56 protein-coding genes and 3 pseudogenes (2 of these 59 running past the window's edge) are annotated in these 57,671 nt (G+C 40.0%); 43 read left to right on the top strand and 16 right to left on the bottom strand.

The features are described 5' to 3' along the window. The 9 genes from murQ to AC1D7X_RS13665 form a co-directional block, all read left to right on the top strand. On the top strand, positions 1 to 321 hold the final stretch of the coding sequence (murQ, locus tag AC1D7X_RS13705; protein WP_495457332.1) for an N-acetylmuramic acid 6-phosphate etherase. The gene continues 594 nt to the left of window position 1, outside the view; 321 of the gene's 915 nt are visible here — the last part of the coding sequence; its start codon lies beyond the left edge, outside the window; it ends in the stop codon at positions 319 to 321. Between the two features lie 59 nt (positions 322 to 380). Further along, the gene (locus tag AC1D7X_RS13700) at positions 381 to 1,826 is read left to right on the top strand and encodes an ABC transporter substrate-binding protein (RefSeq protein ID WP_495457331.1); all 1,446 of its coding nucleotides are present in this window, start codon (positions 381 to 383) and stop codon (positions 1,824 to 1,826) included. Positions 1,827 to 1,914: 88 nt separating this feature from the next. Further along, positions 1,915 to 2,850 (top strand): carbohydrate ABC transporter permease, encoded by a 936-nt coding sequence (locus AC1D7X_RS13695; RefSeq protein ID WP_495457353.1) that lies wholly within the window; start codon positions 1,915 to 1,917, stop codon positions 2,848 to 2,850. An 18-nt stretch (positions 2,851 to 2,868) separates the two neighbouring features. Continuing rightward, positions 2,869 to 3,729: a carbohydrate ABC transporter permease gene (locus tag AC1D7X_RS13690; protein WP_495457330.1), complete on the top strand. Its 861-nt coding sequence runs from the start codon at positions 2,869 to 2,871 to the stop codon at positions 3,727 to 3,729. A gap of 58 nt (positions 3,730 to 3,787) precedes the next feature. Then, a complete protein-coding gene (locus AC1D7X_RS13685; RefSeq protein ID WP_495475442.1) occupies positions 3,788 to 4,756 on the top strand; it encodes a GNAT family N-acetyltransferase in 969 nt (322 codons plus the stop codon). Continuing rightward, the gene (locus tag AC1D7X_RS13680) at positions 4,756 to 5,460 is read left to right on the top strand and encodes a PIG-L deacetylase family protein (RefSeq protein WP_495457328.1); all 705 of its coding nucleotides are present in this window, start codon (positions 4,756 to 4,758) and stop codon (positions 5,458 to 5,460) included. Before AC1D7X_RS13685 ends, AC1D7X_RS13680 begins: the two co-directional genes overlap by 1 nt. Positions 5,461 to 5,568: 108 nt before the next feature. Continuing rightward, a complete protein-coding gene (locus AC1D7X_RS13675) occupies positions 5,569 to 6,708 on the top strand; it encodes an exo-beta-N-acetylmuramidase NamZ family protein (protein WP_495475441.1) in 1,140 nt (379 codons plus the stop codon). A 15-nt stretch (positions 6,709 to 6,723) separates the two neighbouring features. Beyond that, positions 6,724 to 8,283, top strand: a complete 1,560-nt coding sequence (locus AC1D7X_RS13670) for a glycoside hydrolase family 3 protein (RefSeq protein WP_495457326.1) — start codon at positions 6,724 to 6,726, stop codon at positions 8,281 to 8,283. A gap of 26 nt (positions 8,284 to 8,309) precedes the next feature. After that, the gene (locus AC1D7X_RS13665; protein WP_495475440.1) at positions 8,310 to 9,230 is read left to right on the top strand and encodes an N-acetylglucosamine kinase; all 921 of its coding nucleotides are present in this window, start codon (positions 8,310 to 8,312) and stop codon (positions 9,228 to 9,230) included. Between the two features lie 273 nt (positions 9,231 to 9,503). Here the strand turns inward: AC1D7X_RS13665 and AC1D7X_RS13660 are convergent, their stop codons facing one another. Together AC1D7X_RS13660 and AC1D7X_RS13655 are read right to left on the bottom strand one after the other, a co-directional pair. After that, entirely contained in the window at positions 9,504 to 10,205 is a 702-nt protein-coding gene (locus AC1D7X_RS13660; protein WP_495475439.1) for a zf-HC2 domain-containing protein, read from the bottom strand. 4 nt (positions 10,206 to 10,209) lie between these two features. Beyond that, the gene (locus tag AC1D7X_RS13655; protein ID WP_495475438.1) at positions 10,210 to 10,689 is read right to left on the bottom strand and encodes an RNA polymerase sigma factor; all 480 of its coding nucleotides are present in this window, start codon (positions 10,687 to 10,689) and stop codon (positions 10,210 to 10,212) included. 231 nt (positions 10,690 to 10,920) lie between these two features. On the opposite strand from AC1D7X_RS13655, the gene AC1D7X_RS13650 reads away from it, so the two are divergent. The 14 genes from AC1D7X_RS13650 to AC1D7X_RS13585 all read left to right on the top strand — a co-directional run bounded on the left by AC1D7X_RS13650 (position 10,921) and on the right by AC1D7X_RS13585 (position 25,690). Beyond that, positions 10,921 to 12,573, top strand: a complete 1,653-nt coding sequence (locus AC1D7X_RS13650; protein WP_495475437.1) for a copper amine oxidase N-terminal domain-containing protein — start codon at positions 10,921 to 10,923, stop codon at positions 12,571 to 12,573. A gap of 365 nt (positions 12,574 to 12,938) precedes the next feature. Continuing rightward, positions 12,939 to 13,376 (top strand): copper amine oxidase N-terminal domain-containing protein, encoded by a 438-nt coding sequence (locus AC1D7X_RS13645; protein ID WP_495475436.1) that lies wholly within the window; start codon positions 12,939 to 12,941, stop codon positions 13,374 to 13,376. A gap of 63 nt (positions 13,377 to 13,439) precedes the next feature. Continuing rightward, positions 13,440 to 13,652, top strand: a complete 213-nt coding sequence (locus AC1D7X_RS13640) for a hypothetical protein (protein ID WP_495475435.1) — start codon at positions 13,440 to 13,442, stop codon at positions 13,650 to 13,652. 21 nt (positions 13,653 to 13,673) lie between these two features. Next, the gene (locus AC1D7X_RS13635; protein WP_495475434.1) at positions 13,674 to 14,465 is read left to right on the top strand and encodes a copper amine oxidase N-terminal domain-containing protein; all 792 of its coding nucleotides are present in this window, start codon (positions 13,674 to 13,676) and stop codon (positions 14,463 to 14,465) included. A 321-nt stretch (positions 14,466 to 14,786) separates the two neighbouring features. After that, complete coding sequence (locus AC1D7X_RS13630) at positions 14,787 to 16,055, top strand: hypothetical protein (RefSeq protein ID WP_495475433.1); 1,269 nt, start codon at positions 14,787 to 14,789, stop codon at positions 16,053 to 16,055. 49 nt (positions 16,056 to 16,104) lie between these two features. Then, positions 16,105 to 16,374 carry a hypothetical protein gene (locus tag AC1D7X_RS13625; protein ID WP_495475432.1) on the top strand — a complete coding sequence of 90 codons (270 nt, stop codon included), beginning with the start codon at positions 16,105 to 16,107 and terminating at the stop codon, positions 16,372 to 16,374. A gap of 530 nt (positions 16,375 to 16,904) precedes the next feature. After that, the gene (locus tag AC1D7X_RS13620; protein ID WP_495475431.1) at positions 16,905 to 17,663 is read left to right on the top strand and encodes a hypothetical protein; all 759 of its coding nucleotides are present in this window, start codon (positions 16,905 to 16,907) and stop codon (positions 17,661 to 17,663) included. Positions 17,664 to 17,712: 49 nt separating this feature from the next. Further along, positions 17,713 to 18,954 (top strand): hypothetical protein, encoded by a 1,242-nt coding sequence (locus AC1D7X_RS13615; protein ID WP_495475430.1) that lies wholly within the window; start codon positions 17,713 to 17,715, stop codon positions 18,952 to 18,954. A gap of 477 nt (positions 18,955 to 19,431) precedes the next feature. Then, positions 19,432 to 20,310 (top strand): ABC transporter ATP-binding protein, encoded by an 879-nt coding sequence (locus tag AC1D7X_RS13610; protein WP_495475429.1) that lies wholly within the window; start codon positions 19,432 to 19,434, stop codon positions 20,308 to 20,310. A 62-nt stretch (positions 20,311 to 20,372) separates the two neighbouring features. After that, the gene (locus AC1D7X_RS13605) at positions 20,373 to 22,766 is read left to right on the top strand and encodes a M1 aminopeptidase family protein (RefSeq protein ID WP_495475428.1); all 2,394 of its coding nucleotides are present in this window, start codon (positions 20,373 to 20,375) and stop codon (positions 22,764 to 22,766) included. Further along, positions 22,763 to 23,455: a hypothetical protein gene (locus AC1D7X_RS13600; protein WP_495475427.1), complete on the top strand. Its 693-nt coding sequence runs from the start codon at positions 22,763 to 22,765 to the stop codon at positions 23,453 to 23,455. The genes AC1D7X_RS13605 and AC1D7X_RS13600 overlap by 4 nt, the downstream gene beginning before the upstream one ends. Before the next feature lie 101 nt (positions 23,456 to 23,556). Further along, the gene (locus tag AC1D7X_RS13595) at positions 23,557 to 24,075 is read left to right on the top strand and encodes an RNA polymerase sigma factor (protein WP_495475426.1); all 519 of its coding nucleotides are present in this window, start codon (positions 23,557 to 23,559) and stop codon (positions 24,073 to 24,075) included. Positions 24,076 to 24,412: 337 nt separating this feature from the next. Next, positions 24,413 to 25,027 carry a hypothetical protein gene (locus AC1D7X_RS13590; RefSeq protein ID WP_495475425.1) on the top strand — a complete coding sequence of 205 codons (615 nt, stop codon included), beginning with the start codon at positions 24,413 to 24,415 and terminating at the stop codon, positions 25,025 to 25,027. Positions 25,028 to 25,039: 12 nt separating this feature from the next. Beyond that, positions 25,040 to 25,690 carry an ATP-binding cassette domain-containing protein gene (locus tag AC1D7X_RS13585; RefSeq protein ID WP_495475424.1) on the top strand — a complete coding sequence of 217 codons (651 nt, stop codon included), beginning with the start codon at positions 25,040 to 25,042 and terminating at the stop codon, positions 25,688 to 25,690. A 484-nt stretch (positions 25,691 to 26,174) separates the two neighbouring features. On the opposite strand, the pseudogene AC1D7X_RS13580 reads toward AC1D7X_RS13585, so the two are convergent. From AC1D7X_RS13580 to AC1D7X_RS13570, 3 genes and pseudogenes are all read right to left on the bottom strand, one after another. Continuing rightward, positions 26,175 to 26,576: pseudogene (locus AC1D7X_RS13580) on the bottom strand (DUF5643 domain-containing protein); the annotation flags it as partial. Between the two features lie 18 nt (positions 26,577 to 26,594). Continuing rightward, positions 26,595 to 27,287, bottom strand: a complete 693-nt coding sequence (locus tag AC1D7X_RS13575) for a DUF4179 domain-containing protein (protein ID WP_495475423.1) — start codon at positions 27,285 to 27,287, stop codon at positions 26,595 to 26,597. After that, positions 27,284 to 27,496, bottom strand: a pseudogene (locus tag AC1D7X_RS13570) (sigma factor-like helix-turn-helix DNA-binding protein); the annotation flags it as partial. The gene AC1D7X_RS13575 and the pseudogene AC1D7X_RS13570, both read right to left, overlap by 4 nt. A gap of 180 nt (positions 27,497 to 27,676) precedes the next feature. On the opposite strand from AC1D7X_RS13570, the gene AC1D7X_RS13565 reads away from it, so the two are divergent. The 5 genes from AC1D7X_RS13565 to AC1D7X_RS13545 all read left to right on the top strand — a co-directional run bounded on the left by AC1D7X_RS13565 (position 27,677) and on the right by AC1D7X_RS13545 (position 33,460). After that, positions 27,677 to 28,357: a response regulator transcription factor gene (locus AC1D7X_RS13565; protein ID WP_495475422.1), complete on the top strand. Its 681-nt coding sequence runs from the start codon at positions 27,677 to 27,679 to the stop codon at positions 28,355 to 28,357. Next, complete coding sequence (locus AC1D7X_RS13560; protein ID WP_495475421.1) at positions 28,332 to 29,318, top strand: sensor histidine kinase; 987 nt, start codon at positions 28,332 to 28,334, stop codon at positions 29,316 to 29,318. The genes AC1D7X_RS13565 and AC1D7X_RS13560 overlap by 26 nt, the downstream gene beginning before the upstream one ends. A gap of 79 nt (positions 29,319 to 29,397) precedes the next feature. Then, positions 29,398 to 30,156: an ABC transporter ATP-binding protein gene (locus AC1D7X_RS13555; RefSeq protein WP_495475420.1), complete on the top strand. Its 759-nt coding sequence runs from the start codon at positions 29,398 to 29,400 to the stop codon at positions 30,154 to 30,156. Continuing rightward, entirely contained in the window at positions 30,153 to 32,222 is a 2,070-nt protein-coding gene (locus AC1D7X_RS13550; RefSeq protein ID WP_495475419.1) for an ABC transporter permease, read from the top strand. Before AC1D7X_RS13555 ends, AC1D7X_RS13550 begins: the two co-directional genes overlap by 4 nt. A 260-nt stretch (positions 32,223 to 32,482) precedes the next feature. Next, positions 32,483 to 33,460, top strand: a complete 978-nt coding sequence (locus AC1D7X_RS13545) for a ring-cleaving dioxygenase (protein ID WP_495457306.1) — start codon at positions 32,483 to 32,485, stop codon at positions 33,458 to 33,460. Positions 33,461 to 33,696: 236 nt separating this feature from the next. On the opposite strand, the pseudogene AC1D7X_RS13540 reads toward AC1D7X_RS13545, so the two are convergent. Further along, positions 33,697 to 34,092: pseudogene (locus AC1D7X_RS13540) on the bottom strand (DUF2871 domain-containing protein). 49 nt (positions 34,093 to 34,141) lie between these two features. After that, complete coding sequence (locus tag AC1D7X_RS13535; protein ID WP_495457305.1) at positions 34,142 to 34,636, bottom strand: hypothetical protein; 495 nt, start codon at positions 34,634 to 34,636, stop codon at positions 34,142 to 34,144. A 298-nt stretch (positions 34,637 to 34,934) separates the two neighbouring features. Between AC1D7X_RS13535 and hemH the strand changes: the two genes are divergently transcribed. The 14 genes from hemH to AC1D7X_RS13465 all read left to right on the top strand — a co-directional run bounded on the left by hemH (position 34,935) and on the right by AC1D7X_RS13465 (position 50,386). Beyond that, on the top strand, positions 34,935 to 35,969 hold the full coding sequence (gene hemH, locus AC1D7X_RS13530; protein WP_495475418.1) for a ferrochelatase: 1,035 nt from the start codon (positions 34,935 to 34,937) through the stop codon (positions 35,967 to 35,969). 153 nt (positions 35,970 to 36,122) lie between these two features. Continuing rightward, complete coding sequence (locus AC1D7X_RS13525; RefSeq protein WP_495475454.1) at positions 36,123 to 37,130, top strand: phosphotransferase; 1,008 nt, start codon at positions 36,123 to 36,125, stop codon at positions 37,128 to 37,130. Positions 37,131 to 37,176: 46 nt separating this feature from the next. Beyond that, complete coding sequence (locus tag AC1D7X_RS13520; protein WP_495475417.1) at positions 37,177 to 37,752, top strand: DUF305 domain-containing protein; 576 nt, start codon at positions 37,177 to 37,179, stop codon at positions 37,750 to 37,752. A 268-nt stretch (positions 37,753 to 38,020) separates the two neighbouring features. Beyond that, positions 38,021 to 38,797 carry a CPBP family intramembrane glutamic endopeptidase gene (locus AC1D7X_RS13515; protein ID WP_495475416.1) on the top strand — a complete coding sequence of 259 codons (777 nt, stop codon included), beginning with the start codon at positions 38,021 to 38,023 and terminating at the stop codon, positions 38,795 to 38,797. Positions 38,798 to 39,233: 436 nt separating this feature from the next. Next, positions 39,234 to 39,752, top strand: coding sequence for an ATP-binding cassette domain-containing protein (locus AC1D7X_RS13510; protein ID WP_495457301.1), 519 nt, complete (start codon positions 39,234 to 39,236; stop codon positions 39,750 to 39,752). A 125-nt stretch (positions 39,753 to 39,877) separates the two neighbouring features. Further along, a complete protein-coding gene (hcp, locus tag AC1D7X_RS13505; protein WP_495457300.1) occupies positions 39,878 to 41,170 on the top strand; it encodes a hydroxylamine reductase in 1,293 nt (430 codons plus the stop codon). A 171-nt stretch (positions 41,171 to 41,341) separates the two neighbouring features. After that, positions 41,342 to 41,701, top strand: coding sequence for a hypothetical protein (locus tag AC1D7X_RS13500; RefSeq protein WP_495457299.1), 360 nt, complete (start codon positions 41,342 to 41,344; stop codon positions 41,699 to 41,701). 637 nt (positions 41,702 to 42,338) lie between these two features. Next, entirely contained in the window at positions 42,339 to 43,235 is an 897-nt protein-coding gene (locus tag AC1D7X_RS13495) for a glycoside hydrolase family 16 protein (RefSeq protein WP_495475415.1), read from the top strand. Positions 43,236 to 43,238: 3 nt separating this feature from the next. Further along, positions 43,239 to 44,585 (top strand): glycosyltransferase family 2 protein, encoded by a 1,347-nt coding sequence (locus AC1D7X_RS13490; protein WP_495475414.1) that lies wholly within the window; start codon positions 43,239 to 43,241, stop codon positions 44,583 to 44,585. Positions 44,586 to 44,843: 258 nt separating this feature from the next. Beyond that, positions 44,844 to 45,845 (top strand): Gfo/Idh/MocA family protein, encoded by a 1,002-nt coding sequence (locus AC1D7X_RS13485; RefSeq protein ID WP_495457296.1) that lies wholly within the window; start codon positions 44,844 to 44,846, stop codon positions 45,843 to 45,845. 12 nt (positions 45,846 to 45,857) lie between these two features. Further along, entirely contained in the window at positions 45,858 to 46,775 is a 918-nt protein-coding gene (locus AC1D7X_RS13480; protein ID WP_495457295.1) for a helix-turn-helix domain-containing protein, read from the top strand. Between the two features lie 25 nt (positions 46,776 to 46,800). Continuing rightward, positions 46,801 to 47,889: a Gfo/Idh/MocA family protein gene (locus tag AC1D7X_RS13475; protein WP_495475413.1), complete on the top strand. Its 1,089-nt coding sequence runs from the start codon at positions 46,801 to 46,803 to the stop codon at positions 47,887 to 47,889. 669 nt (positions 47,890 to 48,558) lie between these two features. Beyond that, positions 48,559 to 49,110, top strand: coding sequence for a sigma-70 family RNA polymerase sigma factor (locus AC1D7X_RS13470; protein WP_495457293.1), 552 nt, complete (start codon positions 48,559 to 48,561; stop codon positions 49,108 to 49,110). Then, positions 49,097 to 50,386 (top strand): DUF4179 domain-containing protein, encoded by a 1,290-nt coding sequence (locus AC1D7X_RS13465; protein WP_495457292.1) that lies wholly within the window; start codon positions 49,097 to 49,099, stop codon positions 50,384 to 50,386. Before AC1D7X_RS13470 ends, AC1D7X_RS13465 begins: the two co-directional genes overlap by 14 nt. A gap of 89 nt (positions 50,387 to 50,475) precedes the next feature. Here the strand turns inward: AC1D7X_RS13465 and AC1D7X_RS13460 are convergent, their stop codons facing one another. The 5 genes from AC1D7X_RS13460 to AC1D7X_RS13440 form a co-directional block, all read right to left on the bottom strand. Then, complete coding sequence (locus AC1D7X_RS13460; protein ID WP_495457291.1) at positions 50,476 to 50,961, bottom strand: hypothetical protein; 486 nt, start codon at positions 50,959 to 50,961, stop codon at positions 50,476 to 50,478. Between the two features lie 105 nt (positions 50,962 to 51,066). After that, the gene (locus tag AC1D7X_RS13455) at positions 51,067 to 52,062 is read right to left on the bottom strand and encodes an anti sigma factor C-terminal domain-containing protein (protein WP_495475412.1); all 996 of its coding nucleotides are present in this window, start codon (positions 52,060 to 52,062) and stop codon (positions 51,067 to 51,069) included. A gap of 1 nt (position 52,063) precedes the next feature. Beyond that, positions 52,064 to 52,558, bottom strand: a complete 495-nt coding sequence (locus tag AC1D7X_RS13450; RefSeq protein WP_495457289.1) for an RNA polymerase sigma factor — start codon at positions 52,556 to 52,558, stop codon at positions 52,064 to 52,066. Positions 52,559 to 52,702: 144 nt separating this feature from the next. Next, a complete protein-coding gene (locus AC1D7X_RS13445; protein ID WP_495475411.1) occupies positions 52,703 to 53,941 on the bottom strand; it encodes an MFS transporter in 1,239 nt (412 codons plus the stop codon). Between the two features lie 155 nt (positions 53,942 to 54,096). Next, positions 54,097 to 54,909 carry a lipase family protein gene (locus AC1D7X_RS13440; RefSeq protein WP_495475410.1) on the bottom strand — a complete coding sequence of 271 codons (813 nt, stop codon included), beginning with the start codon at positions 54,907 to 54,909 and terminating at the stop codon, positions 54,097 to 54,099. Between the two features lie 359 nt (positions 54,910 to 55,268). On the opposite strand from AC1D7X_RS13440, the gene AC1D7X_RS13435 reads away from it, so the two are divergent. After that, positions 55,269 to 55,646: a TVP38/TMEM64 family protein gene (locus AC1D7X_RS13435; RefSeq protein ID WP_495475409.1), complete on the top strand. Its 378-nt coding sequence runs from the start codon at positions 55,269 to 55,271 to the stop codon at positions 55,644 to 55,646. 355 nt (positions 55,647 to 56,001) lie between these two features. Here AC1D7X_RS13435 and AC1D7X_RS13430 read toward each other — a convergent pair whose 3' ends face one another. The 4 genes from AC1D7X_RS13430 to AC1D7X_RS13415 all read right to left on the bottom strand — a co-directional run. Next, positions 56,002 to 56,283, bottom strand: coding sequence for a YxcD family protein (locus tag AC1D7X_RS13430; protein ID WP_495457285.1), 282 nt, complete (start codon positions 56,281 to 56,283; stop codon positions 56,002 to 56,004). A 5-nt stretch (positions 56,284 to 56,288) separates the two neighbouring features. After that, the gene (locus AC1D7X_RS13425; protein WP_495475408.1) at positions 56,289 to 56,723 is read right to left on the bottom strand and encodes a hypothetical protein; all 435 of its coding nucleotides are present in this window, start codon (positions 56,721 to 56,723) and stop codon (positions 56,289 to 56,291) included. 95 nt (positions 56,724 to 56,818) lie between these two features. Then, a complete protein-coding gene (locus tag AC1D7X_RS13420) occupies positions 56,819 to 57,370 on the bottom strand; it encodes a PadR family transcriptional regulator (RefSeq protein WP_495475407.1) in 552 nt (183 codons plus the stop codon). A 189-nt stretch (positions 57,371 to 57,559) separates the two neighbouring features. Then, positions 57,560 to 57,671: the 3' end of a beta-class carbonic anhydrase gene (locus AC1D7X_RS13415; protein WP_495457282.1), read on the bottom strand. It continues 455 nt past the right edge of the window; 112 of the gene's 567 nt are visible here — the last part of the coding sequence; its start codon lies beyond the right edge, outside the window — the gene reads right to left on this strand; the stop codon is at positions 57,560 to 57,562.

Below are 57,671 nucleotides of genomic sequence, written 5' to 3'. Positions count from 1 at the left end.
GCAGGTACTGCTCAGAAGCTGGTTCTTAATATGTTATCTACGGCTACGATGGTGAAACTTGGGAAGACGTATAACAACCTTATGGTGGATTTAAGAGCAAGTAATATCAAGTTAGTTGATCGCTCGGTTCGCATGATTGAGGCTGCAACGGGTGAGAATTCTACAACAGCCAAACAATATTTAGAGAAGGCATCGATGAATTGCAAACTTGCGATTATGATGATCAAAACTGGATTGGATGCAGAGATGGCAGATCTAGCATTGGAGCGAAGTGAAGGCAATTTGAAAAAAGCAATTCGTACGTTCAGCACAGTGATGTAGTCTAATCATCATTATTCGAAGTGTAATCATGTAGTTAACCTTGAGGGGGGCTTATTATTATGAGTAGAAAAGTTCGGATTTTTTCATCACTTTTGGTTGCAACTATGGCATTGACGACAATGACAGCATGTGGAAGCTCATCGAATAACGCAGGTTCTAATCAAGGTAACACTTCAGGATCAGGAACAACGACAACTGTGGCAAAAGATACGATTACAGCTCTACTACCACCCGTTTCGGGTCATTTCCAAGAAAACTTTGCACAAATGGAGAAGGAATTTACGGCTTTATATCCTAATCTGACTTTAAAAATAGAGCCTGCAAGTTGGGAAGATATGACGCAAAAGCTAGACACGCAGGTCAATGCGGGCAGTCCTCCAGATATTGCTTTCATCGGTTCAGATGGAATCTCTAAATATATGGATCAAGGAATGTTAATGGACATAACGGATACAGTAACGCCAGAAATGATAGCGGATTATGATGAGAAGCCACTTGAATATATGAAACGAGCAGATGGTCTTTATGGATTGCCAGGCTATATGGAAGTTCATGCATTAGGTGGTAATAAAGCATTTCTAGAAGAAGCGGGAATTGATTGGAAAAGTGTTCAGCAAAAAGGTTGGACTTATGAGGAATTCCGTGAAGCTATCAAGAAAGGTGTAGTTAAGGATGGAAGTAAGACTTCTCGTTACGGATTCGTATTTGCAACTGCGGGTGTTGCATCGAAAGATTACTTAACCATACTAATCAAAAACGCAGGGATGCCGGCCGCCTTTAATAAAGATTTGAAATTCGCTTACACGAGCAAAAATTATTTGGAAGTATTAAAAGCAGTTCGTGAATTGATTGATGATGGTTCAATGCCTAAAGAGCTCAGCTCGGTTGATGCAGGTAAACGTTGGAATATGTTCCTTACAGGTCAAACTATGATCACAGGAAAAGGCCTAGCTACTTTTGAGAATAACGTTAATCAGAATAATGAGAAGATCAAAGCCAATGATGGTAGTGCTGTTGCAGAAAGTATTGAAGCTCAGTATATTGTCTTGCCAGTTCCTACTTTCTTAGGAGAAGAAGCCATGGCGAGTACGGTTGTTGATGGATATGTCACATTCCGCGGCAAGAAAGAACCTACAGCTGAGCATAAAGATAATGTTGTGAAAGCAGCTTATTTCTTAGCTAGCGGTAAGGTTGCCGCAACGACTAACAATGATCTCTTCGCAGCACATATTACGAAGAGTGGTAGAACAGCTGCAGAAAGTATGACGGTTGAAAGAAATCCAGATAATGTTGCAGCGGTAGAAGTTCTACTCTCTCATGCTACACCTGCTCGTCCAGATATCCCAGCAGATTTAGGGGCAAAAGCAATCAAACTTGAAGATGAAGTGATTGTACCTAAATTACAAGCGTTACTTGCGGACGAGATTACACCTGAAGCAATGTATGAGGCTGTTAAAAAAGCAGCCATTAAAGAATTTGGTGAAGACGGCATTGTAGTAGATTAGGATATTGAATCGGATCGTCGTATGACCCTACACGACGATCCGGTATATGTTCACAAGAGATGTTGTTGATAAAAAGGGGGGGTGCATGATGATTCAATCAGCAAAACCAATAAAAAAACAAAACGTATTCAGAAAACAACCAAAAAGGATGAAATGGATAAAAGCTGATGAAGGTTGGGCATATGCATTTATTGCAGTGGCTTTAGTTACATTTGCATTATTTACAGCGTACCCTGTGGTCAGCGCCTTTATCATCAGTTTTCAGGATTACAAACCGTTGGGCTCCACTTTTGTAGGGCTGGATAATTATATTAGTTCATTAACGGACTCCTTGTTTTGGAAATCAATAAAGAATACGGTCGTGTATACCATTTTAACGGTTCCGGTGGCTTTATTTATTTCGTTTGCTGTTGCTGTACTGGTTCTACCCTTGAGAAAATGGATGCAGACAACCTTTAAAGCGATCTATTACCTTCCAGCTGTTGTTTCCGGTGTTTCATTATCAGTCGTTTGGCTGTGGATCTATGATCCGATGACAACGGGAATCTTCAACAAACTTTTGGCTTTAATCGGAGTAGAGAACCAGAACTGGTTAGGCTCTAGTAGTACATCAATGCTTTCTTTAGTTATTATGGCGTGGTTATCTAGTCATGGTACAAGTATCATCATCTACATCGCGGGATTATTGGGCATAGATGAAACTTACTATGAAGCTGCCGAGATTGATGGAGCAAATTTCTTTCATAAAATATGGTACATAGTCCTTCCTTGTATGAAACCGACGACGTTATTTCTGTTAGTAACAGGCGTCATTGGTTCGTTCCAAGTATTTCAAAATGCGTACTTAATGACAGGTGGAGGTCCCGACAATTCTACAACGATGGTGGGATTGCTCATCTTTAATAACGCATTTAAATATTTTGAATTCGGTGAAGCAGCAGCTCAATCCTTAATATTAGCGCTGATAATTGCGGTAATAGCATTTATCCAATTTAAGTTTATGGGCAATGATGTAGAGTATTAAAAGAGAGGAGGAGCAGATATGTCATTATATAACAATCATACCGGGAATAAAGCAGTAAAGAATGTCAGAAATGGTGTGATCATCGCTGCACTGTTACTCTTCGCATTGGCGACGTTATTCCCAATTTATTTTATGATTATTTCTTCCTTAGGAGATCCTGTCGAAGCTGGCGCAATGAGTTATTCTTTATTCCCTACCAAAATATCTTTGGATTCCTATAAGTTCTTCTTTAATTACAGTGAGTATTCCTACAGATGGCTTTTAAACTCTCTCATTGTGGCAACAAGTGTCATGATATCAAATGTACTTTTTGCTAGTCTCGCGGGATATGCATTTGCCAAAGTTAAATTTAGAGGCAGTAAGCTATTGTTTGCATTACTTCTCGTTGCCATGATGATTCCATATCAGGTTACGCAGGTGCCTTTGTACATCCTTATCGTAAATACGTTTCATATTCAGAATACCTATAAAGCGTTGATCCTACCAGGACTAGTAACGGTATATAATATTTTTCTTGCCAAACAGTTTATGACATCCATTCCGAAAGAAATACTCGAATGTGCCAAGATTGAGGGGTGTAATCAGTTTCAGATCTTTACTAGAATCATTCTTCCGTTGTCCAAGACCATATTGGCTGTTATGGCGATTCTCACCTTTATGGAAAGTTGGAATACGTTCTTCTGGCCATTCCTTGTTACGAATACGATGGATATGCAGACCATTCAGGTTGGATTGAAGAACTTTAAATTTGCAAATACGACTTACTTCGCACCAATGATGGCGGGTGCAACCATATCTGCTCTTCCTATGTTTATCCTCTTTTTCAGCTTACAAAAATATTTTTTAGAAGGTGTTACTGTTGGTGCGGTCAAAGGATAATATGACGAATTCATAGGGGAGATATCTTACTAGACCTACTAGGTTGGAGGTAACGATCATGATTAAGTCTTGGGACAATCAGTATATGGATGAAGTTCTCACTTTGTGGAACAGGGAAGCCGTGCAAGATGGGTATAAGGAGCTTACGGAGTGTAGCTTCGCGGAGATCTTCTTGTCTAATCCTTATTTTGATAAGGAAACAACATTTGTTCTATTGGAATCTGATCTAGTAAAAGGCTTCGCCTGTGGATGTACAGGGGACGATCTACCCTTAGGAGATGTGGCAGGATATATCACCTGTATCATTCTATCCGATGACTACATAACGGATGAAAACTATAAGTTGATGTTAGATGCTTTAGAGCATCGCTTTCAGTATTTAGGGAAACAGCAGGCTGATGTATTGTTCTTCAATCCGATGTTATTACCATGGATTATACCAGACACACCGGGTCATGAGCATAACAATGCACCTGGCGTACCTATTGATAGTTCGCTATTTACGTTTCTATTAAATCAAGGATACATAGATCGTTCGAGAGAGTGCGCCATGTATATGAATCTAGCTGATTTCTACATTCCAGAAGATGTGAAAGCCAAGGAAGCAAAGGTAATTACCGAAGGATATCGAGTGGAAGAATTCGATCTAGAAAGGCATACCGGAATGGAAGATATGTTAGCCGGATTGGATAATTCCTTATGGAATACACAAATTCCTAAATATATGGCAGAAGGCGTTCCAATAGTAGTTGCCGCTTATGAAGGGAATGTCGTGGGATTCGCTGGTCCAGTCATCCGTCAGGATAATGGAAGAGCATTTTTTGCCGGAATTGGGGTACATCCCAAGCATGAGGGACATGGTCTAGGTAGCATTCTTTTCTTCAAAATGTGTGAAGCATTCCAGAATATCGATACCGTATATATGTCTCTGTTTACTGGAAGAAACAATCCTGCCAAGCGTATTTACGAGAAGGCTGGGTTTCGACACGCTAAAGAATTTTCTGTCATGAGAAGGGAGCTTAAATGATGAGTGAATCCAAAATTACGATCTTAGCTATTGGTGGACATGTGGGAGATGCTGAACTAACGGCAGGAGGTGTATTAGCAAGTCACGCTCTTAAGGGTGATCGTATTGTGACGTTAGCACTGACCGCAGGTGAACGTGGTGTTCCGGCAGGAAGAGATATGGCTGAGTATCGTGTGCAGAAGGTGAATGAGGCTAAGGCTTTTGCAGAGATGTTGGGTGGAGAATCCATCGTATTCGATATTCCGGACGGAGAACTACAAGATAATCAGGAAATGCGTCTTCGCGTGTGTGATGTTATTCGTGAGGTGAAGCCGAATATTATTATCACACACTTTAAGAACAGCATGCACAAGGATCATATGACGACACATCTCATTGTTAATGATGCACGCTTTTTTGCTGGCTTAGCATCATTCGAAAGGGAAAAACCTGCGTTCTTTGCATCCAAACTATATTATGCGGAGAACTGGGAGGATGCCGTGGATTATAAACCTTATGTGTATGTGGATTTCTCCCAAGAAGCTTATGATCTATGGATTAAGGCCGTGTCTCAGCACTGGTTCGTCACAGGAAGTAAGTCCTTTCCTTACTTGGAATATTACAAACACTTATCCAGAGTTCGCGGTATTGAAGCTCGGAAAGAATATGCAGAGACGTTCATGATTCCAGAAGAAACGATGCGTGTACTTAGAACTGAATTATAGAGAGGTTGTTCAAAAAGTCACGAACTTATAGATGGCATAGGGAATGACTGTAACAATAACTTGTTACAGTCATTTGCCGAATCATACTCTAATTGGTCGGAGGGCGCTATGATCCAAAACGGTATTGACTGTATTGAACAGTATACTCACTTATTCCAAGGGAAGCGGCTGGGGCTGATTACAGCACCAACGGGATTAAACAACGATTTTGTATCCACGATTGAAATTCTGCACGAGAATTTCAATCTAGCCGCCTTGTTCTCACCAGAGCATGGGGTACGCGGGGATTTAGATGCAGGGGCTCTAGTAGAAACTTATCTAGATCCTATGACGGGTGTGCCTGTACATAGCCTGTATCGTAAGGATTCCAAGCGATTAACTCAGGAAATGTTGGATGAGGTAGATCTTATCGTATACGATATTCAGGATGTGGGAGTACGCTATTATACCTATATCTATACGATGCTCTATGCTCTGGAAGACTGTGCTAAAGCGGGTAAAGAATTTGTCGTTCTCGACCGAATGAATCCGCTAGATGGTTTGACGGTAGAAGGAAATATCCTAAAGCAGGGCTATCAATCTTTTGTCGGCAACTATCCTCTTAGTGTTCGTTATGGGTTGACTGCCGGCGAGGTAGCTATAATGGCCAACGACCAGATGAAGTGGAATTGTGAACTGAATGTGGTGCGGTGCGAAGGCTGGGAGAGGAAGATGCAATTCCCTGAAACCGGACGAATCTGGGTACAGCCATCTATGGGTATTCCACGGTTTGAATCAGCCCTTCTGTATAGCGGTACTTGCATATTTGAAGGGACGAATCTATCTGAGGGTAGAGGAACGACCTTTCCTTTTGAGATCATAGGTGCACCTTTTATTCAAAGTGAGCAACTTGCGAATGAAATGAATGCATTGAGAATCCCGGGGGTGTTGTTCCGTCCTGTATTTTTCAAACCTGCATTTTCAAAACATCAAGGAGAACTTTGCGGGGGAGTACAGCTTTATATAACTAATTCTCGGAGCTTTCACGCTGTGGCGACGGGTGTTACGCTAATGTATACCATTAAGCATCTATACGATGAATTTGCCTTCTTGCCACCTGTGAAGGAAAACGCTAGACCTTTTATTGATCTGTTGTGTGGGGATAAGTTGTATCGTGACGATTCTCTAGATCTATCGAACCTTCTGGAGCAATTCCGTCTGGAAAGTCTTGAATTTACAGAGATCAAACAGCAATATCATCTGTACTAAAGGAGAAGAGGTCGCATGAATCATCTATCATTGAGAGAAAAGATTGGTCAACTCATCGTAACCGGATTTCCAGAACAGACCATAACGGATGATCTAAGACATTTAATCACGGATTATAAAATCGGAAATGTGATATTGTTCTCCCACAATGTAGCGAATAAGGTTCAACTTCAGGAATTATGTGGAGAGATACAATCGTTGATAAAGGACAGTACAGGATATGATGCTCTGATATCTATCGATCAAGAAGGGGGTAGGGTGACGCGTTTACCTGAGGATGCAGTCAATATTCCTGGTGCTATGGCGATAGCTTCAACGGGACGTCCGGAAAATGCTTATACCGCAGGACGCATTACGGCTCGTGAATTACGTGTGTTAGGTATTAATCATAATCTGGCTCCTGTGCTGGACATTAATAATAATAAATTGAATCCAGTAATTAACGTGCGATCTTATGGTGATACAGCAGACATTGTGGAAGAATACGGTGTGCAAATGATGAAGGGGTTACAGGACGAGGACGGAGGAGTGCTAGCATCCATCAAGCATTTTCCTGGTCATGGTGACACAGCTGTTGATTCCCATCTAGGGCTACCCGTGATAGATAAGTCTCTAGAGGAATTGATGAGTTTGGAGCTGCAGCCTTTTATTACCGCGATTGAAAACGGAGCGGAATGTATCACGAGTGCGCATATTCTATTTCCCTCGATTGAAAAAGAGAGAGTACCTGCGACTATGTCTAGAACTATCATCACGGATTTGTTGAAAAATAAATTGGGTTATGATGGACTTGTCATCTCCGATTGTTTAGAGATGGATGCGATCCAACAATATTATGGTACGGCTCAAGGGGCATTTGCCGCGTTAAATGCAGGGGTGCACATGATCTATATCAGCCATACACCTTCGCTTGTCATAGAAACAGTGGAATTAATAGAGTGTGCTGTACAGTCTGGACAACTGCCAATGAGCATCATAGATGAAGCAGTGGAAAAGGTACTCTATTATAAGAAGAAATATGGTAACGCATCGGGATCGGACTTGTCTATCGTAGGTTGTGCAACGCATCGTCGCGCCATTGCAGCCATGAGTCTAGAAAGTATTTGCCATGTTCGAGGTGAATTGCTAACGATTGAGCCAAATGACAAAGATGCTGTATTTGTAGGGAGTTATGCCTATCGTTCAACGATGGCTTCTAGTAGTGTAAATACAGAGCTCTCATTCCCAGAAGCGATGTCTACTGCCTTTTCTACTGCATCTCAGATGATCAATATTAATCCTGACCAAGATGAAATTCAACAAACGCTAAACCATGTGCGGGGATATTCAAAGGTCATTGTGGGTCTTTTTAATGGGATTCGTAATACCGGTCAATTAGAACTCGTACATCAATTGTACGCTGAAGGCCATCAGGTTATGGCTATAGCTCTCGGAAGTCCATATGATCTGGATAAGCTTCCTGGAGAACTATGCGGATTAGTGGCTTTTGAATATACACCCTTAGTATTTGACTCATTAGTACAAATCTTGAGCGGCACTATTGCACCGTCCGGTATATTGAGTACAGCGTTGTAATTACAGGAATAAGGAAGTGATCATGGATGAGATATGTTGCAGGGTGGGATGGTGGCGGTACCAAAACTGCGGTGACCATTGCCGACGAGACTGGATTCGTAGTGCATTCCTTTACATCTGGTGCTATTAACTATAATGGACATGACGAAGCTAGTGTTCGCCAGAGCATACAAGAGATTTGCACAACCATTTCAAGTGTATGCGGTGGATTGGAGCATTGTGTACAGATTTGTATTGGTGCGGCTGGTGTTAGTCATCCTACGGTTATTTCACGTTTAGAAGCCGAAGTTAGAGCGTGTGGGTATCAGGGAGGGTTGACTATTACGGGCGATCACGAAACGAGCCTTTACGGTGCGCAAGAACAATTACATGGGTTGATACTAATCGCTGGTACGGGATCTATCTGTTATGGGAAGAATGAATCCGGAAGTTCTCATCGCACGGGTGGATTCGGTCACCTCATTGATGATGAGGGTAGCGGGTATAGTATGGGAAGAGACGTACTTACGGCCGTAGTTCAGGCGCATGATGGTCGAATACCACAAACTGAAATCACTAGATTGGTGTATAAGCAACTTCAAGTGGAGAATGTACAGCAGATTATCAAGTTTGTGTATGATAAGACTACCAATAAAAAAGACATTGCAGCTTTGGCACCGATCGTGTCGGAAGCATGCGCATTAGGTGATGCAGCTGCACTATCGATTGCTAACCAAAGCGCTTCCTCATTGTGTGAATTGGTAGTACCAGTCGTTGAAAAGCTAGCGCTTCAAAAAGGAACCCTCGCTATGGCGGGTAGTGTATTACTCAATGCTACCTGTGTGCGGACTGCTTTTGAAGAAATGCTGAACCAACGCTATTCCGACTTGGAATGTATTATTGCTAAAAAAGATGCAGCGAGTGGTGCGGTCTTAATGGCAATGAATCAGTTGAATGCTACTCATTAGATTCTAAGCATAGATGTAGGATGCCGCTACGATAACGGATTGTCCTTACGATCGCTGTTGCCCTCAGATTTCTTGATTGTATAACCCCTATAGCGGTTGAAATCCGATGGCAAAGGCGAACGCTTACGCTTCTTCAGGACAATTCCGCTATCTTCGCTGCTTCGAATAGTATTCTTAGTTTTCTGCAAGTATGGATTTTCGCTTCAAGGCATCCTTTACACAATCTATTTGTGAAGGAAATGATAATTTTACGAAGGATTACTCTGAATAGTATTAATTCAGATCTGTGAAGTAAGCTTCAGTTTCATCGCTTGCTGGAGGTAACTCCATACCCTTTTTCCAGACTAGAATAGGATCATCTGAAGTTCCGATATATAAGGCTTTAATCTCTGCATTAGCACCATATTTTTCTCGATAGTAGTGTGTTTCAATCTCACCAAAGGTATTGTACGTATTTTGAAGGCCAATATCGAATTTTGATTTAGTTTTGATGATTGGTCGTAATGGCGTCCAATAGAAATCTCCGTTTTCATCCATAACAAATTTGGCTCTATCTAATTCATAACCATCTGATAATTTTAAATGATACACAATTCTACCATCTGATAATTTACTAACCTCAGAAACTTCAACAACGTCAGAGGACACTTTCATAATATCCCATTGAAAAAGCACCATACCACCAATTATGGCAATGGACAGAAGAGTTGCCCCTATTAGACCTTTGACAAACGCCTTTAATTTGGCACGTTTCCATGAGAATGCAATACCTTTTAATGCATGACTATCACTGTAATTCTGTTCAACAACGTCTTCAGGTAAGGTGACATCTGCCTTAATTGAATCTAACTCTGTCTGACAACGATGACATTCTGCGAGATGCTCCTCAACGATTGCGGCACTTTCTTTACTACACACCTCATCACCATACAAGGGTAGTAAATCTTTAATAATTTCACACGAAATTTGCCCCATGACACTATTCCTCCTTTATTAGGTCTTGTACTTTTCTTTTAGCACGGTGGAAGGTAACCCTTGACCAACTTTCGGTTCTTTCAAATATCTGACTGATTTGCGCAAAAGACAATTCCCCAAACACCCTTAACGTAAACACTTCTCTATAAGGCTCATCAAGGCAATGTAATGCCTTATGAATTCGGAAAATTTCTTCCTTCTTGAGTAGCGTATCTTCGATACAATGATCACTTGCAGATTCAGGTGAATCATTTGTTGTAAAACGCTTTTGCTTATCAAGGTGGGAAAAGTATGTATTTTTGGCGATTTGGCATAGCCATACATTGATTTTGCAGTTTCCTTTAAATTGATGAATGCTGTTCAATGCTTTGAAAAATGTTTCCTGTGTAATCTCTTCAGCGACTGTTGGATCTCTGCTTATAGACAATACAAATCGATAAACATCTTTGAAATATTGATTGTATATATTCTCGAAATCCGTCACATTCTCACCTCCGTCGTATATAAGACTTGTATGTGGTGCATTTGTTACAATATTTTTTGTTTATAAAGGGACAGTGTTGAAACGTGAACCATTCGAGAATATGAACTATCTGTAAAAATTTCAATTAGCAAGATGATCATAGGATAACACAATCGTGATTATTTGGAAGTAATTGCAACTTATTGAGATAGCTTACGTTTATTAATCATGACTACAAAGGAGTGAATATGTTTGAAAAAACTTGTATTGGCATTTGCAACGCTCGGTATAATAACGTTCGGTTCTATATCCTACGGTTCTACATCTTATGGTGCTGAACCTATAACAATCATGGTTAAAAACAAACCAATCCAGACTGATATGGCTCCAGTTGTTGAGAAGGGTAGGGTCTTGATCCCGATTCGTGCGGTATCTGAATCTCTAGGTGCCTCTGTAGCTTGGGATCAAAAGAAGAATACTGCAACGATTAGCAAGTGGTCAGAGAAGCTAAAACTTACTGTGGGACAAAAGAAGGCATTCCTTGAAGGAAGACTAGATTCATCTGGTGAGATTCCACTGGACGTTTCTGTGAAAGTCGTAAAAAATCGTGTTTACGTACCTTTGCGATTTCTATCGGAAGTGTATGGTTATAAGGTAGATTGGACAAATAATACCGTCTCCATCCGTTCACCACTAGACAATGAACAGCAGAAGACACTTTATAAAGGTGATCTTGCCGCGGCTAGAAAATTTGCAATGTCTTCGTATTGGAATTCACAGAAAACTCATTATGAAAATACCCCGCATGAACATGAAGTTTATGACACTACATTTATGTTTCCCGAAGGGGAGGCACTCAGATTTTTCGTAATTGACAGCGGCGAAACCATTTCTTTTATGGAATATAAGGAAGATTTCCTCATCGTAACCTGGCAGGCTCATCTGAAAACCGTCGGGGAGGATGGCATTCAGAGCCTTTTTGAAGACAAACTAAAGGATAAAACTGGGCATACACCTTCCATAAAAAAAGCCTTTTTGTATCACGGTTCAGGCATATCTGGTGATTCGGGATGGGAAAGCAATGGGGTCATTGATTTGAACGGTAAGGAAACACAAACGGGGTACGAAAGGTATGTTGGTTCAGAGGTTATGAATTCTACCGGGTTATTTTCCCTGACTATGGAAGGTGAGGTTCGTAAAGAGATTGTGAATATTTTTGACTCCATGCTTTATTATGCTTCAGAAGATATTGTGAATGTAAAAGTCACTGATAAACAAATTGTTTGGAAAACTGGAGATGTAGTACTTATCGCAGAGATCTCTAAGGCGGAGGGAGAACAAGCTCACGAAGCCAAAACAGTGATAGGCTCTATAAAGATTGAAAGTAGTAGCGGAAATTATACAATCAATTTAGATAAGAAACCCTTAGGCATTCATTCAGCAGCTTTATCTGAAAACAGGCAGTTAGCCATTCATGTGAGGGACCATGAAGGGTCTAGATTAATTGTATTGGATCTCCTTAGCGGAGAACAAGTTGTCCTTAATAAATTTAATCTGACAGATCAAGCAATGGTAAGTGAAAAGACTGATAGTTACAATTGGTCGCCTGATGGAAAAAAGCTTGCTTTTGGAATTGGTGACATTGGATCAAGTTATATTGCGGTATACGATACTGAAAGTAAAGCCTTTTCTGAAATATCCAGTAAAGATTATAGACTCATAACTTCTGTTGCATGGCATAAGGACGGTCTAGGTTTCGACTTTTTAAGCAAATCAGATGATCTTCTGGAATCATCGATTCTTTATCGCTATTCTGTTGACAATCATTCAATCAAAAAGATAGGGATTCTCTCTGAAAGTGAACAATCATTATTAACAAAGTTCTTACCGACAGAAATAGAATAAATAAGAAATTAATTGCAGGATGAGTTGGGGCAATAAGGCCCTCCCCTCATCCTGTTCATTTTATTAAGAATCGGCGACAGTCTAGCGTTGCTGGATTCTTCAAACCGGATTTAATGGAAAGTAAAAAAATCCTAATCCAGCTCAAACCAGGGGATTTTTGACTGCTACGTTTTGGGATTATTAAGTTGGTGTTGACATCTATTATGCTACTGGCAGAATTGCTAGAAGAGTTTGATGTTAAGAGTAGATCAAATCTTCGAATGGTTAGCTTGGGGTGTAGGATAACACAATCATGATTATTGGAAGTAATTGCAACTTATTAAGATGCCTTGCGTTTATTAATCGTGACTAAAAAAGGTGTGAATATGTTGAAGAACCTTGTATTGGCATTCGCAACACTCGGTATAATAACGTTCGGGTCTATATCCTACGGTTCTACATCTTATGGTGCTGAACCTATAACAATCATGGTTAAAAATAAACCAATCCAGACCGATACGGCTCCAATTGTTGAAAAGGGCCGAGTCTTGATACCGATTCGTGTAGTATCTGAATCTCTAGGTGCCTCTGTAGCTTGGGATCAAAAAAGCAATACTACAACGATTAGCAAGTGGTCAGAGAAGCTAAAACTTACCGTGGGACAAAAGAAGGCATTCGTTGAAGGAAGACTGAATTCATCGGGGGAGATTCCACTGGATGTTTCTGTGAAAGTCGTAAAACATCGTGTTTATGTTCCTTTGAGATTTCTATCCGAAGAGTATGGTTATAAGGTAGATTGGACAAATAATACCGTCTCCATCTAATCACCACTTAGTAATGAACAGCAGAAGTTTTTCGTAATCGACGGCAATGAAACAATATCTCTTATGGAATATAAGGATGATTTCCTTGTTGCAACATGGCAGGCTCATATTAAAAACGACGGGGAGGATGCTAGTCAGAGCCTTTTCGAAAACTCACTAAAGGATAAAATAGGGCCAACACCTTCAATAAAAATAGCTTTCTTGTATCAGGGTTCAGGTATCTTTGGTGATTCGGGATGGAAAAGCAATGGAATAATTGATTTGGAAGGTAAATAAAAGAAGGTAGGTGCACGTAATATGAAGCGAACAATGATTATGTTTTGCATTATAATGTTGTCTTTTTCAATGTTCTCCCTATCAGCAAGTGCCTCTAGTAAATTTAAATCTACAGAGGTTAATTCGACAATACTATTAAAAATCAATCAATTTTATGTTGTATACACTGCTCCTTTAGCTCCCTATATTGATCAAAATAATCGGTTAATGGTCCCTTTGCGTAGCTTATCTGATTTATTGTCTGCAGAAGTAACTTATGATGCTGTAAACAAAGTGGCTTTGATTTCAAGGAAAAATGATACCTTAAAAATGACTATTGGCTTAAATGATATCGAAATAAATGGTGTTCACTCCATGATGGATACGATTCCTACCTTGATTAAGGGAAGCATGTTCATTCCATTAAGCGTAATTACTAGAGCCTTCCACACGGATACGAATTTTGATCAAGCCAAAAGTCTTGTAAGTCTAAAGGTTGATCCAGCTTATTTACCTTCCGGAATAGTTAGTGATGAATTACATTTTTTATCGAATAAAATAAATCCTGATGTCAGACCCGCCTCAACAGCTATCGTAACTAAAAATCAGGGTGTACCCCTTGCTAACGTTCGTTTGACTATCATTAATGATGCTTCAACAACTTTAAGTGATAAGGGTTACTTGCATTTTTACGTTCAAGACTCACATTTCGGTTATTTTGATATTCATAATGAAGCCATAACGAAACCAGGTGGCAGGTTTTCAGTTCAAACAACCAATACAATTCTTTCAGATTCACTTAGATATATTCTGGTTGGTGCCTATAACGATTAATTAAGCGGCGATCGCTCCACGGTATTCTACCGGGGAGTGGCCGCCTATTTTTTTTCTGGAACCGTTCTTTGTTACCGTAAAGGGATAATACCACCACTTAATTTATTGGTTTATTATTCCAATTTAATAAAGATGTCTTGTAATACGAAACTTTCTTGCCCTTTACCGGATTTCTTTGGTATATGAATTACCTTCGCTTCATAGTCATCTCACGGATTCTTTTTCCCCATTTATACCGTTGGCCGTTGGTACCCTACCAGTCCTAGCTTATCCGACACTTATATGTTTCTATCATACTCTTGTAGAAGTGAGGTCCTTTGCGTGAACTTAATATTAAAAGCATTAATTGATTCTACAAAACAAAAATTCGGATTAGATAACTATGATTTACATAGACACACGTTTTATCGAAACCTAAACATCATTAATGAAACGGAATATACATTATGTATGGAGTGGTTCCCTACTCATATCACTGAACAAGAGGATGAAGGTTACAATCCAGTTGGAACAGCAGTAATTAATATTAACGTGAATAATGGCTTGTATGAAAGTGTTATTTTTGTTGGAGGGAAGTCTTATGCAAGCGGGAATACATTAAAAGTGCTAGATAAGATTGAAATTATAAAATGGATTGAAAATGAAACAGGACTGATATACGGAACACACTTTCATCTGACAAAAGATGGAGAAAGGGAATATCGATTTCAAGAATGTATGGGTCGTATTCCGGTCTCGCCATCTGGGAATATCACAATCAAATTCGATGAAGAAGGGAAGCTGACTAAATTTAATAAGTACGGTCAGTTCCTTTCTAAAGAATGGGTGACTGGAGAGACGTATTCACTTTCTCTTGGAGATATAGAAGAGTTGGCGAAGTCACAATTGAAACTTATTGAAATACCTGCATTCGATCAAAAGGTGTTAATCCTCGCATACGGGTTGGAAGAAATCTATGTTACAAATGATAATAAATCAACGGTACCTTTTGAATTCAACGTAAATACAAAGTCGTATATAGCAATAGACAGCATCATGAATTGGACTACTTCGAACGAGCAACTGTTTGAAAGAAAGATAGTAAATTGGATTGAAGATGTCACAATCGAACAGGCATTTTCTAAGGAACCGCACCCTGATTCATTTCCGTTAACCAAGCTTGAGCAAGAGAAGAGTATTCATGCTGTCATAGATTTTTTACGCCAAGTATATCCTAATGATGCGGAAAAATGGACACTGAGAACCTTACATCGTGACAAAGGAAATATCCATGCAACGTTGAAAGTCGATAAACAAGACAATCGCGTATCCCAAAGAAAGCTTAAGATCATCATTGATGAAGAGAGATTTGAAGCCATTAATTATATGGATAACGAGCCTTTATTGGAAACATTCCATCAATTTCAAGCGGCTGATGAAATAACGATTAATAGAGAAGAGGCATTTGAACAAATCAGAGAATGGATTACTTTGGAACCTTACTATGTTTGGGATTCTGAACAACAGCGATACATCCTATGTGGATTACTAGACTGTAATTACGTTGTGAATGCATCCAATGGCGAAGTGATTTCATTAAATGACTTTTAGTTTTCAATTCAGGGGAACACTATCACCATCTTGAGAAGGCGGTGGTACTATGAAGTTTTCCTACATAATGTTATTTGTTTTATTGTTAAAGTTACAAGGTGTGCTGATAAATTCCAATAGTGAAGAGCAAGGCGAGTTCGAACGTGAACCATTTGAGAAGTCGTACCATCAGTATGGATATAAATCTATCGATATTTCGCTAAAAGAATGTGAACAGCTCTTTAATAAATCCATTCATCTACCTGCCAAAGTCCCCGCAATTGCATTTACCCATCAGTTCGCTAGGTGTAATGATCTAGATGGTAACATGAATGGGTAATGTAGTAACAGGAGCAGAATTAGTGGAGATAGCGGAATCACTTTGAAAGGGATCAATATACGAACAGGTAGATTTGCTCAGAATAAAATGTTGAACTTTATCATTCAATAAAGCGTTAAGTAAATATAGAATGCTTAAACAAGTACTCTTGATAACATGTTGTTGAGGCATGGGGGGAGTTCAATCATGAAGAAAGTATTTTGCACGACTAGTGTTATTCTTTTCTCAGTAAAGAAGAACTGGATGCGGAGATCACCGCTATTGTAGGCGATAAGTTGTGGATATCTGATGAGAGAAAGACAATTGTCATTCATTATATATTGAATAAATCTATGGAATGGGTGGTTCAAAACGTGAATGTAAATGACCCCGTCATTCGTGTGATATCACGTATAGTACAGTAAGGCTGCTAGATTCTTCGGCAATCTTTTTTTGAAACTTACGAGCAATTTAGTGAGATTGAAATCTACTGAAACTTTGAGGACAGCCAGATCGTCTATGAATTGAGGTGATGGAAATTGGTGGGAATAATGAAGCGGACGAGTAAGACACTATTTGTGCTTCTGATTATCCTGACAGTAACCGGGTGTGATGATGTAGGAGTGAGTATAAATTCTCAGATTAATGCGCTGAAATCAGTATTAAAGGGAGCACCACAACCATGTATGGAGGAAATCGAGTGGGTCGATTTTCTAATGATCAATAACATTAGGTATCATCAGAACGACGGGGAAACGAAGGAGGCAACTTCAAACCAACTTGGAGATAAGGTAGGTGAAGTCTCCTATATGCTCAGTGAACATGCCTGTACAGATCATGTGGAGAAGAATGGGGATGCGGCATTCCTTCCAATAGGTACCGATATATATGCTATGAAGGGTTACAAGATAGAGTTCCGTGTCATAGCTGACAACAAGATTTATGAAGTATCTGATAATCCAAATGCAGCTACAATAGGTGATTTATTGGACATTGACGGAAGAGTGGAGAAAGTAAGTCTAGAAAGCGGTATGGATGGAAGTCTGATCGGCGACTTTAGCATGGAAGCATCATCTGAATTCATTCAAGAATTACTACCGTTGTCACATGTTAGTTTCAATGAGGTCTATGAGAAAATAAAGCATGAAAATGGCATGTTTCTGCGCGTACACCTTCAGGATAGTACATCCTTTCGTTTGGTCTATTATCCAAAAGTTAATGCCTTTTCAGTAGGTGCATTCGGGACAGTAAGATTGAATGAGATCATTATGATTCAAAGGAAACAGATTAAAGCTGCGGCAGGATTGTAAAGTTAAAATAACTTCTGTATTTAAAAAAATGAAATGTGGTGTTTATCGTATGAGAAGAGTCTTTATAGTTCTAATGGTATGTGCTTGTTTAATTGCTTCTGGTGTTTTCCCAGTGCAATTGAGCTATGCGAAGAGTTCCGTTTCGGATTTTCCGATTGTGACCGAAGATGCAGCTGTGTTTTATCTGGTACCTCACCATTTAACTGCATCACTGAATAAATCATCTGTATCATTGGATTCTGTAACATTGAAAGCAGCACCGCTACTCAAGAAGAACGAGCAACTCTACTTTCCTTTCAAATGGCTGGAGACGGCGCATTTGGCGAAGGTCAAGTGGCAGGCAAAGACGGGAAGCTATTGGGCTGAGTTTAACTCTGAGAATCCTGCAAACTTTTCGTTCTTTCACTTGTTGCCGAACCAATCGAAGATTTACGTGGAGTCTAACGGATCACTCGAAGCGTTGGATGGAACGATTCCCTCGACGTTTACGAAAAACGGACAGTTGTACGTTCCGGTATCACTATTACCTAGGATGGGAGTTAATTATAGCTGGAGTAAAGGGGGCTTACATCTGACTTGGAACGATAAGGTCGTTAAGGTGATACAACCAACCTATACAACACAAGACAATACCATCACTTTCAGTGCATTAGCGCAAAAAGAATTCGGCCACGTGTATCTGTTGCAAAACATGGGGGACGGTGGGTTCACAAGTATGATAGGAGGGGGCATCAGTTCGATAACAGGCACTGAGAAAACAATCGGTGGGCCGATTATTGTAGGAGATAGAGAGTTTCGTCGGATTGAATATACCGTAGATCTTCGTCCAGGGGCGAATCCGTTTAAGATTTATACCAATTACATGGGATCTGCGGACATTGTCGTTCATCGAGAAGTATCGGACCCATCGTTGATTCCAATCTTGTATAATCACCCTGAATATAAGAAGGATATAAGCTTCACGAAACCGACGCAAGGATATCTTCGAATTCAAGCGGGGGAATCCATAGCTATCACAGGAATAGTTACGGATGATCAAATCCAGAGTAATGTAATCTCGTTCCAAGCATCCATGTTTCAGAGCGGAGATTATCATCTGATCGGGAAGAAGACAGTAGTTCCACTCGACAAGAACAAGGAATTCAGCGGTTCCGTCGTCATTCAGCAGCCGGGTACTTATTTAGTAAATATTTATAGTCCAGATGTGTTTGTGGGTGGGAGTTCGCCGTATGGCTCTGTCAAATGGGCTGAGATTGCGGTGGAAGTGCTACCTAAGGGCACAAAGAAGTAACTCAACATTCGGTGCGACCTAAACACTTGTTCAACGTTTGGGCTTTTGTTAGTGTGCGCCCAGCATGGGCGTTATTTCTAAGGTTCAAGTCCCGAATAGAATGGTGAAGGCAGTAAGTAGTAGCCATAGCTTAAGGCAAGGGTGTCTACTGTGAGGTGGAATCTGAAGGAAGCCAGCGTTGAGATAAATGAATCTCATATCGGGCGAACGTACGTTGGTTGAGGTCGCTAAACAAACTAAAGTCCTTACTGTCTAAGGCTTGCGAGAGTATATGGAGCAGATAGATTGAAATGTAAGTGTAATAAATGGTGGAATTTGTGTAAGGACACATCGAATAAATGTCATATTGGCAGCGCAAGGATACCTTTTAATAAAAAAATTACCTGTTTTTTAAACTTTTAGAAGTGAGTGTCGTTATACTGTTCGACAATCTACTCGTGCGCACGGTAGTTGGCCAAGTACGAATGGAGGCAGGTAATGATGCATGTAGTTATCCAGCAATTGTGCAAAAAATATGGCAGTAAACAATTACTGAACGGAATTAACCTGACATTGGGTACAGGTATTTTCGGCTTACTCGGTCCCAATGGGGCGGGAAAATCAACATTGATGCAAATATTGGCAACAGTAATACCGAAAACATCAGGGGATGTACAAATTGGACATTGCAAGCTTGGGCGGGATGAACGTGAAATTCGTGGCTTGCTTGGCTACCTGCCACAAGAGTTTGGCGTATATCGCAAGTTGACAGGCGCGGAATATCTCGATTATGTCGCGTCCATGAAGGGAATTACAAATGGAAAAGCCCGGAGGAAAGCAGTAGCCGAAATGCTGCGCCGAGTCAATCTGGAGGAGAAGCGCCATGTGCGTATAGGCAAATATTCTGGCGGGATGCGGCAGCGCATCGGTATTGCCCAGGCGTTGCTCGGTGATCCGCAGTTCATTATTGTGGACGAGCCTACGGCAGGGCTTGATCCCGAAGAACGCATGCGATTTCGTGATATGCTGACAGAGCTGGGTAAAGATCGTACTGTGCTACTGTCTACACATGTCGTCGCCGATATTGATAATAACTGTAATAGTATGGCGATTATGAGCGGAGGGCGTATCGTATTTCACGGTACGCAAGAACAATTGCTCCAGCGTGTGCAGGGACAAGTGTGGACGGTCCAAGTGGGTGATGAGAAGCTTGCAGAGCTCAAAGAAACTGCAGCCATCGTGACTGCAAAGCGTTCAGGAGCCGGCTATGAGGCGCGTGTTCTTGCTAGTTCTGTCCCATTACCTGGAGCAGTCCAGGCAAAGGCAGGACTTGAGGACGGATATATCGCGGTCATGAGAGCGGGGAATAGCCAATGAGCCTGATTCGCTATTACAAAACCGAGTGCAAGCTGCTGCTGCGTGGCCCAGGCTTGTATCTGATGCTGGCAACCGTGGTCGGCATCCTGTATTTGATGTTTCAGACCGCCGATGCCAAATTGGATCGTGCAGTATACGTGATGGATATTTCTGAGGTGTATTGCCTTGTAGCCATCATTATTTTGCCTTTGCTGGCAACAGCAATCGCACGGCGGGATGAAGAATGGAAGACAGCAACCATGATGACTACCTTTCCGTATCGAACATGGGAAATGGAGGCTGCACGTTTGCTCTGTGCTGTAACCCTTCCGTTAGCAGCTGCGCTCGTGCCGATGGGGGCTTATGTATGGTTGGTCGTAAATGATGGCATCTCATGGGGAATGCGTGAATGGTATACCTCTGCTGTATTAGCTTCCTTTGCCATCCCAATGTTATTTGCAACTGTAATTGCCTACTTAGTAGGTATCCTTATCCGCAAGCGATACAGTTACTTGATCAGCTTCGTCCTGTTGTTTAGCTTGGCAATTATTTTACCGGAATTTTTTAAGACCGATCGCCCTTCTTTTTCATTACCCCCTCATACGCAGATTTGGTTCGATTATTCACTAGTTAAATATATTGGTAAGTCTTACTCACGTATGTGGGGATTTATATATGATCCGGTATTTTGGCTGCATCGCGGCATGGTTGCAGCTTTAGCAGCAGGAATGGTCATGACTGTTCTACTTGTAGTATGTAGACGCAGGCGGGAACGGGTCAAGGCATGGCTGGTCTATCCCACGATGCTGATTCTAGGTGCAGCATTGTTATGGGAAGGTAGTGCTATGTACGGATACCTGCAAGAACGGGTCGATATTGCGGATGCCAATGAACGTTTCTATCGCGAACATCTTACTTCAACCAATGATATCACGCAACAGCGTGAATTGGAGCAACTGCTCGTTGCTGGAATTGCATCGGGTAAATATACGGAGGCGGATATTGAGGAAATGTCTCGGATCACCCTTAACACAAACGGGATTACCAGCAATCCGCTCTCGGTATCGCATATTAAAGATCTGCTTGTCGGAATGAAGTTCCATGATCTACACATTAACAGCTACAAGCTGGAGTTGGAATTACTTCCGCGACAGGGGTTAGAAATACAGGCGACGATGCAAGCAAGCAATGGACAAGCGGAGACGCTAGAGCGATTCCCAATCATGCTGCGACATATTTTTGACGTACAGGAACTGAAGGTGAACGGTGCTGATGCTGCCTATGAGTGGGAAGAGGCTACAGATGTACTTTGGATCAAGCCTGCTACGGATGTTATGCCAGGGGAGCATCTGGAGATCGAGATGACATATAGCGGTACCATAAATGATTGGCGGCATTATTATTCCGTCGCTCCTAGCAGGGATAGATGCGAGCAGATCGCTGTTGTCGACGATAACAGGATTTTCCTGCCAGCTTTCTATGGCTGGTACCCTGTTATCGGCAATAGCCGGCTATCGGAATTGCTTACCGATCACTACGAATGGGGGCGTCACGCTACAGATATTCTGGACACACAATTACCGCGCCCTATGGCGGGCTTTGAGGTTGCTATCACAGGGCCAAGTGGCTTGAAACTGTTCTCCAACGCCTCTGTCATTACTAGTAAGATGGCTGGAGAGAAGGGAGCGACCGTCACGCGCCTGGAGCTGGATGAAGCAAGCGGACTGACATTGTTTGGGGGCGATCTGCAGCTTGCAGAAGCGACAGCGGACGGCAAGACGTTGCGTCTGCTGGCATCTGGTCAATTGCCTGACCGTTCTGTCGAAGAAGCAGCACAGTTCGCAGCCAGGCATTACGCCCAAGCAGCGCGTACTTTGAAAATGTTGGATGGAGAAGCTGCAACGAGCTTTCCCCAGACGGTTACTATGGCGCTTGCCGATTATCCGTATTATAGTTTGAATATGGTGAGTATGAGCACCCTGGGCATGGTAGATGCAGCAGTTGGAGGTCCGGAAGCTCGCGATATCCACTTTTTGTCTACGTTGTCTGAGTTAAGTTATTTTGGGGCGGAAATTGATCGAGGGAAGAATGGGAACATCCAACTGAGAACGGGGCAATACTGGCTTGATTACAGTGCCAAACGTAGAGAGATTAGAAATGCGAGAATGTTAAATTTAAACGCCGAATATATACTGAACAACTTTTTTCAGGCTTATAACGAGCTCAAGCTGGTCGGAGGGGAACTGCCAGATCGATTGTTCGAACCTGTTAGCAGCTATTTTTTGAACAGTACACCGAATCAGGTTTATGACCTTATGAATACCATATACAGCCAGTACGGTATTGAAAGTGTCTACGATGTCATCAAGCTTGTCTATGACAGTATTGGCACAGAGCAGCTAATCGAGGACAGCGATGAACAAATGGAAGAGCTTCTGCGAGGCTATTTGCAAAGGAAAACGGAGGGAGGAAAATGAAGGTCACCCTCATTCTTTTGTCCCGTGCAAAATATGCATGGCGCATACTATGGGGCGGCTACTTGCTAGCTATAGCTATTATTGCGGCGCTGATAGCAGCTAATTGCCTCATGCTGCCAGAGTTGTTACCATCTACAGGTTTTTATCAAGTCAAATTGGTTTATATTTTTATTCTGCCTTTACTTTCGATTGCTTTAAGTGCGGCCTTGTTCTCCGATGATTTCAATGAGGGTACTTTTGCCCACCATTTCAGCTATCCATATTCACAATTACTTGTGTTCGCCGAGCGAGGAGCGATCGCTGCGCTATTGCTTGTTATCTATGAAGCAGCGTTGCTCTGGACAATTGACCGCTGGGCGATCCCTTTAAGTACGGCACAACTAGCGTACATAATCACACATAGCCTCAGTGTGAATATGTTTGTTGGTGGTCTGGCGGCATTGGGCAGTCTGCTAGGGCGCAATATGGCTGTCGGGCTAGGAGTGGGGGCAACGGTGTGGCTGCTGGAGTATTTTATGTCTAGTATGCCGCTCAATCGTTACTATTTATTTCAAGCTGTCTGGCCGGTGAGCCGATTCGCAGATAAATCGCACAACGCTATCGCATTATTTGTGGCAGCTGGAATACTATTTTTCTGCTGTTTACTTCTATTGGGGAAAGGCAGAGGTTGGCTCGTGTGCAGGCAATAGTGACGAGCGAGGAAGGAGGAAGTCAAGTGGACAGCAGGGCTGTTGTTACGGATGAGCAACTGCTCGCGCAATACAAACAAGGGAATACAGCCGTGCTGGAGTTGTTCGTCTATAGGTATCATCAGACCATCTATGCGTATTTATACCGATTGACCAGTAAGCGTCAGCTCGCAGAAGATTTGGTGCAAGAGTGTTTTGTCAGAGTGTTCACGGCTTTGCAAGAGGGTCGGTTGCCTGAACGGTTTCGACCATGGATTTATCGAATTGCGACGAATCTTTGTCGCGATGTATGGAAGTCTGGAGCTTATCGTTATGAAGTGGTGGCTAAGGATACCGGAGTGTATGATGCGGCAGACGGCGGTAAGGATACGGTAGCGTCTTTTTTAGACAAGCAATATGAGCGTGAAGCAGTCATTGCTGCCCTTGGCGCTTTACCTGAGGAGGAGCGGCAAATTGTTATATTGCGTTTTTACGAGGAGCTGAAGCTGGATGAAATAGCCGAGCTGCTGGAACAGCCGCTTGGAACGGTCAAGTCCAAGCTGTATCGGGCGTTCAGGCGACTGGCCCATACATTGCAGAAAGGGGAGGATCAGAATGAATTACATATCCGGAGCCGGTAGCGCCGATAACGCCAGTCGCGACAGTCAACTGCACAGGGAATTGCAAGAGCAGCGGCAATTAGAGGAAAAGGGTGAAGCAGCGGCGGATCGATGGGAACATGACAAGATCGGAGCCGTATTCAGCCAACTGGATCGCTATACCGTCGATGGCCCCAGCGACCAGCAAACGGAATCCCTGCTGTCGCTTGCCGCTGCATATGCCATACAGCCTGAGTGGGCAGTTGCTGTACCCTCTTCCAGGCGAGTGGCAAGACATGACAGGCCTGGGCGGCAACCAACTGTCGCTATACCTTTACCAGTAAGGCTTATGCAACACATGGCAGCCCAGGTAAGGACGATGCATTGGCTGTTTTGGCTTATATCAGCGCTTATGGTTGGCACAGGAACAGCGATCGAGGGGTTGGCTGCAAGTGAATGGTACAGTAGCCCTGGCAAGACGGATGTATTTCTCTTTACGATTCTGTTGCTTCCTGTAGCCAGTGTGGCCTATTCACTCCGATCCATGCATACGCCAATGAGTGAGCTTGAGGCGACCTTTCCTGTTGCACCCGTACAGCTTATGGTAGCCAGAATAGGAACCATTCTGCTATATGACCTCCTCCTAGCGCTGTTGTTTTATGGAATACTCGTTATGACGGGGACCAACGGTGAATTCAGAACTAACACTACTGTACTGATCACAGATCTATTACTGCCGATCTGTCTGAGCGTTTTTGCAGCGCTGGCTGCAATGCTTCGTTTCGGGACATGGCCTGGTACCGCGGCTGTGCTCGCAGTGGGCGTCATCCAGTTTTCCGCTGGCGAGAGGCTTGGCATATTTCAACTGTTCAGCGAATACGGGTCCGATAACTGGCTTGCAAGTAAGCTTGTTGCTGTTAGTCTGGCAATAGCGCTTGGTGTTATTTCAAGTATTTTGCTACGCAATCGGCATTATTACAAGCAATTTGGATAGGAGGGAAGAGTGGTGCGAGGAGCTGAGCTAAAACTTACCGCGGTTGAACTTCATGCAGATAATGGTCACCTGTTGCTAGGGGATGTGAATCTGGCTTTGCCGCCAGGCTGGTATGGTCTGGATGGCGCCAATGGCAGCGGAAAAACAGCATTACTCAAAGCGATAGCTGGCCTATACCAGCCTGTACGCGGCCTGATTACCTATCAGCTTGATGGCGTGGCTTTGTCAGGGAATACTTTCAAGTCTTATCTGGGCTACAAGCCACAGCAGGCAGCGTACTATGACAATATGACCGTCGATGCATACTTGCGTTATGTGGGTGAGATGAAGCTGATGCCACGAGCGACCATTGAGGAACGATCTCGCGAGCTATGTGAACGGCTCGGGCTTTCTGCCGAGTGGAAGACGCCCATTCAGAGGTTGTCAGGCGGTAACAAGCAACGGCTTATGATTGCTCAGGCAATGCTTGCTGAGCCATGGTTTCTGCTGCTGGATGAGCCTCTCTATGGCATGGATATCGAGATTCGTTTCCTGCTGCTAGACACGTTGTACGAAATGACACCTGGCACAGTCGCTATCTTTTCAGGCGCATTGGAGGGCCTACAGGGAGGATGGCTGGATGCTGTGATCAAACTTGATAATGGTACAGCGACGCTGCACTGACGCAGCGCCGCTTTCTATATAAAATTATCCTGCTGCGGCTATCAAAGTATGGTCAGAGATACGCTGACGATTGTGGCCACGAATGCTTGATGCTTAAAAGCACTATAGCCATGCTAGACAGAAGATGAGAGTAGGCCTCTCGAAACCGCTGTGCAGGCGGAGGTTTCAAACTACCTTAAGCTGCTGTGGTCAAATGCTTACCATGATCAAGGAATATATGAGCTGAATGTATTATGGAGTTTGTAAGAAGTACCGAAGTTGGCGGAATTGTCCTGAGGAAGCGTAAGCTTGCCCTCTGATTTCAACCGCATCAAGCGGTATACAATCAAGATATTTTGTTATAAGTATTTTTGAAAAAGGATGTTGGATGGGATAGGAGTGTTACTAACCTTGATCAATAATGAAAGGGCTACCAAGAGGTAGCCCTTTGTTCAACTCCCAAGGACTGCCCGATAACATAAAGCAGTCCGATCAGAAGATCATGTTACTTTTTCAAATCAATAAGAATGTTTGGTAATGCAAAACTTACTTGTCCTACACCGGATTTCTGAGGTATCGGAATTTGCTTCGATTCTCCACCTCTGTTCATTTCTACAGACCCATGATTTTCAGAAGTGTAACTTCTTAAAGTGACATGAGGGGTTACGATCAGCTGCGTTGCATTGGGGTCCAACTTCTGAAATGTTTTACTCCAGCTCATATGATAAGAGTCTTTACCTGTTCCACCATTGCCTTCACCTGAGTATCTATTTCCTAAATTATCTTTGATTTCTAATACGACATCTACATCATGCCATGTGCTACTTACCTTCTCTGAAGCCTCTATATCGTAATACATAGTAAAGGACATAGGGGTGATGGCTAACTTTCCTATCGTTACTTTTACGCCATCTTGTTCTGTACCTTAATGAATTAATTGGATTTTGTTACTCGTAGATTGTAGAGAAAAATTGAAATTCCAATCCCCCATGATCTCTTCCTGTGTATCGTGTTGAATAATATTTTCTAAATTCCAATGGATATACACGGTATCTTCTCCATTCTTCGATGGATCAGTAGCATGAAATAGACCTACATAATGATGTTCATCCACTTTTACAATCTTTGAGTTTGCTACCATCCCTTTGGATTCTTTGAATTTCGGAATACCATGGATGTTTAGATTTTCGCCCAAATCTCGTTCACTTTCAATCGAATAAGCTAATGATACGGTGTTCCCATCATAAATAGCATCATTAATCGTTACTTGGATACCCTCACTTTCTTGCGTCAAATTCATTTCGGTGGAATACTCTTGATAATGATCATAAAGATGATTACCTGTGCTTTGATGATTGAAAAAACTAAAAATATCTCCTATCACTGGAATGTTACTTGCATAAGCGGGGAAAGTTATCCCGAACGTTGTGAATGAGAGAACGATGATCATGGAAGCGGCAGCAACATTCCTTGTCCAATTCTTCGTCTTTTTCTTGTTTTTTATTGATTGTTTAAGAGCTCTTTTAACCCTTTTCTTTTCAAGTTCATCGACTTCGATTTCATCAAATTCAGTTAAGTCTATGTTTGAATCATTTAATAGTTCATAGATATCCTTCATATTCCGGTCTCTCCCAACATAAGGTTCGTGGCGTTTTTACTAAGTTTCTTTTTGCCTCTATAGATTCGATTATCGATCGCGGCTCTGGTGATTCCGAGTTTAATTGATATTTCGTCTGTATTTAAGCCTAGGAAATACTTCATGATGAAAATATCTCGATCAAGCGGCTCCAGATGATTGATTAACTCGATGAATTCTAATGCATCTTCTTCATGGGTCTGTAATCGTTGAATGAAATTTGTATCATTAGACTTCATGGTTGGATTCCCCTTATTTTTTTGTAAAAGCGCCTTTACACTTTATACAACGTATTGAAATTGTTTTTCTCTCACATTACAAAAAATAGGGTTTAGTATATAGTAAGGTAAGAATTCTTGGAGGCTGATTATATGGACAAAATATTTGTCATTGAAGATGACATCAAGTTGCAAAAATATATCAAAAATTATTTGGTTGCTTATGATTTTGAAGTGGAGATGGTTACAGATTTCGATCAAGTGATTGAAGAGGTAGAAGAAGCTAACCCGAATCTGATTCTATTAGATATCAATTTGCCGAAATTTGATGGGTTTTATTACCTAAGAGTCCTAAGGAAGAAGTATAATACACCGATCATCATTTTGTCTGCGCGTAGCGAAGAGGGTGAACAAATTCGAGGTATGGAGTTAGGGGCAGATGATTACGTTACGAAACCTTTTAGTGTAGGAATACTCTTAGCTAAGATTAACGCCATTCTCAGACGGGTATCTAAGCGGGATAAAGAAATGGATTACACGGTCGGGGATTTGAAATTATTGAACGAAAGTATGAAGCTACAGTATCAAGAAAAGATCATTGATTTAAGTAAAAATGAATATCGAATTATGAAAATATTCATCAGTAAGTTGGGTGAAGTGGTTACGCGTGAAGAGTTACTTGAGGTGTTATGGGATGAACAGGTCTTCGTGGATGATAATACATTAACCGTAAATATAACAAGAGTAAAAAAGAAGCTTAATGATATCGGATTAGATCATATGATTACGACAAAAAGAGGGGTAGGCTATGTCTTTTATTCAACTGATGGTTAACCTGCTGAAAGTGAAATCAGGCGTTATTATGATATATGCTGTAAATACGTTTCTCCTCATTTTGTTTTCCTATTTGCTATATGGATATGACCAATTCTTATACCCAGTCAGTATAAGTATATTCATTCTAATCGTTTATCTAATCATTGTTGGTTTTAAGTTGTATGCTTTCACCAAGAAAATGAATGAAGCCAAATTCAGTCCACATATGGAAGTTGATGAGTTAAGCGTGGAGGATATCCTCATCTTTGGAACCATAAATGACATTCATGATAAATATAATCAACATATCTATCAAATGAACAGTGCATTCAAAGAAAGAAACACCTTATTTTCTCAATGGATTCACAATATGAAAGTGTCCATTTCAATCATTGCATTAGCGTCAGAGAAAGGTTCTGAAGATGCTATTGAAGATATTAAAGAAGAGAACATAAAATTAAAGCAGAACCTTGAAGAGTGTTTAAACGTGTTACGACTCGATGACTTCTCCCGAGATTATATGCCGGAAAAGGTTAATATACATAGCATCGTGACTCAAGTGATTAATACCAAGAAAAGAGATTTTATCTATCAAGGTGTGTATCCCAAAATAGAGATGGAATCGAGTTTAGAAGTGTATACAGACCAGAAGTGGTGTAGTTATCTCATAGAGCAAATCCTATCCAACGCGATTAAATACAGTGAGAAGAATCAGCATGTTACGATTACGAGTCTAGTTAAGAGCGATGAAATATCATTAATCATTAAAGATAATGGTGTTGGAATCGCTAAAGAAGATTTACTACGTGTATTTGATCCATTCTTCACAGGGAAGAATGGAAGAAGCAATAGTTCGGCAACTGGAATTGGCTTATATATGGTGAAATATATTTCACAGAAATTAGGTCATGGTCTCCATATTGATTCACAAGAAGGAGTAGGAACAGAAGTGACGCTTTCTTTTCTTTCAAAAATGTAAGGTTACGTAAGGGAAATGCATTAGAAGAAATGCACTTCTTATCTATACTTCTCTTATAAGTCAATGAGGAGGAAAAGAATTGGACATCATTACAATATCCCATCTAGTGAAAATTTATAATGCTTACAAGGGTGCAAAGGAAGTAACCGCTATCGATCAAGTGAACCTTTCCGTAGAAAAAGGTGATTTCGTGGGCATCATGGGCCCAAGCGGAAGCGGGAAGACGACCTTATTAAATATTTTGTCAGGGGTAGATAAAGCGACTTCGGGGGAAGTCATCATAGACGGGAAAGATATTACGAAATTAACAAAAGATGAAATGGCTTTATTCAGAAGAGGTAAAATAGGCTACATATTTCAGGACTTTAATCTACTGGATAGCTTAACCTTACAGGAGAATATTGCGTTACCTCTCATATTGGACAAGTTAGCACCCAAAGAAATAGAGGACAAGATTAACCCACTTATGAAGTTCCTAGGGATCTATGATTTGAAGGATAAGTATCCTTATCATATCTCTGGAGGGCAGAAGCAAAGAGTGGCAGCGGCACGTGCGATTGCTAATGAACCTGTAGTTATTTATGCAGATGAACCAACAGGGAATTTGGATTCTAAATCTGCCAATAATCTAATGAATACCATCCGATCATTGAATGAAGAACTACATAGTACGATACTTATGGTTTCACATGATCCTTTTGCAGCGTCATTTTGTAAGAGAATTATCTTCATTAAAGATGGAATCATCGAGATGGAGATTAGGTCTTCCGGAGATCGGAAATCATTTTTCGATAAAATATTAGAAGTGCAAAGTGTGATCGGAGGGGAGAGAACATGACCTTCTCTTCGATTATTCACAAGAATTTCATCTATAATTTCAAGAAATACATGTCTTTATATTTTGTGAATACGCTAATTGTAGCTATTTTGTTCATGTTTGGAAGTTTGTTTTATAATTCAGATGTATTGGAGCAAGTCGGCGAGACTACGCTTTATGAAACCATTAAGACGGCGCTACTATGCGTTGTATTATTTTCAATTGTGTTTATTACGTACAGTAATGTCACCTTCTTGAAGTACAGAGGGAAAGAATTCGGAATGTATATCACTTTAGGGATGACAACGAAGGATTTAACGAAATTACTGTTGATCGAAAATACAGGGATTATGGTTATTTCAATCGTGTCTGGGCATATCGTTGGTGGGCTATTTGGAAAGCTATTTTATTTGGGGTTAAACAAAATGGTGATCGGAGATCTAATAGCATATGAGTTGAATGGACAAATTCTTATATTAAGTATTGGTGTATTTTTATTGATATTTATATGTAATTTTATCTTTAACATCTTTTATCTAAGAAAAGCTTCTATCGTAGATGTTCTTAAATCTTCAAGTAAAAAGGGTATCGGGAAAAGTAATATTGTATTAGGCATTATTGCGATCGTCTTGTTTGTTGGATCAGCTTATTTATTGCCCAAAATGCTACTTGAAGGCCTATTTAAGAATCAGTCATATATGATGATTGTGTTCGTTGTATTAACTCTAACCTGTCCTTATGTGATTTTTGGAACGATGTTCGTAGTATTGAAATCAGTGATTAAGAGATTTAAGAGAATGTATCATAAACATTTGATCGTATTATCCAACGTATCTCATCGATTTCTATCTTACAAAACCACTCTGTATATGGTCTCCATATTAATTGCAGGAGCGCTGTTCTTTATCGGTATGGTCTATGCGATGTACGCAACGAGTGAAGATAACAATGATCGGGATAATCCATTTGATGTCATGTTTATAGAGACGAATCAATTCAATCACATGAATGCCAATGCCATAGAGGAAGTATTCAAGAACAATGCGAATACCATCGAACAGAATAAGACGTTAGAATTTATCGAATTACCAGAGTTCCGTTCGCATGAAAGTGCAATGGTTCTCTGGGATGACCGTTCCATGCTAATAAGTGAAAGTCATTACAACGATCATATGGGGACTCATTATGAAGTAGCAGTTGATCAAGCGCTATCTGCTAGAGTATATGAACAGAATATGGATTATGAAGTGCCTGATACGATTATTACAGCAATGAATACGAAGTCTATTGATGATAAACTTAGATCAAGGATGAGTAAAGAAGCATTAATCCAGACTTTAAGCAAAGAGCTGTATTTTGAATACAATACGGACGATTTTATTGAAATAACAGCACCCTTTATTAATAATGTGCGTAATCGTGTTAACTATTATGGAACTGCCCTTGTTGTGGATGATCAAGTCTATGACCAATTAAAAAGTAGTATAGGTGCAGAGCAAGTGAAGATCCTTCATCTGATTAAAGGGGTTATTAATAAGGATGGTTTTCAATCTTTGGTAGATGAATTACGTAATCGGAATGGTGTAGACCCAACTTATTGGACAGGTGACACACAAGATAGTGTAGATGCTTCTAGCAAGGAAAGGGCAGAATTAGTGGGGTTAAAACCATTTTATAAGAAGGAATTACTGGAAGAACAGCTTGAATCTAATGGGTTAACATTCTTTATCGTTATGTTTCTAGGTGCTTTGTTCGCGATCGCCTCCGGTGTCGTATTATTTCATAAAGTATTATCAGACATTGATGATCAGAAAGAAAGTATTCTTTCCTTAAAAAGGATCGGTGTCACAACGAAAGAAATCAAGGGAATTGTTTCAAAAGAGTTATTTATTACTTTTTTCTTCCCAACATTTTTTGGATTAGGGCTAGGGATGTATTACTTTTACTTCCTGTTCAGTAATCAGCCGATGTTAATGCAATTGCTTGGGAAGGCTAGCACGATTGCGGTCGTATTTTTAGTTCTGCAAATTGGTTTCTATTATGTAAGCAGAAGAAAGTACTTCTCGGAACTGAATAAATTCTTATAGTGTTACAGACATATAATTAAACCTAAAGACACTAACGATTTCGTTAGTGTTTTTGGCGACTCGACACAAGTGTTAGCCTATATTCCAAAGGAAATTTACTTCAAAAAAGAAAAAGAATATTCTTTTGTAGTGACATGAAGTATTTTTCGTGATACAATATCTCTAAGTTAAGAGTTATTAATTTAAGGTAAACGCATAATTTGATGAGTTCACCCCAACTATAGGAATAATAAATCGAGAACCCATTGGAGGAATAATAAATGAATGAATTAAAAGGAATACACCACGTAACAGCCATTACAAGTAGTGCAGAAAAGAATTATGAATTTTTTACGTATGTGCTAGGGATGCGTTTAGTGAAGAAGACCGTCAACCAAGATGACATTCAAACGTATCACTTGTTTTTTGCAGATGACGAAGGTAGTGCGGGTACAGATATGACGTTCTTCGATTTTCCTGGCATTTCGAAAGGAGTACATGGTACAGATGAAATTTCAAAGACATCCTTCCGTGTGCCAAGCGATGCATCCTTAGATTATTGGTTGAAACGTTTTGATCGACTTGACGTGAAACATACGGGAATCAAAGAACAATTTAATAAAAAGTCGCTTTCTTTTGTTGACTTTGATGACCAACAATACCAGCTGATTTCAGATGAGAATAACGAAGGTGTTGCAGCAGGTACACCGTGGCAGAAAGGACCAATTCCTTTAGAATATGGCATTACGGGTCTAGGACCAATCCATGTTCGAATCGCTAATTTTGACAATTTCAAAGAAATATTGGAGAAAGTTCTACTGATGAAAGAGATAGATCAGTCAGGAGTGTTCCATTTGTTCGAAGTAGGTGAAGGAGGAAATGGCGCACAGGTTATCGTAGAACATAATACGGTTCTTCCACAAGCTCGACAAGGCTTCGGAACCGTTCATCATGCGGCATTCCGTGTTGCAGATCGTGCTGTTCTTGATGAATGGATTACACGCCTAGATCAATTTGGCTTCCATACATCAGGGTATGTTAATCGTCACTTTTTCGAGTCATTGTACGCACGAGTTGCACCACAAATTCTATTCGAGTTCGCAACGGATGGTCCTGGATTTATGGGGGATGAACCTTATGAGACACTTGGAGAAAAGTTGTCTTTACCTCCATTCTTAGAACCTAAACGTGAGCAAATCGAGCAATTAGTTCGTCCGATTCATACGGTAAGAAGCACAATCACATTTGAAAAAGAATAAAGAAGCATGTGCTATAGCATTAAGAATCGATGCAAGCATGAGGGGGATACCCCTCTTTTTTTGTGTGTAAAAGAAAAGGGACTCTTGAAATCAAGAGCCCCAGAAATAGAATATGGTGTCATTAATGTAACACCATGACCATATAGACGATCCTAAAGTAATATTGCATGTACACATTTAAAATAGAAACAACAAAGGACCGTTGAAGTGGATATTCAAGGGTCCTTTGTTGTGATTTATTTAATTCGTTTACCAAGTAGAGCTAGGAGCCAAATGATTCCTACACCAAGAATAGCATGACCAAGTCCCGAGATATGGGGCAAGAAGCTGATATCTTCTCCGTTAATTTGAAGTATGCCACGAGTAGCCATAGTACCAATCGTGATGAGTAAACCAATGTTATAGACAATGTATCACGCGCCAAAGGATTTAGCTTCATGTACTTGAAATAACTTGGCTAGGATCAGTGTAACGATAAAAAAGAGGAATCCTAACACTAGAATATGAGTATGTAGTGCTACTAAAATTGTGTTGCCACTGAAATCATTTGCTTTCGTGATTTCACGATAAGCAATGCCAGCCAGCAAACCAAGAACTGCATAGAAAAAAGAAGTGTAATATAGTTTTTTCACGTAATTAAGGATACTATCAACGGATGATAGCGATATATCTTCTCTATATTTAAAATTGTCCTGCACTTACATCGATGTCAATAGCATGTCCATCTTTAGTAGTTACATAGACTTTCCAGTCACTAGACATGACACTATCATCATTCATTGTAAATGTTCTTGACACACCTTTGCCAGCGCCAACATCAACAAATTCAAAGTCTTGATTATCTTTAAGTACTTTGAATATTACGGTTCCGGACGTATTATTATTTTTGACATATACGTTTAAATGGTTACCCATATCTGGAGTACACGAGAAATAACTCTTGAATGCGCTTCCTGAATGTTTTGCTTCTATGAGTGAACCATTGTTCGACTTATTAGTTTTATTATCTTCGACTTCTTGCGCTTCAACTTGCGAGGCTGTTTCAATTATAGGTGTGTCGATATCTTCTATTGCTTGCTCAGTAGTAACTTTCAACGCATTGTTATTGGTACAAGCTACTAAGAGTAATGATAATAGCAATGCCATTATCCAGTAGATTCTCTTATTTTTTTTCATGTGAAAATTCCCCCTTATCGAATCTAGCATACTTGTATACCCAGCAGTGTGGGCAGATGGATGTATTCCCACTCGACAACTTTACCATATATTGAATTAATTAGAAATTGGGTATGTTAATTAGGTAGAGGGATACATTCTACAGATAACTCAATTAAGATACCTATTTTTATGTGTGGCTAGATACTCTTGAAATTGTCGGAAGATCATTGGTATAGTATGGTTAGTATTTGCTGATATAGTAGACCCCCTTTAGAGCAAAATTCTGATGGGGGTCTTGAACGTATTCGGGAGGTTAATGATGAAACAAGAGAAAATTGGAGTTTTGTTGGCTCAAATTGGAACACCAAGCGAGCCGACAGCAAAGGCAGTCCGTCCTTATTTAAAAAGCTTCTTATCGGACCGACGAGTTGTAGATTACCACCCTTTACTGTGGCAGCCGTTACTACGAGGTGTTATTCTTAGAGTTCGTCCTAAACGTTCAGCTAAGTTATACCAAGAAATTTGGACGGAGCAAGGTTCACCACTACGGGTTCACGCGTACAATCAACAGGTTGGTATACAGAATCGACTAGGAGGTCAATTCCGGGTTGAAGTGGGAATGGGATATAGTGAACCGAGTATTGAGCAAGCAGTGAAGGTACTTGAAGATGAGGGAATAACCAAGATTATTGTGATGCCGTTGTATCCTCAATATTCTTCAACGACATCGGCTTCTATATATGATGAAGTCTTTTTTGCTGCCATGGGTCGTCGCCATGCTTCGGGTTCAACAGCCAAACGGTTTGTTCCCACCTTGCGATTTACGGATGCCTTTTATGATCATCCTGGCTATATTGCAGCGATGAAGCGGCATCTTGATCAACAATTACAGCTACTCCAGAATCCGCCGGATAAATTTATCCTAACATTTCATGGTATTCCAGAACGGTATGCTGCTACAGGAGACCCTTACCGTGAACAATGTTTGAAGACTGCACAATTGCTTGCAGAGGCGATGAATTGGTCTTCCAACGAGTGGGAGATTGTATTTCAGTCGCGATTTGGTAAGGAACCTTGGATTGGCCCAGCAACATTTGACGTACTTACTGATTTAGCTCATCAGGGTGTACAACGTCCGTTCTTATTTGCACCCGGGTTCGCGGTCGATTGTCTAGAAACACTTCATGAGCTAGGTATCGAAGGGCGTGAATTGTTTAAAAATGCAGGCGGACCTATTGAAAATTACACGATGGCTCCTTGTCTGAATGATCATGAATCTTGGCTAGATTTCCTTGCGGAATATGCTCTAAGTAACGCTCAAGGTTGGATAAGTGAACATACAACGACATAAGGAAAACTGAGATTCTTGCAATACATAGACCATTTAAAGTTGGATGATGGTGGCATGTTCTTATTTGTAGAGTTGCTAGATTCCCTTTATCCTGTATGAAGATCAGTGAAGATGAGAAACTACAACACATTTTGTAAAAGGGTTGATGAAATGATTGAAGCTATGATGAATCGTTATTGGCCCCAGTGGAGCGGGACGATCCAAGAGGGAACAGGCGGTTGGAATAATACAACACATATGATTAAGAATAAAGAACGAAGCTGTGTGCTGCGTTTCTATGATACACATAGGGACCGAGATAAAATAGCATTTGAGCATGCTGTGTTAGAATCGATTCAACGTAAATCGCTAAGTGTCAGGATTCCGGTTCTCGTCAAGACGGTAACGGGTGAGACCATTGTACAACTGGAGGATGGTAGTGAACGATTTGCCTGTCTGTTCGAATATATTGAAGGTGTATCTCCGAAGAACAGTAGTGCTGCCATGGCCTATTCATTTGGTGAAGTAGCAGGGGAATTGTCAGCTATACTTGCCAAGATTGATCCAAAAGTTTCACCTGCATATCGTCCGTATTATGAATTAGAGAAGTCTTATCCATTATGTACCCGAGCGGTCATCTTAGAGTTTTGCAATAATCCGCCAGAACCATTCAATGATCTAACTCGAGATTTAGTTACACTTAGCGTGGCGTACGAGGAGATCTGTGATGTGCTTGTAGGTCTAGAGGAGCTACCGCATCAGCTTGTACATGGTGATCTTAACGTATCTAACTTATTGGTACATGGGAGTAATGCCGATCAAGTATCTGCATTACTAGATTTCGAATTTTGTACACTGGATGTTAGGGCGATGGAGCCAGCTGTCATCATCTCCGGACTCCTTGGTCATCAAGAAGAGATAGAATCCGTAAGGAAATTTTGTGCTGGATTTAGCAGCAGACGTGGTCTCCTTCCAGTGGAAGTTGATGCAATCCCTGTACTCATGCGTCTTCGTAAAATGGATGTACTCCTTCATTTTATGAGTCGTTACCTTAAGGGTACAGATCAACCTGAAGTGTTGCATGAACAGGTGCAGTCACTGGTTAATGATCTTAGCCAATTGGAGCTTAGTCGAACATGGATGGAAGAGGAATTAATACAGTTATGTAGTCAAGACACATGATCCTACGGGTTCACATAGACTATTCAAAAAAGGAGATTAAAGCCTAATGAATAGAACATGTAAACTAAGTCATGTGACGCAAGCCTATTTGGATGTTTTCTATAGTATTCTCAATACGATGATTAGAGATATGACAAGTGTATGCCTCACCAATAGTATCTCGAATAATTTCATTAACCAGATGATTCCTCATCATGAAGCAGCAATTAAAATGTCTAGGAATATCCTACGGTACACAACAAATCTTGAACTTCAGGGCATTGCTACGAATATTATTTCAGAACAAACTAAAAGTATCGCGAATATGAGAGCCATACAATCTCAATGTAGCTGTATAATAAATACAGATCGTGAACTTACTCTCTATATGAGCAGATTTAAGGGAATAGCGGAAACGATGTTTAATAGAATGGGTTCAGCTCCTATTACAAATAACGTGAATATAAATTTTGTGCGTGAAATGCTTCCTCATCACGAAGGTGCTGTACAAATGTCACACAATGCCCTTCAATTCAATATTTGCCCACCACTAAAGCCCATTCTAAATGCAATCATAACTTCTCAATGCGCAGGTATTAGACAAATGCAACAATTGCTTAGACACCTCGATCATTGTTGTTAATATGATTACAATGGCTCTAGATGTCGTTAGGTAACAATAATCAAAAAAAGTTGGAACGATACAAGAGGTACAGTGACACTGTATCTCTTTTTATATTGCATATTCATGTTAACCCTTGATGAAGTGCTGTAAGACTTAAAGAAAATCAGCTTGAAAGGTGGAAGTTTTTCCACAATTTAGGTAATATGTTTTTATGATATTATGATGTTCGTAGGTTTACGTTTTGATTGTGAAAAAAAATATGCATTATAGAAGAGGAGAGAAGTCGGTGAAAGAAAATGGAGCCAAAGGACGCCCAATATTATTCTCAATCATGTTGGGCATATTGTTAACCTTATTGATATCTGTGGCATCTGCGATCGCGTCGATTATGGGCTTTGAGGATACGGGGATCATGGTCGCCCAAGCGTGTGCATTCTTCGTCATGGCAGTGATTGTTACGGTGTACATGAGAAAAAGGGACCGCACTTTAAGCATATTTGGCTTCAATAAGTTAGATATCCGTCAAGAAAATGTAACGCTTTATTATATTCCATTGCTGATTATCGTATTTGTTCAGCCCATCATGGGTGGTTTTAACCTAGAACTTAGCGTATCCCAAATCATAATAATCCTTATTTTTTCTTTCCTTGTCGGCTTTACGGAGGAATCGATTTTTAGAGGGATCATTAGAGAAAGGTTACAATCCAAAGGTCCTGTATTTTACATCGTGTTTTCTTCTATTTTCTTCGGTATTCTACATATGGCAAATGCGCTTAGCGGAAATGATATCATACAGGTGGTACTACAAATCATCAACGCACTTCTTATCGGTCTAATTCTTGCTTTACTTATAGAAACGACTCACAATATTGTTCCTTTGATCTTATTTCATTTTATGTTCGATGCATTAGCCCAGATGACGAACGCTAATATAGTGGATAAGGAAATACAGGTTGTTTCAATATTAAATATTATATATGTGCTATACGGAGCCTATTTGATTCTTGTCTTGTTACATAGGAAAAAGATGAATATCGAAAACAACCAAGTAACTGTTTATTAGTAATATCGGTCAAAATAAAAAAGGCTGCTTAGGCGCCCTTTTTTATTTTGATCGATATATAGCTAATAAAATAGAAAATGAGGTTAACCCATACATAATTAAATATTCCTTCTCCAAGGGAAAGATAAATAATTATTGGAGATGACCAGAAGATGCAAAATAAGAGTAAGCCATTTTTAGTTACACTAGAAGCATATATTGCCAAACATGCAGGAATAAATAGCATAATAAACAAGATAATTATTGAGTCAAAACTCGAACTTGCATAAGGATTAAAAAAACATACTACGATATAAGTTAGTATACTTATTACTCCACCAATAATACCTGGAATCTTATGAATACTACATACACCTCGTTTCATTAAAATAGGAGATTACCAATTATTCCTTATGGTTTTATTCTACACTACATTCACACACTTCGAACCTTATATTTGGCCATATTCAGCTCTGAGAAGCGATTTTGCTTTCTGGATTTAAAGCAAAAAAGCAGTCTTGTTCGCATCATTATCCTCTCCGCATACCGGGAGAAAAAAGGCAGTCGCAGGCTCATCAATAATAGAGCTACAAAATTAATGAAGAGAACCGGAATTGCCGAACTTGCAGATCGTGATATAACACAAGTATCTGGTGGCCAATTGCAAAGAGCAGCCATTTGTAGGGCACTTATTAATCAGCCCGAGATTCTCTTTGGTGACGAGCCAACAGGCGCGTTGAACTCCAAAGCTGCAAATGAAATCATGGAGATACTAGTGGATGTCAATCAGTCAGGGACAACGATACTACTAGTAACACATGATGCGAAAGTCGCAGTTCAAGCAGAACGTGTACTGTATATGTTGGATGGTAGCATAGCTGCTGAACATTGCCTTGGTAAATATAATAGAGACACATCAGACTTGAAGGAGCGGGAAGAGAAACTTTCATTGTGGTTGTTTGGATTGGGGTTCTAAGTATGATGAGAATGTCATCAATGGATAATTGATTCGTAGCTTGTGTGTGTAATCACACTTGGAGGTTTGGTGCTCTGTTACGCTATAGTAATGGAATAATTATCTATGTATTGGGGGATAATAATATGTTTTGTTACCAGTGTGAACAGACACCGGATGGTGGATGTACTGTGGTTGGTGTGTGTGGTAAGGATGAAACTATAGCGAGTTTACAAGATACGATGATTTTTGCTTTGAAAGGTATTGCGGCTTATGCGACACATGCTAGGCAGCTAGGATATAGCGATCCCGAAGTAGATCGAATCACTCATGAAGCTTTGTATATGACCTTGACGAATTCCAACTTTAATGTGCAGGAGCATATAGAGATGGCGATGAAGGTTGGAGATGCAGCCGTAAGGATCATGGATGTGCTGGATAAGGCGCATACGGATCGATTTGGCATTCCGCAACCCATTACAGTCAGTCAGAATAAAATTGAAGGTAAATGTATTGTAGTGACAGGTCATAACTTATATGCGCTGGAGGAACTGTTGCGGCAGACGGAGGGGAAAGGGATCAATATCTATACCCACTCTGAAATGCTTCCAGCTCATGGATATCCTGCGTTGAAGAAGTATGAGCATCTAAAAGGAAACATCGGTAAAGCTTGGTATGATCAGCGTAGACTATTTGAGAAATTTCCCGGGGCGATTCTCGCTACTACAAACTGTGTCATGCCAATTAAAGGTACGTATGCAGATCGCTTTTTCTCTTATGAGGTAGCGGGGCTTGAAAATGTTGCGAAGATTACAAATGATGATTTCTCTCCACTGATTGAACGTGCGTTGTCACTCCCTGCGGCAGATGTAGAGTCAGAGTTGGTACTCACGACCGGCTATCATCATGAGACCGTGATCGGACTCGCTCCCGAGATCATTCAAGCAGTCAAGGATGGGCATATCCGTCGCTTCTTCGTCATTGCAGGCTGCGATGCACCGGGTCAAGGAGGTAACTATTATCGTGATTTAGCGACTTCTCTGCCGAATGATACAGTCATTTTAACCACTTCTTGCGGGAAATTCCGCTTTAATGATGTAGAATATGGCACGGTCGGTGACACGGGCATTCCACGTTATATTGACCTTGGACAATGCAACAATTCTGGTTCTACTGTAAAAATAGCTCTAGCCTTGGCTGAAGCTTTTGAGTGTACCGTGAACGAGTTACCTGTCAGTATCGTGTTGTCTTGGTTTGAGCAAAAGGCAGTTGCCATTCTTTTGGGCTTGTTCAGCCTTGGTATTCAAGACATTCGGATCGGACCGAAACCACCAGAGTTCATCTCACCTGGCGTGTTGGATGTGTTGGTAGAGACATTTGGATTGAAGTTAATTACTACTGCTGAGGAAGATATGAACGCAATGTTGGCGTTATCGTAAGGTACAGATGCTATATTCAATAAAATAATACAAACTAAGCAGCCTTGATGATGATTTCTTGGCTGCTTTTAATATATGACGGATGAATGTCACAGTGAATAACATAAATAAAAAGTATAATGTAAGCGTTATCATGTAGTGCTATTTACTTTAATGTAAGGGAGTTAACCTATGAGCCTGGACAAAGTTTCATTTAGTCGGTTAGTGTTTCTATGTCTCGCTATTCAGTACGCATTAATGCACTGGTTCGCATCAGGAGAAGCAATAGTTATTACTTCCATAGAGCTCATCATTTATATTGCTTATACTTTCGTTAGTCTTGTACTATTCTTTTACAAGAGTAGACGTGTCAATGTTGAGGCGTTTACGGGTATGTTTTCACTGTTTTTCAGTGTAGTGTGGACGGTGGCCTTAATATCTCAATTCCATATGGAAAGTTATCCGAACGCATTGACCGTAATCAATTCAGTAGGAATATTTACGGCGATGGTTATGTTATTCGTAGAATTTATTAAGCTTGCCAGAGCATAACATGGTTGAAGATCGCTTTTATGTTAAGAGGTAGTAAGACATAAAATCTGTTACAAAAAAAGGGCACTAGCATATCGAGCCACTGAAAAACTTTCGGTTTTATTCTCAAGTGAACATGTAAGATAAAATAGGCGACTTTTCGTTCGATTTATGAACGGAAGGTCGCCTTTCTTTACGCTCTATTTTACTTTCTTTCTGTCATCAGACAGGCATCTTCCGCACAAATAGATTGTGTGAGGAATGCCTGAAAACCAGAATAATATATTAAGTTCGAAGTAGCGAAGAGAACGGAATTGTTCTGAAGAAGCGTAAGCGTTCGCCTTTGCCATCGGATTTCAACCGCTATAGGGGTTATACAAATCAAGAAATTTGAGGGCAACAGCGATCGTAAGGACAATCCGTTATCGTAGCAGCATCCTGCACAATGTGTGGACTTTTTCAGTGGCCTCGCATATCGCTAGTGTCCTTTTGGTTTTAATGTAAAAAAATTACTATATTCGGTGTGACCCGATTTGTAGTTGTGCTGAAAGAGCTAGCGTTAAAGTGCTCTCCATACGGCACTTTACAGTGTCTTTTGGTGATGCTAGAAAACTCTAATATAAAAGACTAGCTTTGCGCACTGAAATGGTTGATGGGCATGTTAAGAAGAAGAATATGGGTCATATTTTTTTCTATAATTCTATGCACTTCATTTGCGGGCATCTACTGCATTTATTTCATGACTTCGATTAATGAAGCATCAGTTCCCATTGCTAATTTACCTAATATGGATAGTGACAGTAAAGTATTTTTGAACGAAATGGGTGGGAATTCCCTAGTTAAGAAACAAGAGGTAAAGAACGTGCTAAGAAGGTCTACATCTAATGAAAAGAAAAAATGGGTACTGGATTGGAATGATGAATTTGATGCATTATCAACCAACAAGTGGACTCTCTTAGATGATGCCAATGGATATGGGAACAGAAGTCAGCATTATAAACCCGAGAATATCAGTATTGTGAATGGAAAGTTAAAAATAAGTATTCTTAAACAAAAGTCAGGCAAATTTGCCTATACATCAGGAGCCTTAATTACAAAAACGAAAGCTCATTTTTTGTACGGAAAGTTTGAAATTAGAGCTATGTTTCCGAAGGGGACAGGGTTCATACCCGCTATATGGATGTTACCGTCAAATGGTAGGTTATTTCCTGAAATTGATATTGCTGAAATTATTGGTCAGAATCCTAATGAACTCTGGAACGTTGTACACGATGAGAGGCAAGACAAACACGTTAGAGAATACAACATGACGACAACGGTAGACTTAACAAAGGATTATCACGTTTACGGAATCGAATGGACACCCAGCAAAATCGTATACACATTAGATGGTAAAGTTATATTCACAGGTAAGAAACTAATACCACAAGAAGCCATGTATCTATACATTAATGCAGGAGTAGGAGGTGATTGGGTAGGCGAACCGAATAAATACACGACATTTCCTAATGCAATGCTAATTGACTATGTGAGATATTATGTGAGAGAGGAATAATAAATGAGTATAGGTATGATGATCGGGATCTTACTTTTTGTACTCGTCATAGGTTTTCAATTGATGTATTTGGTGATACCGGTAATCTCTACTAATAGCAGCAAACATAGATCAGTTAATCCATATTTAGATGAGATTAAGATGACTATACTCATTCCAGCGTACAATGAAGAAAGTGTCATAATAAGTTGTGTAGAGGGTCTGAACTCATTGAAATACGATAATTACGAAGCTATTTTTATTAATGATGGATCTTCAGATCACACACTCGCTGTACTTACTTCATTACTAGATCTCGCACCAGACAATGAAACTACTCCTAAATCTCAACTGCAATACACCTCTGTTATAGAAATATACCGTTCTAAAAAATTCGCGAATATGATTGTAATAGACAAGGCCAATGGTGGTAAAGCGGATTCCTTAAATGCTGGAGGAGATTACGCAACAGGTGAGGTAGTAATTACATTAGATGCAGACAGCATATTAGAATCCAATGCTTTGATACACATTAATGAACAATTTCATAATAAGAAGGTTATCGCAGCGGGTGGAATGGTTCATGTTGGGCAGATGTTTGACAGCAAAGGGATTCCAAACTTTAAGGGGAACTTTTTATTAAAGTATCAATTAACTGAATATCTAACCTCATTCTATATCCGTAAGTTTACACAATCCGAGTTAAATGTCATGTCGATCGTGTCAGGTGCATTTGGAGCTTTTCGGTTAAATGTATTATATGAAATTGGAGGTTATAAGAAAACACTCGGAGAAGATATGGAAATTACGCTAAATATACAGAGGTATATAAACATGTCTAATGAGGGGTACATCATGGTGTTTATCCCTAAAGCGGAATGTTATACGGAGATCCCTGAGAATGTAAGGGACCTATTTAAACAGAAAACAAGATGGCAGAAAGGGTTCATGGATTGTTTAGTAAAGTATAGATCATCTTTCTTTAAGTCATTGGGGAAAAGGTTTACATTATTCTTATTATGGGATTCTCTGGGCATGGCTGTGTTAGGGATAGCAACGTTAATAACAGCTCCATTAATTATAGCTTATGGACGGATCACAACTTATCATATCTATTGCCTAATTATATCCCTCACAATTCAATTTTTAACAAAGGTGTTGGCGTACTGGGCTAGTGATAAGTACTGTCATGCCTATAGTCTGTCTAGTTACGTAAAAATATTTGCTTTCTTTGTCATAGAAATACCTATAAAACCTTTTTTTGATGCTACTTTATTTACTTTCGGTACGTTCTCTTATTTCTTATCAAGAGATAAGCACAATTGGAATAAGGTTAAACGACTAGGTAACGTTGCTGCTAAGCACGTATAGATTTCCATACGAAGAACCTTCATTAGTCCGGATTGATCTCCGAGAATTGAGGGTTTTTTTAATCTGATAAATTCTCACATGTACAAGATTAAGTGTTAGTGGTGATAACTGTACCATCTGGAAATATATATATTTTATTATATCATTCATGTCGTAATATTGCATACATAATGTCGTATTTACCTACTAATAATGGTGCTTGTTATATGATACTTTATAGTTAGATGTCAGAATAACATATAATGGAGGCGCAAGTAAATGACCATTAGAATAGGGAAGATCAGCTTTTGGCATGTACATGCTTGGGATTACACGAAGCAAGCTCAAGAACATGAGGATACCGTTATTACTGCTGTATGGGACGAAGATCATGAACGTGGGCAAACGGCTGCTGACAGCTTAAATGTCCCATTTTACCATTCGCTTGATGAGTTATTTGCACAAAAGGATATAGATGCCGTCATTGTAGATGCTCCAACCAACATGCATAGAGATGTTCTGGTTGCTGCTGCCAAAGCGGGTAAACATATCTTCACAGAAAAGGTTATTGCCCCAACACTACAAGAGGTCAATGAGATTATGACAGAGGTTGCCCAGAATGAAGTGAAATTTACAATCTCCTTACCTCGTTTAAATGATGGATACACATTAACCATACAAGACATTTTAAATCAAGGGTTACTCGGAGAGATTACTTACGTTAGAGTTCGCTTATCCCACAATGGTGCTATTTCCAACTGGCTTCCTGATCATTTCTTTAGTCTGGAGCAATGCGCGGGGGGAGCTTTAATTGACTTAGGATGCCACCCCATGTATTTAACGAAGCTTTTCTTAGGTCAAGATGTGACCGGTGTAAGTGCAAATTTTGGTTATGTCACAGGTAAGGAAGTGGAAGATAATGCAGTAGTAACACTATTTACAGATTCGGGAGCGATTGGTGTAGTGGAAGCTGGCTTCGTCAATAGTCATTCACCGTTTACCATTGAAGTTCATGGGACCGAGGGGACTCTTCTATACGGCACGCCAGAGGATAAGCTTCTTCTCAGATCCAACAAGTCAACGGATAGTGAACAAGACTGGACAGAAATTCCTCTACATACTAATCGTGAAAGCGCATTCCATCAATGGGTTAATCATATTAAAGATAATACACTCGCAATCGAAAATCTTAAAATGGCTGTAGAGCTTACGCGATTAATGGAAGCAGCGAATCGCTCGGCTAAAGAAAGTCGTGTTATTCGGTTAACTGAACTTGTTTAGGAGGATTTAACGTTGAGTCACTTTCCATATGAGATGATGTTTGAGAAGCCGGATATGCTTGAAAGATTGGATATTTCGATTTCTTGGGGTCATTACGAGATTACAGTTCTTACTTTTCATTTGACGTCCTTTCCACCGGGAAAAATCATTGATTTCCATAATCATTCCGAATTTGAATTTCATTTTATTCCACGAGGAAAGGGTGAAGTCATCCTTGGCGATCTAAGCTATCCTCTATCGGAGGGAATGTTCTATTTAACTGGACCGGGTGTTATGCATCGTCAAGAGGCGGATTCAGAAGAATCGATGGAAGAACTGTGTCTACATGTTGATATTCAAGACAAGATCAGGGATGAAGTAGATCCTTGGGAGGTTGTTGAAGCCGAAGCCTGTGTTGAGAAGCTAAGGCAACTACCGCCGATACCCGCACAAGATTATCACAGAGCGATGAAGTGTTTTCTTGAAGCTTATGAAGCTTGTGATGGGAAGTTGACGGGATACTATACCTCTATTAAGCATCTCGTCATCAGTATTTTATTGAAGGCAGTAAGAGCTTATGATTCGGATGAGTTGGTTACAGAAGCACCAGTCAGAGATATGTTAACTTATCGATATCATTACGCTATTCAGTATATTGAGGCGAATCATTCTGGAACGGTTACCTTAGAGAATGTAGCAGAAAAGCTGAATATTAGTTCTAGGCAGTTACAACGCGTATTTAAGCATGTTAATGCAGAAAGATCCTTCAGCCGAGTTCTGGAAGACATACGATTACAAGGGGTTTGTCGCAAGCTTGAAGAAAGTAGTGATCCCATAGAGCAAATCGCGCAATCAGAAGGGTTTACGAACGCTACGTACTTGCATACTGTTTTTCGCAAAAGGTTTGGTATGACACCAGGAAATTATCGACTTGTGAAGCAAATCAATTAAAAATTAGAAGCGAGGGTGAAATGATATGAGTAAAGTGTTTCGTGTAGGAATCATCGGTTGTGGTGGAATTGCAAATGGTAAACATCTTCCAAGTCTAAGTAAGCAAAGCAAGGTAGAGCTTGTTGCCTTTTGCGATATTATTAAAGAGCGGGCTGAAGAAGCAGCGAGTAAATACGGAAGTGATAACGCTGTGATCTATACGGATTATGAAGAATTGCTAAAAGATAGTTCTATTGATATTATTCATGTTCTTACGCCTAATGACGCTCATGCGGATATTTCTATTGCTGCGCTAGAAGCTGGAAAGCACGTTATGTGTGAAAAGCCAATGGCCAAGACAGCAGCAGATGCCAAGAGAATGGTCGAAGCCGCCAAACGTACAGGTAAGAAACTAACGATAGGATATGACAATCGATATAGGGAAGACAGCTTGTATTTGAAAAAAGTATGTGAATCAGGGGATCTTGGTCATATCTACTATGCAAAGGCACATGCAATCAGACGAAGAGCTGTACCAACATGGGGAGTTTTCCTCGATGAGGAGAAACAAGGGGGGGGCCCTCTTATTGATATCGGAACCCATGCGCTGGATCTAACTCTATGGATGATGGATAACTATAAGCCCCAAATCGTTCTAGGCACTAAATATCATGAACTTTCTCAAAAGGAAGATGCTGCGAATGCTTGGGGACCATGGGATCCGAAGAAATTCACCGTTGAGGATTCGGCATTTGGGATGATTGTGATGGAGAATGGGGCAACGATTATGCTGGAAGCAAGCTGGGCGCTCAATTCACTTGATGTGGATGAAGCCAAGTGTAGCTTAAGTGGGACTGAAGCAGGCGCCGATATGAAGAATGGACTTCGTATTAACGGAGAGAAATATAGCCGTCTGTACACAAATGACATTGAACTTGGTGCAGGTGGTGTTGCCTACTATGAAGGAAATGCAGAGAGTGCACCTGATATAGAATTGAGAATGTGGATTGAAGCGATCGAACAGGATAAGGACGCGGTTGTAACTCCTGAACAGGCCTATGTTGTTTCTTTAATACTAGAAGCTATCTATGAATCTGCACAAACAGGTAAGGCTGTGTATTTGAACGAGAAGTAGAGATATGTATTCGTTATGAAGGGCACTAGCCTTGGCGAGGCCACTGAAAAAGACCCTACTAAATTGAGACCTATACATCTAAGGAGTCAGTTGTAGCTACGAGGAATATTTGAACTTTCGGCCGCTGTTGTCTCCATATTTCTTGAATTGTACCGCTGTTAGCGGATGAAATCCGGAGACAAAGGCGGTCGCTATCGCTCCTACAGTTTCAAATTTCCCCTTCGCTACACTCCTCTAATGTTTTTAATTTATAAAGGTCTTTTAGAAGGCCATGAGAACTCCATTTCAGGACACCCTTCCTCGAAAAGATCGAGGAAGGGTGTCCTGTTTTGCTTTGCTGTATAATAAATGTATTAATTCTAGGTGAGACTCGGATGATTCCAAACCAACAATTCCTCAACCTCAGTCAATCTCAAAAGAATATTAGTAAAAAGCATGAGAATATACATAAATAAAGGTGAATTCTTACTCGAAATGGAGTGAAAATTCGCCTTTATCTATTTTGCCACTTTTACAGATTCGTAACGAACAGGTTTTTCAGTTGTCTCGCCCATGGCTAGTGCTTTTTTTTTCGTGAATGGGAACACTAGCAATGGAATATATTTATTTTTGAAGAAAAATGAACTTTTTACTAGGGTCATTACTCTTATAGGGGAGAGAGGTGAAGAAATGAATGTCGTTCGGTTGGTGAAAAAGGCAAAAAGGGGAAATAAAGAAGCACTACTTCAACTCATTATGGCTGAGAAAGACGATTATTATAGGCTTGCTCTCACCTATACGGGGAATGCACATGATGCGATGGATGTAATGGAGGAAATGATCGTAAAATTATACGAAAATATCGATCAGCTTAAGAAAGAAGAGGCTTTTTACAGTTGGAGTAAGACCATCTTGGTGAATCGTTGTAAAAGTTATCTTCTTAAGCGGAACAAGCTGGTGTTATTTGATGATTGGAATGCTACGAATGAGAAGGGAATAGACAATGCCCCGATTATCGATCCTTACCGTAATAGTGATCAACAGATGGATATACAAGCCATGCTATTACTTGTCAATGAGTATCAAAAAGAAGCGATTCAACTAAAATACTTTCATGATTTCGACTATCAGACCATAGCTGAGATGACAAATGTATCGATTGGGACCGTTAAGTCAAGGGTGTTTCAAGGGTTGAAAATTCTAAGAGATCATTACAGGGGGGATGTAGATGAAAACAGTTGAGGAACAATTAGCTGAAGAGAAATTACGTGTGGATGCCATAATAGCACCAGAAGAATTAGAAATGAGATTAAAAAATGCTTTAAACACAGCTACACCCAAAAGATCGAAACGAATAGCCCCGATATGGAAGATCGCAGCAGTCGTATTGTTGGTCACCGTGATAACCGGAAATAACTACAATGCTTTTGCTTATTATGGCAAGAAACTTTTAGGGTTTGATGACGTAATTCATGGCACATTACAACAACTAAACGATGAAGGTATGGGTCAAATGATAGATAAAAAAACAACGTTAGAAGACGGTACAGATCTTATCATTAACGGTATCATATCGGACGCCAATCAATTCATCATGTACTACACACTAACCAATTCAAATGGGCTAGAGGAGCACAATGTTGACCTGTTTAGACCTTTAAACATAAGTGGGTTTTTAACGGATTCAAATGTAGGAGGTGGCGAATCATTAATTAATGAGAATCATACGGAGATCAAAGGAACATTGTCGTTCGATAGTGTAAGTCCGTTTGCAAAAAAATTAACGGTGCACTTTTGGCAGTCCCTACAGAACGGTCAGATGTCAGAAGGGACGATTACTTTTCCTTATAATCCAAATAAGGCTATGCAAACTCAGATTAAAAAGTCTCTCAATAAGAAGGTTAAAGTTGATAAAGGTACGATAACATTCAAGTCGATAACAGCTACACCAACAATGACAATGATCGAGGGATCCATGAATGTCGCAAACTTTGATAGAGGGGATACTACTTATGAAGGAATAGAATTAATTGCTAATGGAACACCAATTGAATTAATGGGTAGCGGCACGCAATCTTCACTAGGTAGGAGAACATTTGATATCCGCTATGATACATTGCCCAAAGAGTTACATTCACTTGAATTAGTTTTTAAAGAGTTTATTGGATACCAAAAGCTAGAAGAAAAGCTGTCCCTCGCTTCGATGGGCAATGAACCATATATACTAGAAGGTAAAAAATTATGGGTAAAGGATGTGTCAAAGACATCACAAGGATTAGAAATAACGATCGCTACAGATGATGATGTCATGCTTGACGGTGTATCTATAGCAACAAAAGATGAGATAACGCCACTAAATACAACAATAAACCAAAAAAATGTAGAGCAACAAGACGGAAGTATATTGAAGGAACGTACTTTATTATTTGATACACCCATTCAACCAGAGGAACTATTAATAGAAGGTATGCACTATATGAAAGTTTACAATAAAGTGATAGAGATACCCGTTGATTAATTTGATATGTGAAGGTTGTAGTTAACAAACAGGACACTAGCAATTCGCTAGCGTCTTGTTTGTTTTCGATTGAGTATGTGCGGCATCTATTATTTTTGAAAGCTCGATTGATATAGTATAGTACCCTCTTTAGATAAACCAATTAATTCGGCGTTATCGTATTTCCATTTCAAATACCAAAAGGGTTGGTTCGGTCCAAGTAAAGTAGCTTCAATCACATCGCCGTTATCTTTCTTTAATTGCACTTTCACAATGTTGAAGTCTTTTATTTGTCCGAATAAAATTTCGTCATCTGCTCCTTTATTTACAATGCCAAAGGTAATCCCGTCATCAGAAGTAAATTCATTGGAACTAGTAATGGACCAGCTATTACCCTCGGGTGATAACACGGCGGCACCAACGTTCTGTTTCTCACTGAATATAACGACGAGTCCCTTATCTGTCTTTATTTCATGTAATATTTCGGCGTTAGGATGATTATCCTTAAATACTTCTATATATGTTCTTGTTCCACAAGCAGATAATAAAGTTACTATTATCACTAGACATATCATTGGCAACGCATAAATTCTCATACATCTACTGCCCCCTTAGCTTTGAAGTGCATGTTAAGTGCACCCATTCATCAGTGAATATTACCCAATTACTTCTTCTGTAAAGCATAAAATGTTGGTAGGAATTTAGTTAGGAATGACTCTTTTGTCAGATATTACTCCAAATGTAGAGGCTTTTATAAATGGTTGCCCTTGTAATTGTTTTAATTGTTCTGCTGTCCCTGTTACAACTGTACCTATGATTTTCACGTCACTTTGTTCTAAGGTGTTATTCTCCCCCGCTAAAGCTTTGTGAATTTCGCCTGATGCCCATTTGAAACCATGATTGCCACTGCCACGCAACTGCTCAACACTTGTAATAAAAGTATCCATGCCGCCGGTTACTTCAAATTGTTCTGCATGAAATCCATAAATGAGCATGCCATCCGCAGAAAGCACCATTTTTATTTGCTTCATAAATTTTAAATAATCTTTTGTGTACGCATCAACCCACCACCAGACGGATTGTATCTCAGAAGGAAGTAGTTTCTGGATCTCATCATAAGAATATGCTTTATCAAATGATAATCCAAGTTCCACTAAAGTATTATCGTCAATTTGATTCAGATCACTAATACTGTCTTTATAGGTATCATACGAAACCTCAGGGTGGAAAAAGATCATTTCTCTATCCCCCGTTTCAGAATTATATCGGATAAATTGATTCGATTGTGAAGATTGTGAGAGATCTAACGGAATAGCTCCGTTTGATGAGCCATACAGTGAGGAACTACCAAATAGTGTGTATCTACTTTCGAATGATTCCCAAATATATGGGACTTCCCCAATCAACTTAAAGGTTTTGGTTTCTATGTTCCCTCCAAACCAATTGTTGTCGTATGTTTGATGACTAATATGAATATTCGGTGCACTGATTTCATTAAACATAACTATTTCGTTCATTGTTTTTTGTGCTTGATTGAGGGACAACGTCCTGAACCCATACCATAATAACACCAACACAATGGGGGTTATGATCACGGTGACTCCAATCATTTTCAATGTGGACAGTAGCTTTGCTTTCCTCATTATTTTTTTAGCTTGTTTCTCATCAAATGAGAAATGATTCAGATCCTCGTCCATATTAAAGATCCTCCTTGAAGTTTTTTATGAATCTTTCCTTTGCACGTGCGACATGCGTTTTCAGTGTATTCTCATTCTTATTTAATAACGATGAGATACTTTTGTAAGACAAGTCTAACTCGAATTTAAGGATTAACATTTCTTGGTGAAATTCAGATAGTGTTTCAAGCGTATCTCTGATATTCCTTGATTTTTCCTTTTGTAGGATGCTGATTTCTGGAAGGTTAGTCAAAGAGAGTAGAGGGACATCATCAACATCTATTGTGGGATGACGCGTATCCTTTCGCTTCAGATCGTAGAATTGATTTGTAGCAACACGAAATAGCCAACTCATGACTTTATCTGATGGAATCCCATCCTTATGTAATAAAAATTTATAACACGTATCTTGCATGATATCTTCTGCATCCTCATGGGTAATTCCGCGTTTTCTTAAGTATCTATATAAAATAGTTCCTACCTGCTGAAGAAATTCATTCATTGTTTCTTTCGCCATGTCTGCCTCCTCCACACATACAACGCACAACTCTCTAATAAGTTTACAGCTCATCTTAAATGTGTAATTTCATAACTTAACTGTGTGTACACAAAAAGAGATAAATCATCATCGCTTACGAGCGAGAATGGTTTATCTCCTTTTTTACACTAATTCATTACGAGCTTTTAAATATTTATATAATGCCATTCCAGAAAAAGCACATAGAAGTGCGCATAATCCAATGAAGCCATAACCCGCCTGAAGTCCGCGTAACAGGCCCAGTTCAGAATCAACTCCGAAAATTTCTCTTACATTGTTAGTAATGAAGCCGATTAGATAATTTCCGATAACACTACCAATGCCCATCATCGTTACTGTAAACGTAATGGCACTATCACTATCATTAGGATATCTTTTGGAAATGAAGGCCATAACGGTAGGGTAAATCAAGGCAATTCCGAGTCCAGCGCCAGCGAATAGAAATGAGACCGATTCTCCACCCACAATCGCAATAAAGGTACATATCGCCGAAAAGGCCGAAGCAAGGATAAGGGACAATGTGAAGCCTATTTTATCTGTAACGGGTCCCAACAACAATCTTGCAGCTGAGAAGCAGAAAAAGAATGCAGAGAGCATCCCGGATGCCGAGACGTTATTCCAACCATATGCCTTCTGCAGAAAATTAACTAACCATCCTCCCACTGCGAGTTCAGATACAACCCCAAAGGATAGGATCAGGACAAGGAGCCAAAGAGCAGGATCACGCAACAGTACCTTCACTGGAGTTCTCTCTGCCTGCGTTATGTCATCTCCTGGAAAGGTCCCCAAGAAGGCAGGAATCATCGGCAAGATCGACAAAAGGAGCATGATGAGATACATTCCACGCCAGTCTACCAGATGACCATACACTGTGACAGCCATCAATCCTGAAGCTATCATAGGGGCAACGGTTGAACTCAACCCGTAAAAGAAATGCGAAAGATTCATCATCGTACCGGTATTCTTTACAAAAATCCGTGCGCCGAGTATAGCTAATGATATTTCTAGCATGCCATTGCCGATATACATAATGAAATATGATGAAGAAAAAATAGGATAAGTGCGTGATACAAAGATCAGAATACCGGATACCATCATGGATCCAAAGGCAACCATGGTGACGGCTTTAATCCCGATTTTACGTGTTAGTAGAGCTGTAAAGGAACAGGCAATGAGATAACCGAGTGCATTAAGCGATAATAACGTACCCAGTTGCATTTCGTTTAGATTGAAATCATATTGGATCCGTGGAATAGCAGGACCTTTAATATTCTCCGAGATCCCAAAAATGATAAAACCTAAAAATATAGTTGCTAATTGTAAAGTGTATTTCCTATCAAACTTCCATGACTTTTTGTTCAATGAGAGTAACTCCTAACTGGTCTGAAATACCGAAATAACTTATTAAATTATTTTTAATAAGATTCAATATAACTGTGTGACAAGATATTGTCAACGGAATTACGATACTTAAATCAACACTTTACCTGCTAAATTGAACATAAATCTATATAAAGTTACTCCAATGATTCCGTTGTTATAATGACCGGACAGAATCCAGGATTCGTTACACATAACTGTTCCGTAAATTCTGGCTGGAGTTTGGAAAGATCTGCGAAATACCTCCCAATCATATGATTAATGCCAACAGATCCATTCTGGAAAGATAGGGAAGAGAGGGTCTGGACATGACGGTAATAATACCTTTTTTCCCGCTTGGGCAACTTGTAGACGGATGGAGGAGCATAGGTTACGAGGTCAAATATATTCGCAAACCGTTGGCTATTCTGAACGTACTTTGAGATCGTTTTAGAGAAGGTAGGGTCACCTACGCGTGGAGAGCCATATGTAATCAAATTTGGTGAAATGTGAGGCGTATTTGCTGCAATATCAACAGCACATAATGTCGCTAGTGCTGCACCGAGGCTGTGACCTGTAATATATAACGTTTTGTCAGGAGACAGCGTAGTAACTGTGGAGATGATCTCATCGCGAGCTGAGGAATAGATGTCTGTAAATCCGCGATGGGTAAGACAATCTTCTTTAATATATTGGAACTTCCTTTGGGAGGCGTTGATGTTAGAGATCCAGTTGGGCCTCGAGCTAGTTCCCCTAAAGGCAATGATAATCTCCTGTGGGGATTCCAGAATAAACCCAAAGCGTTCCCATACATGGGTGATGGATTTCGCTTGAATGGTATCAGTGACCCAATAATCTGATGGAACAACGAACAACCCATCTAGGTTTGCAAATTGTGCATAGGTCTGTCCGCAGATCGCAGCTAAAAAGATAGCCCATTGCTCTTGTTCATTATTTTTTCCCAAGCCCATCACACCCTTTCTCTACACTATATTTAGGGGGTAGGGGAGAGGTGCCTATAGAGTAAGAATGTAACTCCTTGCGCTAACATGACGATCGTGATCTGTAGATATTCACATTGAAAGATGGAAAGGAAACGCCTCATAATCTGGTATAAAGAAGAATAAAGTGATAGAATGTTTTGTTGCTATCCTACCCACAATAAATAGATAGAGACAGTATGAGGTTGAAAACGGATCGAAAATATAATTAAGGAAAGTCAAGGTGAATACCCATTAAGAAGAAAGCAAGAATTGTTTCATTTGCAGCTTTGAGCGTTATCACAATACTCTTGCTATGTTATTCCGATGCATTGGATTTTTTGTTAAAAGTGGATATAGATACGATCCGTGAAGTTGCGAATGAAAATATGCTGTATATCTTGTTCCTTATGTTCGTAATTATGATACTTCAGAATATGTTTACTGTTATTCCACTGATCCTAGTAATCTCAGTGAATATCACCCTGTTCGGACTGTTCTACGGTTTCATATGGAGTTGGGTGACCAGTCTTTTAGGTGGTGTTGTCGTATTCTTAGCCTCACGTTTCTGGTTTCAGGGTCTACTAATTAGCAAAGTGAGTTCAGAGTGGATGGGGAAAATTGAGAATAAAGGAGCCTGGTTTGTTTTTTGGGGCAGGATATTTCCTTTAGCACCATCGAATCTGATCAATATTGCATCGGGTGTTTGTTCAATTCAATTCAATTAAAACATTTTAATCTATTGTTCTATCCTTCATTTCGGATGGCATATTGTCCTTCTCTTTGACTAGCCCTCTCGATATTACCATCTGTGTAGGGGGCATCATCATCGTGGTTGATTATTATGTGTTGAAATTTTCGAATAAACGTCTAAACGTCGGAGAAATCGTGAAATGCCATAGCGTACATAGCGTATGATCTATATGAAAAAGGGGTTGTCCAAAGCCATGTTGAAATGGCAGGACAACCCCTTATCTAAAATATAAGAATTTATAAGTATTTCGGCTTATAAATAGTCTTATATTTCAACGCTAAACGTTCCTTCGCCGCTAAAGGACGGCGAGGCCGTTTATGCTTGTGATATTAGTCTGTAATTACATTAGCCGTAATTTCTTCATCGAGTTCTAACGTTACTTGTTCGCGATAAGCACGAATATTGTATTCGCTTTGTAGGTAGCGAAGAATCGCTTCAATCATGTTAGACTCCACTAGAAATTGACTACGACCTTGCACCCATACTTCAGCGGTATAACCATCTTCTTCATCCCAACTGAGTTCAACCAGTACATCTGTAGGACGTACAGCTTTGCGTTCAGCTATGTGTAGGCAAATCGCATTTATAATTTCATCCATTGTTAGAACCATATCAATTAGTACCTTCCGTCACGTGGATCTGGTTTACGTCGGTTCTTGTAAGCTCTGTATCCTGCCATGACAAGAGAGATTAGAACAACAACCGCAAGCAAGTTAATGATTAGTCCAAAGAAATTACCCATGAATCCCATGTTCCCGAACATACCACCGAACAACATACCAGCTAATCCACCAAACATTAGACCTTTCATCAATCCACCACCGCTAAAGAATCCGCGTTTCGCTGTTGTGCCTGCAGCTGTAGATTTATTGTTACTTGTTGTAGATTTCGATACATTATCGTTCGTAGTTGATTTCTTCGGTGTAGTCGTAAATGATTTCGGACTAGATTTATATCCACCACCACCACGACGCGCATCAACGCTAGTAGCCGGAGCAACGGTAGCAAAGATAAGAGTAAATGCCATAACAATCATAAGCCATTTCTTCATTAAGTTATAATCCCCCTAAGTGTATTGTATATTTATTTTGTTGAGACTATTATTCTCTACGTATTAAAAGATTTAAAGTTTCATAATTAATCAAATTAATTATTAAGATTTGTTTTAATTTGTTGCACATGAAGTATTTCCAACATCATATTCGTCCATTCAAGATTACCTCTTACCGTATGAATCCCTTTCTGGAGTAACATGTAATCATAAAATTCAGGTGTTCCGAATTCCAGCGTATCTAACGTTCTATCCCCTATTTTATGATTGAATTTCTCTAATTTGGTTTCCAAATGGATTTTTCTTTTTTTAATCATATCCATAGCATTCTCTAAATCCGTTAACCACATACAGAATGTTTTCATAGATAATTCATCTCGTGTGATGGGATCTGCAAGAGGTAAGTACAACCATTCTTTGAGCTTTGATATGCCTTTCTCCGTGATAGTATAAAGCTTCTTGTCTGGTTTCTCACATTGTACGATCCAACATGAAGTTAGGTATTCTTCGGACTCCATTTGCGACAGGAGAGGGTAAATCTGACTATGTTTCGCTGGCCAAAAAGGTTGAAGATTAAGCATGAGATTATATCCTGAAGACTGCTCCCGGGCAAGAAAAGCAAGGAGTGCATAGGAAAGTGTATTCATACGAGCATATCTCCTAATCATGAATTTTTCACTGATAAGAAGTGTACACTTAAACTGTATGGTTTGGCAACCAAACCGTTATTGCATATAAAAAAGACACGGATGATGTCATCCGCGCTTCGTTTAAAATATAGCGGGTACCGTCCTTGAAAAATGACGGCATCACCGCTTCTAATTTGTGAGTGTGTATTATTCAGTTAGGTATCCATCTACAATAAGCTCTAAAGCGCCATTATTTGGATCGATAATCATACCGTGTACAGGTATATTTGGAGGTAGAAGTGGGTGATTTTTAATAATG

The sequence above is a fragment of the Paenibacillus sp. Y568 genome, assembly GCF_059445545.1.
The sequence above is the reverse complement of the archived record's forward strand: the minus strand, read 5'-3'. Positions and strand labels throughout refer to the sequence as shown.

Excerpts from the sequence above, each read along its gene's own strand:
- AC1D7X_RS13545 (WP_495457306.1), top strand. The coding sequence starts at position 32,483 with ATGAATGAATTAAAAGGAATACACCACGTAACAGCCATTACAAGTAGT.
- AC1D7X_RS13635 (WP_495475434.1), top strand. The coding sequence starts at position 13,674 with ATGAAGCGAACAATGATTATGTTTTGCATTATAATGTTGTCTTTTTCA.
- AC1D7X_RS13675 (WP_495475441.1), top strand. The coding sequence starts at position 5,569 with ATGATCCAAAACGGTATTGACTGTATTGAACAGTATACTCACTTATTC.
- AC1D7X_RS13560 (WP_495475421.1), top strand. The coding sequence starts at position 28,332 with ATGTCTTTTATTCAACTGATGGTTAACCTGCTGAAAGTGAAATCAGGC.
- AC1D7X_RS13615 (WP_495475430.1), top strand. The coding sequence starts at position 17,713 with ATGAGAAGAGTCTTTATAGTTCTAATGGTATGTGCTTGTTTAATTGCT.
- AC1D7X_RS13420 (WP_495475407.1), bottom strand. The coding sequence starts at position 57,370 with ATGAATACACTTTCCTATGCACTCCTTGCTTTTCTTGCCCGGGAGCAG.
- AC1D7X_RS13455 (WP_495475412.1), bottom strand. The coding sequence starts at position 52,062 with ATGGACGAGGATCTGAATCATTTCTCATTTGATGAGAAACAAGCTAAA.
- AC1D7X_RS13590 (WP_495475425.1), top strand. The coding sequence starts at position 24,413 with ATGCATTGGCTGTTTTGGCTTATATCAGCGCTTATGGTTGGCACAGGA.
- AC1D7X_RS13495 (WP_495475415.1), top strand. The coding sequence starts at position 42,339 with ATGTTAAGAAGAAGAATATGGGTCATATTTTTTTCTATAATTCTATGC.
- hemH (WP_495475418.1), top strand. The coding sequence starts at position 34,935 with ATGATGAAACAAGAGAAAATTGGAGTTTTGTTGGCTCAAATTGGAACA.
- AC1D7X_RS13680 (WP_495457328.1), top strand. The coding sequence starts at position 4,756 with ATGAGTGAATCCAAAATTACGATCTTAGCTATTGGTGGACATGTGGGA.
- AC1D7X_RS13565 (WP_495475422.1), top strand. The coding sequence starts at position 27,677 with ATGGACAAAATATTTGTCATTGAAGATGACATCAAGTTGCAAAAATAT.
- AC1D7X_RS13610 (WP_495475429.1), top strand. The coding sequence starts at position 19,432 with ATGATGCATGTAGTTATCCAGCAATTGTGCAAAAAATATGGCAGTAAA.
- AC1D7X_RS13695 (WP_495457353.1), top strand. The coding sequence starts at position 1,915 with ATGATTCAATCAGCAAAACCAATAAAAAAACAAAACGTATTCAGAAAA.
- AC1D7X_RS13700 (WP_495457331.1), top strand. The coding sequence starts at position 381 with ATGAGTAGAAAAGTTCGGATTTTTTCATCACTTTTGGTTGCAACTATG.
- AC1D7X_RS13645 (WP_495475436.1), top strand. The coding sequence starts at position 12,939 with ATGTTGAAGAACCTTGTATTGGCATTCGCAACACTCGGTATAATAACG.
- AC1D7X_RS13550 (WP_495475419.1), top strand. The coding sequence starts at position 30,153 with ATGACCTTCTCTTCGATTATTCACAAGAATTTCATCTATAATTTCAAG.
- AC1D7X_RS13500 (WP_495457299.1), top strand. The coding sequence starts at position 41,342 with ATGAGCCTGGACAAAGTTTCATTTAGTCGGTTAGTGTTTCTATGTCTC.
- AC1D7X_RS13605 (WP_495475428.1), top strand. The coding sequence starts at position 20,373 with ATGCTGGCAACCGTGGTCGGCATCCTGTATTTGATGTTTCAGACCGCC.
- AC1D7X_RS13600 (WP_495475427.1), top strand. The coding sequence starts at position 22,763 with ATGAAGGTCACCCTCATTCTTTTGTCCCGTGCAAAATATGCATGGCGC.
- AC1D7X_RS13670 (WP_495457326.1), top strand. The coding sequence starts at position 6,724 with ATGAATCATCTATCATTGAGAGAAAAGATTGGTCAACTCATCGTAACC.
- AC1D7X_RS13685 (WP_495475442.1), top strand. The coding sequence starts at position 3,788 with ATGATTAAGTCTTGGGACAATCAGTATATGGATGAAGTTCTCACTTTG.
- AC1D7X_RS13665 (WP_495475440.1), top strand. The coding sequence starts at position 8,310 with ATGAGATATGTTGCAGGGTGGGATGGTGGCGGTACCAAAACTGCGGTG.
- AC1D7X_RS13640 (WP_495475435.1), top strand. The coding sequence starts at position 13,440 with ATGGAATATAAGGATGATTTCCTTGTTGCAACATGGCAGGCTCATATT.
- AC1D7X_RS13625 (WP_495475432.1), top strand. The coding sequence starts at position 16,105 with ATGAAGTTTTCCTACATAATGTTATTTGTTTTATTGTTAAAGTTACAA.
- AC1D7X_RS13450 (WP_495457289.1), bottom strand. The coding sequence starts at position 52,558 with ATGGCGAAAGAAACAATGAATGAATTTCTTCAGCAGGTAGGAACTATT.
- AC1D7X_RS13660 (WP_495475439.1), bottom strand. The coding sequence starts at position 10,205 with ATGGGGCAAATTTCGTGTGAAATTATTAAAGATTTACTACCCTTGTAT.
- AC1D7X_RS13460 (WP_495457291.1), bottom strand. The coding sequence starts at position 50,961 with ATGAGAATTTATGCGTTGCCAATGATATGTCTAGTGATAATAGTAACT.
- AC1D7X_RS13535 (WP_495457305.1), bottom strand. The coding sequence starts at position 34,636 with ATGAAAAAAAATAAGAGAATCTACTGGATAATGGCATTGCTATTATCA.
- AC1D7X_RS13430 (WP_495457285.1), bottom strand. The coding sequence starts at position 56,283 with ATGGTTCTAACAATGGATGAAATTATAAATGCGATTTGCCTACACATA.
- AC1D7X_RS13490 (WP_495475414.1), top strand. The coding sequence starts at position 43,239 with ATGAGTATAGGTATGATGATCGGGATCTTACTTTTTGTACTCGTCATA.
- AC1D7X_RS13520 (WP_495475417.1), top strand. The coding sequence starts at position 37,177 with ATGAATAGAACATGTAAACTAAGTCATGTGACGCAAGCCTATTTGGAT.
- AC1D7X_RS13440 (WP_495475410.1), bottom strand. The coding sequence starts at position 54,909 with ATGGGCTTGGGAAAAAATAATGAACAAGAGCAATGGGCTATCTTTTTA.
- hcp (WP_495457300.1), top strand. The coding sequence starts at position 39,878 with ATGTTTTGTTACCAGTGTGAACAGACACCGGATGGTGGATGTACTGTG.
- AC1D7X_RS13475 (WP_495475413.1), top strand. The coding sequence starts at position 46,801 with ATGAGTAAAGTGTTTCGTGTAGGAATCATCGGTTGTGGTGGAATTGCA.
- AC1D7X_RS13470 (WP_495457293.1), top strand. The coding sequence starts at position 48,559 with ATGAATGTCGTTCGGTTGGTGAAAAAGGCAAAAAGGGGAAATAAAGAA.
- AC1D7X_RS13690 (WP_495457330.1), top strand. The coding sequence starts at position 2,869 with ATGTCATTATATAACAATCATACCGGGAATAAAGCAGTAAAGAATGTC.
- AC1D7X_RS13620 (WP_495475431.1), top strand. The coding sequence starts at position 16,905 with ATGAAGCGGACGAGTAAGACACTATTTGTGCTTCTGATTATCCTGACA.
- AC1D7X_RS13425 (WP_495475408.1), bottom strand. The coding sequence starts at position 56,723 with ATGAAGAAATGGCTTATGATTGTTATGGCATTTACTCTTATCTTTGCT.
- AC1D7X_RS13575 (WP_495475423.1), bottom strand. The coding sequence starts at position 27,287 with ATGAAGGATATCTATGAACTATTAAATGATTCAAACATAGACTTAACT.
- AC1D7X_RS13485 (WP_495457296.1), top strand. The coding sequence starts at position 44,844 with ATGACCATTAGAATAGGGAAGATCAGCTTTTGGCATGTACATGCTTGG.
- AC1D7X_RS13465 (WP_495457292.1), top strand. The coding sequence starts at position 49,097 with ATGAAAACAGTTGAGGAACAATTAGCTGAAGAGAAATTACGTGTGGAT.